The 54,202-nt window shown below is 62.7% G+C and carries 63 protein-coding genes and 2 pseudogenes (2 of these 65 cut by a window edge); 37 read left to right on the top strand and 28 right to left on the bottom strand.

Annotation, left to right across the window (positions count from 1 at the left end; all coding sequences use genetic code 11):
• Positions 1-394, top strand: the 3' portion of a protein-coding gene (locus C6382_RS04650) for an SDR family oxidoreductase (RefSeq protein WP_107023360.1). It extends 374 nt beyond the left edge of the window; the window shows 394 of its 768 coding nt (coding positions 375-768); the start codon falls outside the window, past its left edge; the stop codon is at positions 392-394.
• A gap of 13 nt (positions 395-407) precedes the next feature.
• Here the strand turns inward: C6382_RS04650 and C6382_RS04645 are convergent, their stop codons facing one another.
• Together C6382_RS04645 and C6382_RS04640 are read right to left on the bottom strand one after the other, a co-directional pair.
• Positions 408-1,007 carry a thioredoxin family protein gene (locus C6382_RS04645; protein ID WP_107023359.1) on the bottom strand — a complete coding sequence of 200 codons (600 nt, stop codon included), beginning with the start codon at positions 1,005-1,007 and terminating at the stop codon, positions 408-410.
• Between the two features lie 24 nt (positions 1,008-1,031).
• Complete coding sequence (locus C6382_RS04640) at positions 1,032-1,298, bottom strand: DUF2790 domain-containing protein (protein WP_107023358.1); 267 nt, start codon at positions 1,296-1,298, stop codon at positions 1,032-1,034.
• Between the two features lie 224 nt (positions 1,299-1,522).
• On the opposite strand from C6382_RS04640, the gene C6382_RS04635 reads away from it, so the two are divergent.
• From C6382_RS04635 to C6382_RS04620, 4 genes and pseudogenes are all read left to right on the top strand, one after another.
• Complete coding sequence (locus C6382_RS04635; protein ID WP_107023357.1) at positions 1,523-2,263, top strand: response regulator; 741 nt, start codon at positions 1,523-1,525, stop codon at positions 2,261-2,263.
• 8 nt (positions 2,264-2,271) lie between these two features.
• The gene (locus C6382_RS04630; RefSeq protein WP_107023515.1) at positions 2,272-3,573 is read left to right on the top strand and encodes an ATP-binding protein; all 1,302 of its coding nucleotides are present in this window, start codon (positions 2,272-2,274) and stop codon (positions 3,571-3,573) included.
• 126 nt (positions 3,574-3,699) lie between these two features.
• Positions 3,700-4,341, top strand: coding sequence for a ferric reductase-like transmembrane domain-containing protein (locus C6382_RS04625; protein ID WP_107023356.1), 642 nt, complete (start codon positions 3,700-3,702; stop codon positions 4,339-4,341).
• Positions 4,338-4,559 (top strand): annotated as a pseudogene (locus C6382_RS04620) (DoxX family protein); the annotation flags it as partial. The gene C6382_RS04625 and the pseudogene C6382_RS04620, both read left to right, overlap by 4 nt.
• A 77-nt stretch (positions 4,560-4,636) precedes the next feature.
• Here C6382_RS04620 and C6382_RS04615 read toward each other — a convergent pair.
• From C6382_RS04615 to C6382_RS04595, 5 genes are all read right to left on the bottom strand, one after another.
• Positions 4,637-5,047, bottom strand: a complete 411-nt coding sequence (locus C6382_RS04615) for a cupin domain-containing protein (RefSeq protein ID WP_107023355.1) — start codon at positions 5,045-5,047, stop codon at positions 4,637-4,639.
• A gap of 22 nt (positions 5,048-5,069) precedes the next feature.
• Complete coding sequence (locus tag C6382_RS04610; protein ID WP_107023354.1) at positions 5,070-5,825, bottom strand: SDR family oxidoreductase; 756 nt, start codon at positions 5,823-5,825, stop codon at positions 5,070-5,072.
• 163 nt (positions 5,826-5,988) lie between these two features.
• The gene (locus C6382_RS04605) at positions 5,989-6,708 is read right to left on the bottom strand and encodes an SDR family oxidoreductase (RefSeq protein ID WP_107023353.1); all 720 of its coding nucleotides are present in this window, start codon (positions 6,706-6,708) and stop codon (positions 5,989-5,991) included.
• 103 nt (positions 6,709-6,811) lie between these two features.
• Positions 6,812-7,699 carry a YghX family hydrolase gene (gene yghX, locus C6382_RS04600; RefSeq protein ID WP_107023352.1) on the bottom strand — a complete coding sequence of 296 codons (888 nt, stop codon included), beginning with the start codon at positions 7,697-7,699 and terminating at the stop codon, positions 6,812-6,814.
• A gap of 66 nt (positions 7,700-7,765) precedes the next feature.
• On the bottom strand, positions 7,766-8,698 hold the full coding sequence (locus tag C6382_RS04595) for a LysR family transcriptional regulator (RefSeq protein WP_107023351.1): 933 nt from the start codon (positions 8,696-8,698) through the stop codon (positions 7,766-7,768).
• A gap of 127 nt (positions 8,699-8,825) precedes the next feature.
• Between C6382_RS04595 and C6382_RS04590 the strand changes: the two genes are divergently transcribed.
• From C6382_RS04590 to C6382_RS04575, 5 genes are all read left to right on the top strand, one after another.
• Positions 8,826-9,566 carry an SDR family NAD(P)-dependent oxidoreductase gene (locus C6382_RS04590; protein ID WP_107023350.1) on the top strand — a complete coding sequence of 247 codons (741 nt, stop codon included), beginning with the start codon at positions 8,826-8,828 and terminating at the stop codon, positions 9,564-9,566.
• Between the two features lie 20 nt (positions 9,567-9,586).
• Positions 9,587-9,802 (top strand): 4-oxalocrotonate tautomerase family protein, encoded by a 216-nt coding sequence (locus C6382_RS04585; RefSeq protein WP_038611561.1) that lies wholly within the window; start codon positions 9,587-9,589, stop codon positions 9,800-9,802.
• Positions 9,803-10,038: 236 nt separating this feature from the next.
• Positions 10,039-10,158, top strand: a complete 120-nt coding sequence (locus tag C6382_RS24190) for a DUF4142 domain-containing protein (RefSeq protein ID WP_218276240.1) — start codon at positions 10,039-10,041, stop codon at positions 10,156-10,158.
• 14 nt (positions 10,159-10,172) lie between these two features.
• Complete coding sequence (locus C6382_RS04580; protein ID WP_038611564.1) at positions 10,173-10,460, top strand: hypothetical protein; 288 nt, start codon at positions 10,173-10,175, stop codon at positions 10,458-10,460.
• An 88-nt stretch (positions 10,461-10,548) separates the two neighbouring features.
• Entirely contained in the window at positions 10,549-10,974 is a 426-nt protein-coding gene (locus C6382_RS04575; protein ID WP_107023349.1) for a DUF1810 domain-containing protein, read from the top strand.
• An 80-nt stretch (positions 10,975-11,054) separates the two neighbouring features.
• Here C6382_RS04575 and C6382_RS04570 read toward each other — a convergent pair whose 3' ends face one another.
• On the bottom strand, positions 11,055-11,327 hold the full coding sequence (locus C6382_RS04570) for a DUF1652 domain-containing protein (protein WP_107023348.1): 273 nt from the start codon (positions 11,325-11,327) through the stop codon (positions 11,055-11,057).
• 264 nt (positions 11,328-11,591) lie between these two features.
• Between C6382_RS04570 and C6382_RS04565 the strand changes: the two genes are divergently transcribed.
• A complete protein-coding gene (locus C6382_RS04565) occupies positions 11,592-11,819 on the top strand; it encodes a DUF6555 family protein (RefSeq protein WP_107023347.1) in 228 nt (75 codons plus the stop codon).
• Between the two features lies 1 nt (position 11,820).
• Here C6382_RS04565 and C6382_RS04560 read toward each other — a convergent pair whose 3' ends face one another.
• The 3 genes from C6382_RS04560 to C6382_RS04550 form a co-directional block, all read right to left on the bottom strand.
• Complete coding sequence (locus C6382_RS04560; protein WP_107023346.1) at positions 11,821-12,738, bottom strand: DNA-3-methyladenine glycosylase; 918 nt, start codon at positions 12,736-12,738, stop codon at positions 11,821-11,823.
• A gap of 110 nt (positions 12,739-12,848) precedes the next feature.
• Entirely contained in the window at positions 12,849-13,475 is a 627-nt protein-coding gene (gene ycaC, locus C6382_RS04555) for an isochorismate family cysteine hydrolase YcaC (RefSeq protein ID WP_107023345.1), read from the bottom strand.
• Positions 13,476-13,612: 137 nt separating this feature from the next.
• Complete coding sequence (locus C6382_RS04550; RefSeq protein ID WP_107023344.1) at positions 13,613-14,503, bottom strand: pirin family protein; 891 nt, start codon at positions 14,501-14,503, stop codon at positions 13,613-13,615.
• 99 nt (positions 14,504-14,602) lie between these two features.
• On the opposite strand from C6382_RS04550, the gene C6382_RS04545 reads away from it, so the two are divergent.
• Complete coding sequence (locus C6382_RS04545) at positions 14,603-15,508, top strand: LysR family transcriptional regulator (RefSeq protein WP_107023343.1); 906 nt, start codon at positions 14,603-14,605, stop codon at positions 15,506-15,508.
• A gap of 64 nt (positions 15,509-15,572) precedes the next feature.
• On the opposite strand, the gene C6382_RS04540 is transcribed toward C6382_RS04545, so the two are convergent.
• The 4 genes and pseudogenes from C6382_RS04540 to C6382_RS04525 form a co-directional block, all read right to left on the bottom strand.
• A complete protein-coding gene (locus tag C6382_RS04540; RefSeq protein WP_107023342.1) occupies positions 15,573-16,448 on the bottom strand; it encodes an alpha/beta fold hydrolase in 876 nt (291 codons plus the stop codon).
• Positions 16,449-16,464: 16 nt separating this feature from the next.
• The gene (locus tag C6382_RS04535) at positions 16,465-17,094 is read right to left on the bottom strand and encodes a LysE family translocator (protein ID WP_178082741.1); all 630 of its coding nucleotides are present in this window, start codon (positions 17,092-17,094) and stop codon (positions 16,465-16,467) included.
• A 100-nt stretch (positions 17,095-17,194) separates the two neighbouring features.
• Positions 17,195-17,785 (bottom strand): 2-hydroxychromene-2-carboxylate isomerase, encoded by a 591-nt coding sequence (locus tag C6382_RS04530; protein ID WP_107023341.1) that lies wholly within the window; start codon positions 17,783-17,785, stop codon positions 17,195-17,197.
• A gap of 29 nt (positions 17,786-17,814) precedes the next feature.
• Positions 17,815-18,545: pseudogene (locus C6382_RS04525) on the bottom strand (SDR family oxidoreductase).
• Positions 18,546-18,636: 91 nt separating this feature from the next.
• On the opposite strand from C6382_RS04525, the gene C6382_RS04520 reads away from it, so the two are divergent.
• The 18 genes from C6382_RS04520 (at position 18,637) to C6382_RS04435 (ending at position 36,272) form a co-directional block, all read left to right on the top strand.
• Positions 18,637-19,191 carry a TetR/AcrR family transcriptional regulator gene (locus C6382_RS04520; protein ID WP_107023340.1) on the top strand — a complete coding sequence of 185 codons (555 nt, stop codon included), beginning with the start codon at positions 18,637-18,639 and terminating at the stop codon, positions 19,189-19,191.
• Complete coding sequence (locus C6382_RS04515; RefSeq protein ID WP_107023339.1) at positions 19,178-19,774, top strand: DUF4157 domain-containing protein; 597 nt, start codon at positions 19,178-19,180, stop codon at positions 19,772-19,774. The genes C6382_RS04520 and C6382_RS04515 overlap by 14 nt, the downstream gene beginning before the upstream one ends.
• 95 nt (positions 19,775-19,869) lie before the next feature.
• A complete protein-coding gene (locus C6382_RS04510; protein WP_107023338.1) occupies positions 19,870-20,916 on the top strand; it encodes a class I SAM-dependent methyltransferase in 1,047 nt (348 codons plus the stop codon).
• A gap of 132 nt (positions 20,917-21,048) precedes the next feature.
• The gene (locus tag C6382_RS04505) at positions 21,049-21,720 is read left to right on the top strand and encodes a GntR family transcriptional regulator (protein ID WP_107023337.1); all 672 of its coding nucleotides are present in this window, start codon (positions 21,049-21,051) and stop codon (positions 21,718-21,720) included.
• Between the two features lie 115 nt (positions 21,721-21,835).
• Entirely contained in the window at positions 21,836-22,768 is a 933-nt protein-coding gene (locus C6382_RS04500; RefSeq protein WP_107023336.1) for a 4-hydroxyproline epimerase, read from the top strand.
• A complete protein-coding gene (locus C6382_RS04495; RefSeq protein WP_107023335.1) occupies positions 22,765-23,880 on the top strand; it encodes an FAD-binding oxidoreductase in 1,116 nt (371 codons plus the stop codon). Before C6382_RS04500 ends, C6382_RS04495 begins: the two co-directional genes overlap by 4 nt.
• A complete protein-coding gene (locus tag C6382_RS04490; RefSeq protein WP_107023334.1) occupies positions 23,873-24,109 on the top strand; it encodes a (2Fe-2S)-binding protein in 237 nt (78 codons plus the stop codon). The genes C6382_RS04495 and C6382_RS04490 overlap by 8 nt, the downstream gene beginning before the upstream one ends.
• A complete protein-coding gene (locus C6382_RS04485) occupies positions 24,106-25,362 on the top strand; it encodes an FAD/NAD(P)-binding oxidoreductase (protein WP_107023333.1) in 1,257 nt (418 codons plus the stop codon). Before C6382_RS04490 ends, C6382_RS04485 begins: the two co-directional genes overlap by 4 nt.
• A 56-nt stretch (positions 25,363-25,418) precedes the next feature.
• The gene (locus C6382_RS04480; RefSeq protein WP_107023332.1) at positions 25,419-26,168 is read left to right on the top strand and encodes an AraC family transcriptional regulator; all 750 of its coding nucleotides are present in this window, start codon (positions 25,419-25,421) and stop codon (positions 26,166-26,168) included.
• A gap of 241 nt (positions 26,169-26,409) precedes the next feature.
• Positions 26,410-27,228 (top strand): transporter substrate-binding domain-containing protein, encoded by an 819-nt coding sequence (locus C6382_RS04475; protein WP_107023331.1) that lies wholly within the window; start codon positions 26,410-26,412, stop codon positions 27,226-27,228.
• Positions 27,229-27,238: 10 nt separating this feature from the next.
• A complete protein-coding gene (locus C6382_RS04470; protein ID WP_107023330.1) occupies positions 27,239-29,020 on the top strand; it encodes an aconitase X in 1,782 nt (593 codons plus the stop codon).
• On the top strand, positions 29,013-29,678 hold the full coding sequence (locus C6382_RS04465; protein ID WP_038611630.1) for an amino acid ABC transporter permease: 666 nt from the start codon (positions 29,013-29,015) through the stop codon (positions 29,676-29,678). The genes C6382_RS04470 and C6382_RS04465 overlap by 8 nt, the downstream gene beginning before the upstream one ends.
• 10 nt (positions 29,679-29,688) lie before the next feature.
• Entirely contained in the window at positions 29,689-30,339 is a 651-nt protein-coding gene (locus C6382_RS04460) for an amino acid ABC transporter permease (RefSeq protein ID WP_107023329.1), read from the top strand.
• Positions 30,332-31,054 carry an amino acid ABC transporter ATP-binding protein gene (locus tag C6382_RS04455; RefSeq protein ID WP_107023328.1) on the top strand — a complete coding sequence of 241 codons (723 nt, stop codon included), beginning with the start codon at positions 30,332-30,334 and terminating at the stop codon, positions 31,052-31,054. Before C6382_RS04460 ends, C6382_RS04455 begins: the two co-directional genes overlap by 8 nt.
• Positions 31,055-31,144: 90 nt before the next feature.
• Entirely contained in the window at positions 31,145-32,173 is a 1,029-nt protein-coding gene (locus C6382_RS04450; RefSeq protein WP_107023327.1) for a proline racemase family protein, read from the top strand.
• 123 nt (positions 32,174-32,296) lie between these two features.
• Positions 32,297-33,214 carry a dihydrodipicolinate synthase family protein gene (locus C6382_RS04445; RefSeq protein WP_038611641.1) on the top strand — a complete coding sequence of 306 codons (918 nt, stop codon included), beginning with the start codon at positions 32,297-32,299 and terminating at the stop codon, positions 33,212-33,214.
• Positions 33,215-33,284: 70 nt separating this feature from the next.
• The gene (gene abaF, locus C6382_RS04440) at positions 33,285-34,667 is read left to right on the top strand and encodes a fosfomycin efflux MFS transporter AbaF (RefSeq protein WP_107023326.1); all 1,383 of its coding nucleotides are present in this window, start codon (positions 33,285-33,287) and stop codon (positions 34,665-34,667) included.
• Positions 34,668-34,691: 24 nt separating this feature from the next.
• The gene (locus tag C6382_RS04435) at positions 34,692-36,272 is read left to right on the top strand and encodes an aldehyde dehydrogenase (NADP(+)) (RefSeq protein WP_107023325.1); all 1,581 of its coding nucleotides are present in this window, start codon (positions 34,692-34,694) and stop codon (positions 36,270-36,272) included.
• Positions 36,273-36,369: 97 nt separating this feature from the next.
• Here the strand turns inward: C6382_RS04435 and C6382_RS04430 are convergent, their stop codons facing one another.
• Together C6382_RS04430 and C6382_RS04425 are read right to left on the bottom strand one after the other, a co-directional pair.
• Positions 36,370-37,377, bottom strand: coding sequence for an Ldh family oxidoreductase (locus C6382_RS04430; RefSeq protein WP_107023324.1), 1,008 nt, complete (start codon positions 37,375-37,377; stop codon positions 36,370-36,372).
• A gap of 125 nt (positions 37,378-37,502) precedes the next feature.
• A complete protein-coding gene (locus C6382_RS04425) occupies positions 37,503-37,691 on the bottom strand; it encodes a hypothetical protein (RefSeq protein WP_107023323.1) in 189 nt (62 codons plus the stop codon).
• A gap of 103 nt (positions 37,692-37,794) precedes the next feature.
• On the opposite strand from C6382_RS04425, the gene C6382_RS04420 reads away from it, so the two are divergent.
• Positions 37,795-38,661 carry a LysR family transcriptional regulator gene (locus C6382_RS04420; RefSeq protein ID WP_107023322.1) on the top strand — a complete coding sequence of 289 codons (867 nt, stop codon included), beginning with the start codon at positions 37,795-37,797 and terminating at the stop codon, positions 38,659-38,661.
• Here C6382_RS04420 and C6382_RS04415 read toward each other — a convergent pair.
• The 4 genes from C6382_RS04415 to C6382_RS04400 form a co-directional block, all read right to left on the bottom strand.
• On the bottom strand, positions 38,635-39,792 hold the full coding sequence (locus C6382_RS04415) for an HPP family protein (protein WP_107023321.1): 1,158 nt from the start codon (positions 39,790-39,792) through the stop codon (positions 38,635-38,637). The two genes, C6382_RS04420 and C6382_RS04415, sit on opposite strands and share 27 nt — an antisense overlap.
• A gap of 213 nt (positions 39,793-40,005) precedes the next feature.
• Positions 40,006-40,164, bottom strand: coding sequence for a DUF2986 domain-containing protein (locus C6382_RS04410; protein WP_107023320.1), 159 nt, complete (start codon positions 40,162-40,164; stop codon positions 40,006-40,008).
• An 8-nt stretch (positions 40,165-40,172) separates the two neighbouring features.
• Complete coding sequence (locus C6382_RS04405) at positions 40,173-41,471, bottom strand: NTP/NDP exchange transporter (RefSeq protein ID WP_107023319.1); 1,299 nt, start codon at positions 41,469-41,471, stop codon at positions 40,173-40,175.
• Between the two features lie 6 nt (positions 41,472-41,477).
• A complete protein-coding gene (locus C6382_RS04400; protein WP_107023318.1) occupies positions 41,478-42,395 on the bottom strand; it encodes an aldo/keto reductase in 918 nt (305 codons plus the stop codon).
• Between the two features lie 294 nt (positions 42,396-42,689).
• Between C6382_RS04400 and C6382_RS04395 the strand changes: the two genes are divergently transcribed.
• Genes C6382_RS04395 through C6382_RS04380 form a run of 4 tightly spaced genes read left to right on the top strand, consistent with a single transcriptional unit; the run spans position 42,690 to position 46,141 of the window.
• Positions 42,690-43,289 (top strand): paraquat-inducible protein A, encoded by a 600-nt coding sequence (locus C6382_RS04395; protein ID WP_107023317.1) that lies wholly within the window; start codon positions 42,690-42,692, stop codon positions 43,287-43,289.
• Entirely contained in the window at positions 43,286-43,930 is a 645-nt protein-coding gene (locus C6382_RS04390; RefSeq protein ID WP_107023316.1) for a paraquat-inducible protein A, read from the top strand. The genes C6382_RS04395 and C6382_RS04390 overlap by 4 nt, the downstream gene beginning before the upstream one ends.
• The gene (locus C6382_RS04385) at positions 43,911-45,566 is read left to right on the top strand and encodes an intermembrane transport protein PqiB (RefSeq protein ID WP_107023315.1); all 1,656 of its coding nucleotides are present in this window, start codon (positions 43,911-43,913) and stop codon (positions 45,564-45,566) included. Before C6382_RS04390 ends, C6382_RS04385 begins: the two co-directional genes overlap by 20 nt.
• 17 nt (positions 45,567-45,583) lie before the next feature.
• Positions 45,584-46,141 (top strand): membrane integrity-associated transporter subunit PqiC, encoded by a 558-nt coding sequence (locus C6382_RS04380; protein WP_107023314.1) that lies wholly within the window; start codon positions 45,584-45,586, stop codon positions 46,139-46,141.
• Between the two features lie 210 nt (positions 46,142-46,351).
• Here C6382_RS04380 and C6382_RS04375 read toward each other — a convergent pair whose 3' ends face one another.
• The 3 genes from C6382_RS04375 to C6382_RS04365 are packed head-to-tail and all read right to left on the bottom strand — an operon-like array spanning position 46,352 to position 48,635.
• Positions 46,352-47,311: an HlyD family secretion protein gene (locus tag C6382_RS04375; protein ID WP_107023313.1), complete on the bottom strand. Its 960-nt coding sequence runs from the start codon at positions 47,309-47,311 to the stop codon at positions 46,352-46,354.
• Between the two features lie 3 nt (positions 47,312-47,314).
• Positions 47,315-47,677, bottom strand: a complete 363-nt coding sequence (locus tag C6382_RS04370) for a DUF3302 domain-containing protein (RefSeq protein WP_107023312.1) — start codon at positions 47,675-47,677, stop codon at positions 47,315-47,317.
• 43 nt (positions 47,678-47,720) lie between these two features.
• Positions 47,721-48,635: a LysR family transcriptional regulator gene (locus C6382_RS04365; RefSeq protein ID WP_107023311.1), complete on the bottom strand. Its 915-nt coding sequence runs from the start codon at positions 48,633-48,635 to the stop codon at positions 47,721-47,723.
• Positions 48,636-48,739: 104 nt separating this feature from the next.
• Here C6382_RS04365 and C6382_RS04360 point away from each other — a divergent pair, with 104 nt between their 5' ends.
• Together C6382_RS04360 and C6382_RS04355 are read left to right on the top strand one after the other, a co-directional pair.
• The gene (locus tag C6382_RS04360) at positions 48,740-50,134 is read left to right on the top strand and encodes an aldehyde dehydrogenase family protein (RefSeq protein WP_107023310.1); all 1,395 of its coding nucleotides are present in this window, start codon (positions 48,740-48,742) and stop codon (positions 50,132-50,134) included.
• Between the two features lie 105 nt (positions 50,135-50,239).
• On the top strand, positions 50,240-51,136 hold the full coding sequence (locus C6382_RS04355) for a universal stress protein (RefSeq protein WP_107023309.1): 897 nt from the start codon (positions 50,240-50,242) through the stop codon (positions 51,134-51,136).
• 3 nt (positions 51,137-51,139) lie between these two features.
• On the opposite strand, the gene C6382_RS04350 is transcribed toward C6382_RS04355, so the two are convergent.
• The 4 genes from C6382_RS04350 to C6382_RS04335 form a co-directional block, all read right to left on the bottom strand.
• Positions 51,140-51,898, bottom strand: coding sequence for a phytanoyl-CoA dioxygenase family protein (locus tag C6382_RS04350; RefSeq protein WP_107023308.1), 759 nt, complete (start codon positions 51,896-51,898; stop codon positions 51,140-51,142).
• Positions 51,899-51,906: 8 nt separating this feature from the next.
• A complete protein-coding gene (locus tag C6382_RS04345; RefSeq protein ID WP_107023307.1) occupies positions 51,907-52,362 on the bottom strand; it encodes a hypothetical protein in 456 nt (151 codons plus the stop codon).
• A gap of 79 nt (positions 52,363-52,441) precedes the next feature.
• A complete protein-coding gene (locus tag C6382_RS04340) occupies positions 52,442-53,263 on the bottom strand; it encodes a helix-turn-helix transcriptional regulator (protein WP_256588968.1) in 822 nt (273 codons plus the stop codon).
• 47 nt (positions 53,264-53,310) lie between these two features.
• On the bottom strand, positions 53,311-54,202 hold the 3' portion of the coding sequence (locus C6382_RS04335) for an aminotransferase (protein WP_107023305.1). Its footprint extends 527 nt past the window's final position; only the last 892 of its 1,419 coding nucleotides appear in the window; its start codon lies off the right edge, out of view; the stop codon is at positions 53,311-53,313.

Below are 54,202 nucleotides of genomic sequence, written 5' to 3'. Positions count from 1 at the left end.
CTTCATGTCGGTCGAAGCCGGCAAACTGATGCGTGACAACGGCGGCGGCAGCATCATCAACGTCGCCTCGATCAACGGCGTATCGCCGGGGATCTTCCAGGGTATCTACTCGGTGACCAAGGCGGCCGTGATCAACATGACCAAGGTCTTCGCCAAGGAGTGCGCGCCGTTCGGCATTCGCTGCAATGCCCTGCTGCCGGGCCTGACCGACACCAGGTTCGCCTCGGCGCTGGTCAAGAACGAAACCATCCTCAACACCGCGCTGCAGCACATCCCGCTCAAACGCGTGGCCGATCCGAAGGAAATGGCCGGTGCGGTGCTGTACCTGGCCAGTGACGCCTCAAGCTACACCACCGGTGTGGCATTGAACGTGGACGGTGGTTTCCTCTCCTGATTGCGCAGCGGCATCAAGGAGCAAGCCCGCGCTGCTCTGCCAGCAGCTGCTGGATCACTTGCTCCTGGGTGTCATAGGCGCCCTCGCCAAAATGCACAAAGCGTACCTGGCCTTGGGCATCGACAAAGTAGTGCGCCGGCCAGAACTGATTGCCGAAGGCATTCCAGATGGCATAACGGTTGTCGATGGCCACCGGGTACTCGATACCCAGCTTGGCGACTTGCCCACGCACGTTGTCGATGTCGTTTTCGTAGTCGTACTCCGGGGTGTGCACGCCGATCACCACCAGGCCCTGGTCGGCGTAGCGCTTGGCCCAGTTGTTGACGTACGGCAGGCTACGCCGGCAATTGATACAGTCGTAGGTCCAGAATTCCACCAGCACCACCTTGCCCTTGAGCGCTTCACGATCCAGCGGAGGCGAGTTGAGCCACTGCACTGCGCCGCTCAATTCAGGCATCGGTCCGAGGGTGTCCAGCTGCGAAGGACCGGCCAGCAAGCGGCCGCCCAGGCCTAAAGCAATCAGCGAAAGGGCCAGCGCAGCGGCGATGCCAACCCTGCGCCGTGTTGGATTCAGGCGGCGCAAGGCGCCGCCCAGCGATGTGAACAATGACATGGTCGGCTCTCTCCGTGAGGGTGCTTAACCGCCTTCGTGGCAGGCACCGGTGGCGTAGGTCTGGTATTGCACGCTGTGCGGCTGGCCTTTGGAGTCCAGGTAGTCCATCTTCGCCGTGACCACACCACAGGCCTCGGCTTTGTTGTCATGGATGGCCAGGACTTTCTGCACGTCCAGATGCTGGCCGTAATGATAGTTCTCCACCGGTACACTGCTGTCGGCAAAAGCGCCGAAAGCAGCAAAACCGAGGGTAGCGAACAGGCCGATGCGGGCCAGAGTCTTGAAGGTCATGTCGAGTCTCCCGGGTGAAGGCTTCACCCTCTGCCGGAGAGGAACAGCCCTCCCCGTTGAGACCTATTTGAGGCGCCCAAGGTATCGCCGATGTGTCTGGATCAAGCCGGATTGCCTCTTCAGGTATCTGCCGGCACAACAGATACACTGCCATACAAACCCCGGCAGGCAAGCGCCACCGGGCTCTGTACACTTCAAGCCAAGCGCTTGAACAGGAGCCGGGCATGGATCATATCGATCATGTGCTGATCGTCGACGACGATCGCGAAATCAGAGAACTGGTAGGCAACTACTTGAAGAAGAACGGGCTGCGCACCAGCATCGTCGCTGACGGCCGGCAGATGCGCGCCTTTCTGGAATCCAACGTGGTCGACCTGATCGTTCTCGACATCATGATGCCCGGCGACGACGGCCTGTTGCTGTGTCGCGAGCTGCGTGCCGGTAAACACAAGGCCACCCCGGTGCTGATGTTGACCGCGCGCAACGATGAAACCGACCGCATCATCGGCCTGGAGATGGGCGCCGACGACTACCTGACCAAACCCTTCTCGGCCCGCGAGCTGCTGGCACGCATCAATGCTGTGCTGCGCCGCACGCGGATGCTGCCGCCGAACCTGACCCTCAGCGAAAGCAGCCGCTTGATCGCTTTTGGCCAATGGCGCCTGGACACCACCGCCCGTCACCTGCTCGACGGCGACGGCACCCTGGTGGCCCTCAGTGGTGCCGAGTACCGTTTGCTACGGGTGTTCCTCGACCACCCACAGCGAGTACTCAGCCGCGAGCAGTTGCTCAACCTCACTCAAGGCCGCGAAGCGGATATCTTCGACCGCTCCATCGATCTGCTGGTCAGCCGCCTGCGCCAACGCCTGCAGGACGATGCCCGCGAGCCGGCCTATATCAAGACCGTGCGCAGTGAGGGCTATGTGTTCTCGCTACCCGTACAAATGGTCGAGCCGCAGTCATGAGTGCACCGCTGCGCTGGCCGCGCACCCTGGCCTCGCGCCTGGCACTGATCTTTTTCACCGGGCTGGTGCTGGCCTATGGATTGTCGTTCAGCTTTCAGTTCTACGAGCGCTACATCAGTTCACGCTCGATGATGCTCGGTAACCTGGAGCAGGACGTGTCCACCTCGGTAGCCATCCTCGACCGCCTGCCCGCCGCGGAACGCGAGGCCTGGCTGCCGCGCCTGGAGCGGCGTACCTACCGTTACCGGCTTGATGAAGGCCAACCGGGCCAGCCGCTGCCATTGGCCAACGCGCCGATGGCCGCCCAGTCCATCGACAAAGCCATCGGCCATCAGTACCCGTTGATTTTCAACAACCTTCCCGGCCCAAATCCGCACTTTCAGGTGCACCTGCGCCTGGCCGACGGCAAACCGCTGACGGTGGATGTCACGCCGGCGCCGATACCGTTATCGACCTGGTTGCCGGTGGTGTTGCTGATTCAACTGGCGCTGTTGCTACTGTGCACGTGGCTGGCGGTGAAGACCGCCATCAGCCCGCTGACCCGTCTGGCCCACGCCGTCGACAGCCTCGACCCCAATGCACCGGGCCCGCTGCTGGATGAAAGCGGTCCGCGCGAAGTGCGCTACGCCGCCGTGGCCTTCAACTCATTGCAAGCGCGCATCGCCGCCTACCTCAAGGAGCGCATGCAGCTGCTGGCGGCGATATCCCATGATCTGCAAACCCCCATCACGCGCATGAAGCTGCGGGTCGAAGTGATGGACCCCTCGCACGAGAAAGACAAACTCTGGGGCGATCTGGAAGCCATGGAACACCTGGTGCGCGAGGGCGTAGCCTATGCGCGCAGCATCGACGGCAGCACCGAAGCCAGTTGCCGGGTCAACCTCGACGCCTTTCTCGACAGCCTGGTGCTCGACTACCAGGACAGCGGCCAGCAGGTGTTGCTTGAGGCTAGCACCGGCGCGGTGATCGACACCCGCCCGCATGCCTTGCGCCGCGTGCTGGTCAACCTGATCGACAATGCCCTCAAGTTCGCTGGCGCCGCGCAACTGGAAGTGGAGTCAGGCGCAGGCCAGCGTACCTTGATCCGGGTGCTGGACAATGGCCCCGGCATTCCCGTCGATGAACTTGAGGAGGTGCTCAAGCCGTTCTACCGCGTCGAAGGCTCGCGCAACCGCACTACCGGCGGCACCGGCCTGGGCCTGGCCATCGCCCAGCAGTTGACCCAGGCCATCGGCGGCAGCCTGAGCCTGAGCAATCGCGACGGTGGTGGTCTGTGCGCACAGATCGAGTTGCCCGCGTGTGGCGTCTGAAGCCTTCAGTACATAGCGATACATAGCTGGCGGTGGCCGACACACTGCAGATAAGTGCCCTTGCAAAACTCCCGGACAGATAAGGCGCCGCCACCCCGACGGTGCCCTCTGCCTCTGGAGCCCTTGATGAAACTGCCCCCTTTGCCCTCCGGCTGGAAACTGTTCGGCCTGCTGGCCGTGTTGACCCTGGCGATGACCACACTGATCCTGGCCGCCCAGCCGCTGGGCGCGGACGGCCTGCGCAGTGCTATCCGCGCCACCGCCCGCAGCTCATTCGCCTTGTTCCTGCTGACTTTTCTGGCCTCGTCCCTGGCCATTTTGCTGCCGAGTGACACGACGCGTCGGCTGCTGCGCGAGCGGCGCTACCTGGGCTTGGCGTTTGCCTTCTCGCACACCGTGCACGGGATGTTGATCTACCGCTATTCGCAACAGTTTCCAGCGCTTTTCTGGGCTGGGCGCACCGTCACCTCAAGCCTGCCCGGCACCTTCGGTTACCTGTTCATCCTGTTGCTGACCCTGACCTCGTTCAAGGCATCGATGCGCCTGCTCGGGTCGCGGGCCTGGAAGCAACTGCACAGTGTCGGTACCTGGGCCATTGCCCTGGTGTTCTGCCTGTCGTTCTACAAACGCATTCCCATGGGCGCCTGGTATGTACTGGCTTTCTCGGCAATGTTCGCCGCCATTGCCCTCAAACTCACCGCCAAGCTGGCTCTGCGTGTGCGCCGCACAGCAGCGGCCTTTGCGTCCGGATCGAGGAACTTGTCATGACCGCTATCACGACCCCGTTCGCGCCCCTGAACCGCCTTGGAGCCTGGAGCGCCGACCTCGCCTTGCGAGTGTTTCTGGCCTGGGAATTTTTCGAATCAGGCTGGCAAAAATGGAATGGCGAGAACTGGTTCGATCAGCACCAGTCGGCCTTTCCTTTTCCGTTCAACCAGCTGTCGGCCAGCTTCAACTGGCAGCTGTCGATGTGGGCAGATCTGCTGCAACGCTGGCGGCGTCGAAATGTTCGCGGGGCAAGCCCGCTCCCACAGGCGGTGGCAGCGAGCTTGCCCAGCGATTGCTACGGCACCGGCAGCACCGCCGGTTTGTCGGCATCCTTGAGCAGAAACACCACAAACTTCGCCGGTTTGTCCTGGCTGGCATTGCGCCCGACCGTGTGGATATCGGCCGGGCCTTCATGGAAGGCCTGACCAGGCATCAAGGTGACTTCCTTGCTACCCTTCACCCCCATGACCACCGACCCCTCCAGCACATAGACAAAACCGTGAGCATCATGACGGTGCACCGGGTCGGCGCCCCCTGGCGGATACGCCACCTCCAGGATCAGCACTTCCTTGCCCGGGTAGTCGAGCAGCGCCTGGGTCATCACCGGGGTAACGGTGGGCGGCGGCGCGCTGGTTGTCGGGGATTGGCCATGAACGGCGGTAACGCCCATCAAAGGTGCAAGCACAAGCAATGACTGGATGCGCATAATGCTCTCCTGGTCTTGTGTGTCAGCGTTGGACAGGTGTGTTTTTCAACCACGTCTGGAAATGCAGACCACCGGTGATCGCATCGGCATCAGGTGTCAGCGAGCGATCATCGATCGGTGCGCCGAAATAAGTGGCCTGGGGATCGGCGATCACTTCGCGGGGGTCCTGTTGGTGCTGCAGATAGCTGCGCACGAACTCGTCCAGCGGCTGACGGTCAGGCCCTGCGACCTCAAAGGTGCGATTGGCCGCAGGCTTGTCGACAAGCTCGGCCAGGACCTGAGCAACGTCGGATGAAGCGATCGGTTGCAGAGCAGCGGTGGTTACGCGCACACAGTTGCCGTCGGCACCGGAGTAGGCGATGGCGCCCATGAACTCGAAAAACTGCGTGGCCCGCAGGATGGTGTAGGGCACACCGGAGTGTTTGATCAGGTCCTCCTGAGCCATCTTGGCGCGAAAGTACCCGCTTTCCAGCATACGCTCGGTGCCCACCACGCAGAGAGCAATGTGATGCTTCACCCCACAGGCCTTTTCGGCGGCAAACAGATTGCGCCCGCAGGTTTCGAAGAACCGTAGCACTGCAGCGTCTTCAAACGACGGCGAGTTAGCCACATCCACCACCACATCAGCGCCTTCCAGCGCCAGCTCCAGGCCTTCACCGGTCAGGGCGTTGACGCCGGTTTGCGGCGATGCGGCAAGCACCGCATGCCCCTTCGCACGCAGGTTGTTGCACAACTGGGTACCGATCAGGCCGGTACCGCCGATCACAACGACTTTCATGGCAGAGTCTCCCGCAAAGTGGGCGGCGAGCGTGTCCGACGCCACGGGAAGACTGTATTAGGTGGTAAGGGGCCCGCTCGTTGGTAGTGTTGCAACAATCCATGATAGTGCTTCGTGCACTGGCGAGCGCAGCGACGGATCAGTGGTTAGCCCGCCCCACAGGTCAGAAGTGCTCGTCCAGTATCGCCGGCAAGGTCAGTTCCCTGACAAAACTGGCCGACGACAGGCTCAGGGCCATGCGCACCACCTGGAGCACATCGTGTACCGGGATCAACTGCCCCTCCCCCTGCTGCTCAGCCTCCTCGCGCGGGACAGCCAGAGAGTCATCGGTGTTCAAATAACCCAGGTTCAGGCAGGTAACTCCCAGGTGCTGCTGGCGATAGCCCTCGCGCAAGGCATCGGCGATGCCTCGCAGGGCGAATTTGGACGCGCCGAAAGTGACTTCCAGACGCCCGCTGCGGGTAAGCCCTGAGGTTGAACCGGTGAGAATGATGCGCGGGCGAGCGCTTTGCAGCAGGGTCGGCAGCAGGCGCTTGATGACCAGCAGGGTCGCGGTGATGTTGCAACTGACAATGGCTTCGATCTGCTCCTCGTCATCTTCGAGAAAGTCGTAGTCGGGGCCAAAAGCACGCTGTTCCCAGATCCCCAGGTTGTAGATCAAGGTGTCCAGTCCCTGTTCGGCCACCGCCTGCTCCAGCTGCTGCGCGGCTTGCCGGGGATGGGTCAGGTCGGTCGCAACCCATTGAACCTGCACTCCGGGTTGAGCGGCGAGCCCTTGCGGCTTGCTGCGCGACACGCCGATCAGGGTATCGCCGGCCGCCCCCAATCCCTCAATGAAAGCCTTGCCCAACCCTTTGCTGGCACCTACCACCATGGTTCTCATCGCCTGTCTCCTGACGTGGCTTGCTGTTTGAGGCGGTCATGCCAGCAGAACGATGAGGGTTTGGCAAAGCGTCGACTGTATCCGGATGTGTAGCTGCCAGCCGCTATGCCAGGTAACGCCGGAACCAATCCAGGGTCCGCTCCCAGGCCAGCTTCGCCGCGGCTTCGTCGTAGCGCGGCGTGGTGTCGTTGTGAAAGCCGTGATTGGCGCCGGGATAAAAATAGGCTTCGAAGGTCTTGCCCGTCGCCTTCAGCGCCCGCTCGTAGGCTGGCCAGCCCTCATTGATGCGGGTGTCCAGCTCGCCATAATGCAACAACACTGGTGCCTTGATTTTCGCGACATCCTTGGTGTCCGGCTGACGTCCGTAGAAAGACACCGCCGCCCCCAGCTCCGGATAGGCCACCGCCGCCGCATTGGCCACACCACCGCCGTAGCAGAAGCCGGTGATGCCGACCTTGCCGGTGGTGTGATCGTTCTTCATCAACCATTCGATGGCGGCGAAGAAGTCATTCATCAGCTTTTGCGGGTCGACCTTTTCCTGCAGTGCACGGCCCTTGTCGTCATCGCCCGGGTAGCCCCCTACCGAGGTCAGCCCGTCGGGCGCCAGGGCAACAAAACCGGCTTTGGCCAGACGCCGTGCGACATCTTCGATATAGGGGTTCAGGCCGCGATTTTCATGCACCACCACAACCCCCGGCACTTTGCCCTGTACCTTGGCCGGGCGCACCAGATAACCACGGACCTGACCATGACCCTTGGGCGAAGGGTAAGTGACATATTCGGCGATGATATCCGGATCGTTGGCCGCTACTTGTTGGGCCAGCGCATAGTTGGGACTCAAGGAGGCCAACAAGGCACTGGCGGTCATCCCGGCCAGGGTGAACGCCGCTGCGCGGTCGAGAAACTCACGGCGGTTGATCTGGCCGTGGGCATAGTAGTCATAGAGTTCGAGCAGTTCAGGGGCAAAGTCTTTGGCAGTGAGACGTTCCATGGGCGCATGCTCTGTGAAGTGAGTCAGGGGCACGAAAGTCTGATTCATTAAAGCAGGCTTGCCGGATCATGGCGGGGGGCGCGATGAATGTGTGTTGTCATTGTGCAGCAGGAAATCGATCATTGCCCTGACCCGCGACGGCACATGCCGAGCATGAGGGTAGATAAGCATGAACGGTCGCGAGGCACCGCCGAAGTCGCTGAGCACCTCCACAAGCTGCCCACTGTCCAACGCCTGTTGCACAGTGAATCGATAGGCCTGCATCAGCCCGGCGCCGCTTTTCACCAAGGTGACAGTTGCCAGGAAATCCTCCAGGCAGGTGTAGCTGCCTGAGGTTTGCAGCTCCATTGGTTTACCGTCAACGCGAAAAGACCAGGTACTGGGACGTCCGCTGCTGGGCAGTTCGAACTGGATGCATTCATGATCGAGCAAGTCCTGCGGCGTCCCTGGCGTCCCCGCGCGCCGCAGATAGTCGGGTGTCGCCACCACCACCAGCTCGGCATCCTCCAGGCGGCGGGCGATCAGGTTCGAATCGGCAGGTTCGCGCCCGCGGATCGCCAGGTCATAGCCTTCATCGGCAAAGTCGATGTTGCGGTTGCTGACGTGCACATCGATCCGCACCTGCGGATAGCGCTGACGAAACAATGGCAGGCGCGGCAGCAGACGGTAATGGGCGTAGGGTGTCGGCATGCTGATGCGCAACAAACCGGACGGCACCACCTGTGAACCGCTGACCTCGCGCTCGGCATCGACCAGTTGCGTCAGGGCCTGACGGCATTGTTCGTAGTATCGGCGCCCACCTTCGGTCAGACGCATCTGGCGGGTGGTACGTACGAACAGACGTACGCCCAGCCGCTCTTCCAGACGTGCCACCGAGCGGCTCACCGCCGCCGGGGTGATCCCGGCCTGGGTTGCGGCACCGGTGAAACTGCTGGTTTCAGCCGCCAGACAGAACAACTCGATACTGCCCAGTTGAAGATCATCAAAAAGGCGCGTCATGGTCGCTCGATTAGTTACATGGAGTATCTATTCAAGTTCCATGCGCACCATTTTTCAAGTGTAACTTGCCAATTACAGTGAGCTCCACCTACCGGGTCTACCGCCCGGCCTTTTGGAGACATCGATCATGCAAGCCAGCAAAACCGTCATCGTCACCGGCGCTTCCAGCGGCCTGGGTTTCGCCATCGCCAAAGCCTACCTTGAGCGCGGCGACAATGTAGTCGGCAACGCCCGCACCCTGGCGCGGTTGCAGGAAGCCGCGGATAAATTGGGCAATCCGGCAAATTTCCTCTTGGTGGAAGGCGACATTTCCCAGCCGCAAACGGCCGAAAGACTGTTCGCCCAGGCCATTGAAGCCTTCGGCAAGGTCGACGTGCTGGTCAACAATGCCGGCATCTTCATCGCCAAGCCAGTGGCCGAGTACACCCCGGCTGACATCGAGGCCATCGTCGACACCAACCTCAAAGGCTTCGTTTATCCCGCCCAGGCGGCCGCAAGACACATGACTCAAAACGGCGCAGGGCAGATCATCGCCATCACCGCCTCCATCGCCCTACAACCCAATACCAAGGTGCCGGCCCTGCTGCCGGTACTGATCAAGGGCGGTTTGAACCAGGCGGTACGTGCCCTGGCGCTGGAACTGGCGTCTGCGCAAGTACAAGTCAATGGCGTGGCGCCGGGGATCATCGATACCCCGCTGCATGGCGATGACCCGCAGGTCCGCAACGCGCTAAAAGCCCTTGCCCCGAGCGGACAGATCGGTACTCCTCAGGACGTTGTCGATGCTGTGCTGTACTTGAGCGACTCGCACTTTGTCACCGGGACCGTCATTGCGGTGGATGGTGGTTCGGCTACAGGTGTCTGGTAATCAATCGGAGGAAATCAATCATGCCCTATGTGCATATTCGGGTCACCCAGGAAGGCGTCAGCGCCGAGCAAAAGCGCGCGCTGATCGAGGGAACTACCGAACTGTTGTTTCAGGTTCTGAACAAGCCACCGGCCTCGACCTTTGTGGTGATCGAGGAAGTGCCGACCGACAACTGGGGGGTCGGCGGTGAGACGGTGACGGCGCTGCGCGAACGTGAAAGACAAACTTCGGGCTGACCGGGGCTCACGCTGCTGACTACCGATCCGCTCATGGCGGATCGGTAGTCAGCGTTTGCACCGATCTGCTAGCCTCAAACGCCCCCAACCCTGCAGACAGACCCCATTACCAATGCCCCTCGCCCTGATCGGTAGTTCAGCATCATCGACTCGGAATGGCCAGCGGTGAAACAGCACTTGCAGCGCTTGCTCAACCGCGGATGAGGCAGCTCGGACAAGCCGATTGAACGCTCACCTTGGTAAAGGCGTTTGCCGAGCAGATGATCAAGGATCACACTAAAACCAATCAGCTGCCGAACCTGAAGCATCACCTCGAAGTGGCCAAGCAACTGCAGAACACGCACCGCAAGCACTGAAGGAGGTGTCTGACATGAGAAAGGTCAGCCCGGCGTGCCCGACCTGCCTGCGGCTCGATTTTGTCCAGGACACATTGTTCGGCCCTGTCGCCCATAGTGCCGAGTGCCAGGTGCAAGTGGCGCCGTTGAACCTCAATGGCCTGCCTGGCCTACGGATGCAAGTCCGGGCGCCAGTACCGGCCAAACTTGAGCGCTCGCATAGCGTGGCGTTTGTCTGGGAAGGCCGTACTTATCGCGGGATCATTCACTATCACAGACGATGTGAAGACGGCGGATTGCAGTTGCAGCTTGAGTTGCAATAGCGGGCAAGCGCTTCGAGGCAGATCGTAGCCACTGCCCAGGCACAGAGCGTGAACAGATCCGTCTCGACCTCGCCTTCAGGAGCCCCTCATGCCAGCCCTCTTCAACCTCCAGCGCTTCGTCGACGCCCAGGACCCTTTCCTTGACCGGGTCTTGGCTGAACTCCAGGCCGGGCGGAAAACCAGCCACTGGATCTGGTTCATCTTTCCCCAACTGGAGGGCCTGGGTCACAGCGCAATGGCCGAACGCTATGCCCTGCAATCTGCTGACGAAGCCCGTGCGTATCTGCGCCATGAGGTTTTACGCGCCCGCCTGGAACAATGCGTCGCCGCAATCTTGCAGCACACGGACAAAAGCGCTGTGCAAATCCTTGGTCACACTGACGATATGAAGCTGCGCTCCTGCCTCACCTTGTTTGCCAGCGTCGAACCCGATCATCCCTTGTTCAAGGCCGCGCTGGAGCAGTTCTATGGCGCGCAACCCGACCCCAGGACCTTGCAGTTGCTGCAAACCTGAGTTCGCTTACTGCTTTCTCTATCAACCTTGACGGCGAACGGATACAGCTGAGCCAGTCCTGGCCGGACAACAGCATCGGTTCAGGCAGTAGTCTGGGACTGGAACGGAATGTGACTGCGCCCCAGGCGTTGTCCTTCACGCACCTGCGCGACCAGGGCCGCCAGTTCATGACAGGTGGTCAGGCTATGCACACAAATGCCGGTGACTGTCAGGCAATCATCCAGGCTGTCTCCCTGCCCTAACTGGATGGTCAGGTGTTCACCGTCGGTGCTGGACACCACACAACGGTCAGGCAGAAACGCCTGCTCGATGAGCTGGCGCAATTCAAGGTTGGAAACGCCAATCAGTGACATAGTTCGATCCTCGTGTCGGTGGTTCCGACTGCTCAGTTACTACCGAGCGGGCCTTCACCGCCAATTGAAAATGCTGATCCCGCGCCAGCGCCTTCATGCAGTGCAGCAATCAACCAGGGGCTAACTGCCTTGAGCCTTTACCCGGGGCGACGTTGAACGCCCCAGCGGTTGCAATCCGATGGAATTTTTCCAGCCTTGCAGGACTCACTAAAGACATTGAAGGGATGTTCTCGGTCACTGCACTGAAAGGATCTTTAAAGCCCTATGAACAACGCAAAGCTTTTCGTCATCGACTATCAACTGCACGGCGACCACAAGTCATTCATCATCCGCGCCGAAACGATGGACAACGCCGAGGCCTGGCATTGGGCAAGTTGCGACGCCGGGGTTGGCCGTATCGGTCGCTACGGGCGCGAGAAGGTGAAAAAAGTCAGTCAGCCGCTGGCCGAACGCCATGGCATTACCGAAGTTAAATGGCGCCAGTCCAGTTGAATCAGCTCAATGACGCCCACAGGTGCTGGGCCGCGTAAGCACGCCATGGGCTCCAGGCCCGGGCGCGATCCGCCAGTTGCACCTCGGGGCCTTCCAGCAGGCGCAAAGCCTTGACCAGGGCGACGTCGCCCAACGGCAAGGCATCGCCGGCGCCCAGTTGACGCAACGCCAGGTACTGAGCGCTCCACGGGCCGATCCCGCGCAATTGGCACAGGCGCTGCACGCAGCTGTCCAGGTCGGCGCCCGGGCGCAACAGCTGCGGTTCATCGAGCAGTGCCCGGGCCAGGGTCGACAAGGTCGCGGCGCGCGAACGGGGCATGCCGAGCCCACTCAGATCTTCATCGACCACGGCTGCAGGTACCGGAAACACATGGCTCAGCCCTGCTGCTTCAGCGACTTGCGACGACAACGGCTGACCATAGCGAGCCACCATCCGCGCAGCCAGGGTCATCGCCCCGGCCACACTGATCTGCTGACCCAATACGGTACGCATGGCCTGCTCGAAACCGTCCCAACCTTGGGGTACACGCAATCCTGGCCGAACGGCGATCAGCCTCGCCATCAGCGGATCAGCGCCCAGTTGCGCCTCGATCCGCGCGGGTTGCGCATTCAAGTCAAAGACCCGCCGCACCCGGGCGATCAAGCCGGGTAGCGTGGCTGCGGGCACACCGCTGACCGTCAGCTTCAATCGATGCCCACGCGCCCTGCTGACCTGAATCACTGCGTGGCGATCACCCAGGACGACACTGCGCGAATACACCCCGGCCTGCACCGTCTCGATGCCAGCAATACAGCGCGCAGACAAGAAACCCAGCAGCGAAGGCCAGTGCAAAGGAGGCTGGTAATTCAGCCAGAACGTCAGCAAACCGTCGGGCCGTAAACCGCGCCGGTAACCGTGCATGGCAGGGATATGATTCATTGCCGGATCATCGCCTGATTGGCGCAGGCTTTGCCAGTATCGATTTCAGCAGACAGAAACGACAACGACCGGGCAGCGCATGCACCCGGCCGCTGATGGGGGAAACGGCGTTACTTGCCGTTGGTGAGGGTGTTGTAGCTGGTGATCAGGTTGCGGTAGTCAGGGATGTGGTTGGAGAACAACGTGCCCAGACCTTCGATGTCGTTGCGCCAGTCGCGGTGCAGCTCACAAGCCAAGCCGAACCAGGTCATCAACTGGGCACCGGCTTGCGACATGCGGTCCCAGGCCGAGTCGCGGGTCAGTTCATTGAAGGTACCCGAAGCGTCAGTGACCACGAATACGTCAAAACCTTCGGCCAGGGCCGACAATGCCGGGAAGGCCACGCACACCTCTGTCACCACGCCAGCGATGATCAATTGCTTCTTGCCGGTGGCCTTGACCGCCTTGACGAAATCTTCATTGTCCCAGGCGTTGATCTGACCTGGACGGGCGATGTACGGCGCCTCCGGGAACTGCGCCTTGAGCTCGGGTACCAGCGGGCCGTTAGGACCGGTTTCAAAGCTGGTGGTGAGGATGGTTGGCAGATTGAAATACTTGGCCAGGTCACCAACGGCCAGCACGTTGTTCTTGAACTTGTCCGGGTCGATGTCGCGCACCAGCGACAGCAGTCCGGTCTGGTGATCGACCAGCAAAACAGCGGCGTTGTTTTTGTCCAGACGGACGTAGGGCTTGCTCATGGTCTAACTCCTTGCGTTGGTAGGCCGGTGCCCTGTGGCACCGGACATGAGGGATCAGCGTAACGAATCCAGTTGTTCGTTCTTTTGGGCTACCTGTTGCACCTTGAGATCGAAGGCCACCCGTCGGGTTATTGATACTAGTTGTCGTGACGAGAACCGCCCGCCCCATTCATCTGGCCGAAACGACCGGCACGGAAGTCGTCGAAAGCCTCGGCAATCTCCGCCTCGCTATTCATCACGAACGGGCCGTAGCCGACGATCGGCTCGTTCAGCGGCTCGCCGCTGAGCAGCAGCACCGACACCTCGGTCTGCGCTTCCAGTAACAGTTCGTCACCGGCACGGTCGAACAGCACCAGCTGCGCCGGGCCGACGGCGCGCTCGCCATTGACCAGCAGCTTGCCGCGCAACACCACCAGTGCCGTGCTGCGCCCTGCCGCGCTGGGCAGGCGTAGCGGTGCACCGGGCTTGAGCTGCAAGTCCCAGACATCCATTGGCGTAAAGGTCTGGGCCGGGCCCTGGTGGCCGCGGAATTCACCGGCGATCACCCGCAGGCTGCCGCTACCGGCGCCGAGGGGCACTACGGGAATGTCGGTGCTGAGCAGGGTTTGATACCCGGCCGCTGCCGACTTGTCCTTGGCTGGCAGGTTGACCCACAGCTGGACCATCTCCAGGGGACCACCCTTGGCGGCGAACGCCGGGGAGTGGAACTCTTCATGCAGGATGCCGTTGGCCGCGGTCATCCACTGCACATCGCCAGGCCCGATCAGGCCACCGGCACCGGTGGAGTCGCGGTGTTCCAGTTCGCCTTGGTAGACAATCGTCACGGTCTCAAAACCGCGATGCGGGTGCTGGCCGACACCACGACGGTCCGTGGTCGGGGTGAAGTCATGGGGGCCGGCATAGTCCAGCAACAGGAACGGGCTGATGTGCTGGGCCAGGTTGTCGTAGGTGAACAGGCTGCGTACCGGGAAGCCATCGCCGACCCAGTGCGGGGTGGGGCTGCTATAGACGCCTTGGATCTTTTTCATGAGATGTCTCCTCTCGTGGATGGCTATAACCATACGAGCGCAACGACATCGGCGGTAGATCAGTTAAACTGCCCTCAGCGTTCCATATGGAGAACACTGATGGAAGACCTCAACGACCTTTACTACTTCGCCCAGGTCGTCGATCACGCTGGCTTTGCCCCCGCAGGCCGCGCCCTGGACATGCCCAAGTCAAAACTCAGCCGACGTATCGCCGGACTGGAAGAACGCCTCGGCGTGCGCCTGATCCAGCGCTCGACCCGGCATTTTTCGGTGACCGAAATCGGTCAGGCCTATTACCGCCACTGCGTGGCGATGCTGGTGGAGGCCGAGGGCGCCGCCGAGCTGATCGAGCGCAACCGTGCCGAACCCCAAGGCATTGTGCGCCTGAGCTGCCCGACCGCCCTGCTGGACTTCTGGGTCGGCAGCATGCTGACCCGCTTTATGGTCCAGTGCCCATTGGTGCAACTGCACATCGAAAGCACCAACCGCCAGGTCGACCTGATTCAGGAAGGTATCGACATCGCCCTGCGGGTGCGCGTACCACCGCTGGAAAGCAGTGACCTGGTGATGAAAACCCTGGCCCACAGTAGCCAGTGCCTGGTGGCGTCGCCGGAACTGCGTGAACGTCTACCAAAGCGCCCGGTGCCGGCAGACCTTGCAACCCTGCCGACTTTGCATTGGGGCAAACCACGACGTGACTACCACTGGGAGCTGTTGGGTCCTGATGGCGCTCGCGCCAGCCTGCGCTATCAACCACGGCTGGTCACCGACGATCTGCTGGTGCTACGCCAAGCAGCGATGGCTGGCGTTGGCGTGGTTCATGTGCCGTTGGTCGTCGTACGCGAAGCGCTCGAAAGCGGGCGGCTGGTCAAGGTCACCCCTGACTGGGCACCGGAGTGCGGTGTGGTGCACGCGGTGTTCGCCTCGCGTCGAGGGTTACTGCCGGGTGTGCGCAGCTTGCTGGACTTTCTGGCGAAAGCGTTCGAGGTCAGTGATATCACCTGATATCGCGGGGCAAGCCCCACAGGGGCGCGCTGTGGCAGCGGGCTTGCCCCGCGATAGGCATTCCCTAATGCTGCAGCAAGAACGCCAGCACCCGCTCGCTACTAGCCGCAGGGTCTTCCTGCATGAAGCAGTGCCCGCCCGACACTTGCTCGGCGGTGACCTGTCGATTGTCCTGCGCCCAGCGCTGCACCGACTGCGGCACGAAGGGATAGGTGGTTTCGCCGTAGAATACCTGGCTCGGGGTTTTCACTCGGGTCAGCGATGCCCACATACGCCGCGGGAATGAACTGAAAATCTCCACTTCACGGCTGGGTCGGCACTTGAGCACCACTCCTCCGCCACAATCGCCGATGGCATGCTCGATATACGACTGCAACGCATGCTCGTTCCAGCCCTTGAAGATCCCCCGCCCCTCCAGCGAGGCGCGTGCGGCGCTACGGTCCGGCCAATGACTGCGGCGGGTCGCGGCCTTGCGCGCCAAGGTGTGACGACGATGCAGGCCAACCAGCGCAGCGGCGCCCATGATGCCCATCATCGAGCGGCTGAACAGCACCGGATCGAGCAGTACCGCGCGCTGGAACAACTGCGGCCGATACGCCAGCATCAACCCGGTCAGCACCCCGCCAAAACTGTGGCCGACGGCAAAGCGCGGCACCTCGGCGTATTCGCCACGGCCCGCCTCGAAGGCCTCGATAGCCAACTCTGCGGTACGGTTCCAGCCCTGGAACAGGCCGCCATGGTCACTGTCGCCATGGCCCTGGACATCACACAGCCAGAGGTCGAAGTGTTCTGCCAGGCGCGCCAGCATTGGCTGGTAGACCAGACAGCAAAAGCCGTTGCCGTGGAGAAAATGCAGCAAGGGTTTGCCGCTGGCGGGTGAGCGCCAGCCGCGCAAGGTAAAGCCAGCACTTGTGTCATGGGACCAGGGAATCAACTGCATGTGCCAGCGCACTCATTCAGGAAAAACTCGATTCTACAAAGAGCAGCGGGTAAAGGGATATCACCAGCAACGCCGCCATCAGGACATTGAACAGCATTAACCAGCGCGGGTTCTGCAGCACCGTACGCAAGGCGCTGCCGAACATCACCCAGACGCACACGCTGGGCAGGTTGACCAGGGCGAACACGGTGGCGATGACGATCACGTTGGTGACATAGCCCTGGGCTGGCGTGTAGGTAGTGATGGCCCCCACCGCCATGACCCAGGCCTTGGGGTTGACCCATTGAAACGCTGCCGCGCCCCAGAAGCCGAGCGGTTTACGGCTCTCGGGGTTGCTGACCGACAAGGGCCCGGAGGTGGCGATTTTCCACGCCAGGTACAGCAAGTAGGCCGCGCCGACATAGCGCAGTACGGTATAGATCGGCGGGTAGGCCTTGAACACTTCACCCAGGCCAAAGCCCACCGCCAGCACCATGACCATGAAGCCCACACTGATGCCAATAGCATGGGGAATCGAACGGCGTACGCCAAAATTCACCCCGGAGGCCAGCAACATGGTGTTGTTGGGCCCCGGGGTGATCGAAGACACGAAGGCGAACAGCACGAAGGCGGTTATCAGATCAACTGAGCTGAGCATGGCAGGCATCCAGATCTTTCTTGTGGGCTGCACTGACACTAGCGGAGTCCTGACCCAGGCCGACCATACAGTTACTGAAAATAATACCGTATCACTTGACTGTACCCATTCAAACCAATGCCGCTTCAACGAAATCCAGGCGGTCCTGACCAAAGAACATCTGCTCACCGACAAAGAACGTCGGCGCTCCGAACGTGCCACGGCGCACGGCTTCTTCAGTGGCTTCCTTGAGTGCCGCCTTGACCTGTGGATCTGCGCTCCAGGCTTGATACTGCTCGGGATCGAAGCCTGCTTCGCGCAACACCGTTGCCAACACCTGCGGATCGCCCAGGTTGCGTTGCTGCACCCACATCGCCGGGAACAGCGCATCGAGGTAAGCCTCGAAGCGCTCAGGTTGAAACAATTGCACAGCCAGGGTGCCGCGCATCAGCCCAAGGGTGTTGAGCGGAAAGCCCGGCGGGAACGCCAGGGTCACGCCATAGCGCTCGGCATAGCGCTGAAAATCGGCAAACACATAGCGCGCCTTGGCCGGCACCATTGCTGGCGAAGCATTGCCGGTGGCCTGGAACACCCCGCCCAGCAGCATCGGCCGGTACAGCAGTTGCGCATCATGCCGGGCACACAGCGCCGGCAGTTGGGTCCAGGCCAGGTAACTGGCCGGGCTGCCCAGGTCAAAGAAGAATTCGACGGTTTTGCTCATTGTTCAGAGTCCTTGTTGTTGTCAGAGGCTTACCAACGTTCCATCCACGGCCGCAGATCGAGTTCGAAGGTCCAGGCATCACGCGGCTGCGCGTGCAGGAACCAGTAGCTGTCGGCAATGTGCGCGGGGTCAAGGATGCCGTCCTGCTCCTTGAGCGCATAGCGCTCGGGGAAGCTGTCGCGGATGAATGCAGTGTCGATGGCACCGTCCACCACCACATGGGCGACATGGATATTACGCGGCCCAAGCTCACGGGCCATGCTCTGCGCCAGGGCGCGAATGCCATGTTTAGCCCGGCGAACGCAGCAAAGCCGGCAGCGCCGCGCAGGCCGGCGGTAGCGCCAGTGAACAGAATGGTTCCGTGCTCACGGGTCACCATGCGCCGGGCCACGGCCTGACTGGTCAGGAAGCCGGCGAAGCAGGCCATTTCCCAGATCTTGAAGTACTTTCGTGCGGTCTCGTCGAGAATGCTGCACGGCACGTTGGCGCCAATATTGAACACGAACGCCTCGATCGGGCCGAGGGTAGTTTCGATCTGTTCAACCAGCGCCGCCACCTCCTCTTCCTTGCGTGCATCGGAGGCAAAGCCATGCGCCTCGCCACCCGCGGCACGAATCTCGTCCACCAGCTGCTGCAGCTTGTCGGCGCTGCGCCGGGTCACGCAGGCGATATAGCCCTCGCGGGCAAAACGCTTGGCAATCGCTGCGCCGGTGGCATCACCGGCCCCTACTACCAACACCACTTTCTTGCCCTGGGTCATCCATCGCCTCCATTGGTAAACGATCATTTAGTAAACGAACGCTATGCTATGATCCAGGCTTCGTCAAGTCAGTGCTACGGAGAAAGTCGGCGTGCGCTACTCCACCACCCACAAGGAACAAACCCGGCAGAAACTGCTGGAGAGCAGCGGCGCCCTAGCCAAGCGCGGCGGCTTCAATGCCACTGGCGTCGCCGGCCTGATGAAGGCCATCGGCCTGACCGGGGGGGCGTTCTACAACCACTTCCCGTCCAAGGACGACCTGTTCACCGAAGTGGTGCGCCGCGAACTGTCGCTGAGCCCCATGGCCCAGCAACCGATGAACCGCCAGCGCCTTGAACGCTGCCTGGACCATTACCTGAGCCTGGCCCACGTGCACAACCCCGAAGGCGGTTGCGCCATCCCGGCCCTGGGTGCCGAAATCGCCCAGGCGCCGCTACCAGTGCGTGAAGAGGCCGAACACTGGCTGCGCACCCTGCAACACGCCTGGGCCGACACCCTCGAAGACCCCGACCTGGCCTGGGCCCTGCTCAGCCAGTGCGTGGGCGCGCTGGTGATCGCGCGCATGCTGGCCAACCCATCCAGCCAGCAGGAAGTGCTCAAGGCCTCCCGTGAGTTTCTCGCCGGGGCCTTGCATGAGAGTCCTTGAACCGCTGTTGCTTGGTCTGGCCCTGCTCGCCCCGCTCAACGCCCTCGCCGCCTGCCCCGCTGGCCAGTACGAAATCTGCCTGGGCAGTTGCATCTGCTCGCCGATTGATCCGGGCGAGGCCCGTAGCGTGCTCAACGACCTCGGGCGCATAGCCAGCAACTCCCTGGCACTGGCCCTGCAACAGGCGCGCGACACAGCGGCGGCCGGTACGGTGCTGCCGATTCCCCTGCACATCCGCGCCCAGCTTGAGCCGTATTACGACTTCCAGGTGCTGGATGCGGCGCGCTACAAAGTCGGCGACCAACAGGCCCTGGACAGCGCCAACGCCTTGCTGCAGAACCCCGACGTCAACGCCGTGACCCTGATCGACATCATCGTCTTTCGCAACGAGGCCGATGCCCAGGACAACGCTGCGCTCTGGGCCCACGAACTGCACCATGTGCAGCAGTACCAGCAATGGGGCGTGGAAGAATTCGCCCGGCGCTACTCGCGTGACTTCGATGCGGTCGAAGCACCGGCTTACCAGATGCAGTCGAAAGTCAGCAAAGCGCTGCGCGAACGCTCATCCGGTCAGGCGCGCTGAACTAGACTTAATAGTTGCCCCACGAGAAATGGCCCGAGGTCGTCGCCTGGCGTGACGACCCCGTTGACGTTGGACTTCTTGCAGGAGAACACGCAATGGACGAAGCCAAACTGAATGACTTCATGGGAAAACTGGTCAACGACATGGGCGCCGCCGCGCTGTTGGCCAACCTGATCCTCGGCGATGAGCTGGGCCTGTACCGGGCCATGGCCGACAGTCAATTCATCAGCCCCGAACAACTGGCGCAAAAGACCGGCTGCAATGCCCGGCTGCTGCGCGAATGGCTCAGCGCCCAGGCTGCATCGGGCTATATGGAACACCAGGACGGCCGCTTTCGCCTGCCCGAGGAGCAGGCCATGGCGCTGGCCATTGAGGACTCACCGGTTTACGCCGCTGGCGGTGCTTCGGTAATTGCCGCGCTGTTTCACGACAAAGACAAACTGGTGGCCGCCATGCGCGGCGACGGTGGCCTGCCCTGGGGTGACCATCATCCCTGCATGTTCAGCGGCACTGAACGCTTCTTCCGTCCCGGTTACCGCGCCCACTTGGTGAGCGAATGGCTGCCGACCCTGAAGGGAGTGGTCGATAAACTGCAGGCCGGGGCCAAGGTCGCCGACGTTGGCTGCGGCCATGGCGCCTCAACGGTGATCCTGGCCCAGGCCTTTCCTGCTTCACAGTTCTACGGCTTCGACTACCACGCGCCGTCGATCACAGTGTCCAGCCAGCGCGCTACCGAAGGTGGGGTAGCGGAGCGCACACAGTTCATCCAGGCCAGCGCCAAGGATTTCCCCGGCAAGGATTACGACCTGATCTGCTACTTCGACTGCCTGCACGACATGGGCGACCCGGTAGGCGCTGCCCGCCATGCCTACAAAGCGCTCAAGGACGACGGCACGGTGCTGTTGGTCGAGCCTTTTGCCAAGGACAGCCTGGAGGAAAACAGCACACCAGTGGGTCGCCTGTTCTATGCCGCCTCGACCTTTATCTGCACGCCCAACTCGCTGTCCCAGGAAGTGGGTCTGGGGCTCGGTGCCCAGGCTGGGGAAGCGCGCTTGCGTGCGGTGTTCGAGGAGGCTGGTTTCAAACATTTTCGCCGGGCCACGGAAACGCCCTTCAATTTGATTCTGGAAGCTCGCAAGTAGCCTCTTTTCGCGGGGCAAGCCCGCTCCCACCGGTTGATCTGCTCATACGGTGGGAGCGGGCTTGCCCCGCGAAACCCTAGGGCGTACTAAATTCGTATACCATATCCACAAAGAACTTCGGACGACGCCACCGTGACCGTACCTCGCCTTAACGCCCCGGATCTGGGCAACACGCCTTCGACCTCGGAAATCATCACCCATCACCTGCGCGATGCGATCATTGCCGGGCACTTCGCCGAAGACGAACCGATCCGTCAGGACGACATCGCTCGCCAGTTCAACGTCAGCAAGATCCCCGTACGCGAGGCGCTCAAGCGCCTGGAGGCGGAGGGGCTGGTGATGTTCCAGCGCAATCGCGGGGCGATGGTTACGCGCATGTCCGAACCTGAGCTGGCGCAGATGTTCGAAGTGCGCATGCTGCTCGAAGACAAGGCGCTGCGCCTGGCGATCCCGAACATGACCGAAGAAACCTTCGCGCGCGCCGAACGGATCTGCCAGGAGTTCGTCGGCGAGAACGACGTCGGGCGCTGGGCCGAGCTGAACTGGGAGCTGCACGCCTGCCTGTACGAGCCTGCGCAGCGGCCCTTTCTGGTGAACATGATCCGCTCGGTGAACGACAAGCTGGAGCGCTACCTGCGCATGCAGATGAGCCTGTCGGCGGGCAAGGATCGCGCCGATCATGAACACCGCGAGATCCTCGATGCCTGCCGGGCCAAGGATGTCGAACGTGCCGTCACCCTGCTTGACGAGCACATCGCCGGCGTCTGCAAGACCCTCTTCGAGCACCTGCCGCAGACCAAGTGACAATGGCGGGTCGCTGTGCTGATTTCGTCGTCGACATGGCTTAAAGTCATCAAGCCTGCAAGCCAGGGGACACGCCACTCTGTCGTTCACTTCCCGGAACGGACGCGGCCTCCCCATGAAACGCATCAGTGTGATCGACTCCCACACCGGCGGCGAACCCACCCGCCTGGTCATCGACGGCTTCCCTGCACTTGGCCACGCCAGCATGGCCGAACGCCGCCAGCGCCTGGCCCAGCAGTACGACCAATGGCGCAGCGCCTGCATGCTGGAGCCGCGTGGCAGTGATGTGCTGGTTGGCGCGCTGTTGTGCGAGCCGCTGGACCCGAGCGCCTGCGCCGGGGTGATCTTTTTCAATAACACCGGCTACTTGGGTATGTGCGGCCACGGCACCATCGGTCTGGTGGTGTCGCTGGCGCACTTGGGCCGCATCGGCCCAGGGGTGCACCGTATCGAAACCCCGGTCGGCACCGTGCAGGCGACCCTGCACGAAGACAACTCGGTCAGCGTGCGCAACGTGCCTGCCTACCGTTACCGCAAGGACCTGACACTGGAGGTGCCGGGCATCGGCCAGGTGGTTGGCGATGTGGCCTGGGGCGGCAACTGGTTCTTCCTGATCGCCGAGCACGGTCTGAACGTCGCCGGGGACAACATCGAAGCGCTGACAGCCTATACCTGCGCAGTACAACAGGCGCTGGAGAATCAGGGCATTCGCGGCGAAGACGGCGGCCTGATCGATCATATCGAGCTGTTCGCCGACGACCCGCACGCCGACAGCCGCAACTTCGTGCTCTGCCCCGGCAAGGCCTACGACCGTTCGCCCTGCGGCACCGGGACCAGTGCAAAACTCGCGTGCCTGGCCGCCGACGGCAAGCTGCAACCAGGCCAGGTCTGGCGTCAGGCCAGTGTGATCGGCAGCCAGTTCGAAGGCTCGTTTGAAACCGACGGTGAGCGCATCGTCCCAACCATTCGCGGCCGCGCGCACATCAGCGCCGAAGCCACACTCATCCTGCAGGAAGACGATCCGTTCGCCTGGGGCATCCGCCCGTGAGCCGTGGTGCCGCGGCCGATGTGATCGTGATCGGCGCCGGGATCATCGGCGCCGCCTGCGCGCAGTCGCTGGCCGCGCGGGGGCTGCAGGTGCTGGTGCTCGATGCCGGTCTGCACGGCGCCACGGCAGCCGGCATGGGCCACCTGCTGGTGCTCGACGACAATGCGCCAGAGTTGGCGCTCAGCCAGCATTCGCTGCAACGCTGGCGCTCAATGGCTCCCCAGCTACCCGAGGACTGCGCTTACCGCAGCAATGGCACCCTGTGGCTGGCGGCCAACGCCGAAGAGATGGCTGTGGCCGAACACAAATTCAGCGTGCTGCAAGCCCAGGGCGTAGCCTGCGAGCTGGTTGCCGGACACGCCCTGCGCCAGCGCGAACCGGCTCTACGTCAGGGGCTGGAAGGTGGTCTGCTGATCAACGGCGACGGCATCCTTTATGCCCCGGCCACCGCCCGCTGGATGCTGCAATCGCCGCGGATCGAACAGCGCCGGGCACGGGTCACTGCAGTGCAGGGCAAGCGGGTGCGCCTGGACGACAGCCAGTGGCTGAGCGCCGATGCGGTGGTGCTGGCCAACGGCATCCAGGCCACCGACCTGTGCCCGGAACTGCCGATCGAGCCGAAGAAAGGCCACCTGCTGATCACCGACCGCTACCCCGGCACCGTCACCCATACGCTGGTGGAGCTGGGCTATGTGACCAGCGCGCATAACGCCAGCGGCCCGTCCACCGCCTGTAACATCCAGCCGCGCCCGACCGGCCAGCTGTTCATCGGTGCTTCGCGCCAGTTCGGCACCAGCGACCCGGCCGTTGAAGGCTGGATGCTGGCGCGCATGCTCAAGCGCGCGACTGAATACATGCCGGAGCTGGCGCATTTGAACGGCATCCGCGCCTGGACCGGCTTTCGCGCCGCCAGTCCCGACGGCTTGCCGCTGGTGGGCCGACACCCTCATCAGGATGGCCTGTGGCTCGCGGTCGGTCACGAGGGCCTCGGTGTCACCACCGCCCCGGCGACGGCCGACCTGCTGACCGCACAACTGTTCGACGAAACGCCAGCGCTGGCGATCCAACCCTATCTGCCTGAACGCTTCCTGGGAGCACTCACCCATGCCTGACCTGACCCTCGATGGACGCCCACTGCAGGTGGCCGATGGCACCAGCGTGGCTGCCGCACTGGCGTTGGGCGGCGATGGTTGCTCACGCACTTCGGTCGGCGGTCAGCGCCGCGCACCGCTGTGCGGCATGGGCATTTGCCAGGAATGCCGGGTACACATCGACGGCCGCCGGCGTCTGGCCTGCCAGACCCTGTGCCGCGACGGCATGCAAGTGGAGACCCGAGCATGAGCGAACATGCCAACCTGTTGATCATCGGCGCCGGTCCCGCCGGCCTTGCCGCAGTACTGGCCGCCGCGCCCCGTGCCGCGCGCATCGTACTGCTCGACGACAACCCGCTGCCGGGCGGGCAGATCTGGCGCGACGGGCCCCAGGCCAAAGTGCCCGCCCAAGCCCGTCAGCTGCGCGAGCAGGTACTCGCCTGCAGCAATGTGCACTACTACAGCGGCACGCGCGTGATCGCCCAGCCCGGCCCGGACACCCTGCTGGTGGAAGACGCCGAGCGTGGCTGGCAGATCCGCTACGACCGGCTGATCCTCTGCACCGGCGCCCGTGAACTGCTGCTGCCCTTCCCCGGCTGGACCCTGCCTGGAGTGACCGGTGCCGGCGGTTTGCAGGCACTGATCAAGGCCGGACTGCCGGTGCGCGAGCAACGTATCGTGATCGCTGGCAGCGGGCCGTTGCTGCTAGCCAGCGCCGCCACTGCCAAAGACCACGGTGCCCGGGTGCTGCGCATCGCCGAACAGGCCTCGCCCGCCGCCGTCGCCGGCTTTGCCGCGCAATTGCCGCGCTGGCCGCAAAAACTCCTGCAGTCCTTCAGCCTGTTCGACCGCCAGTACCGCAGCGCCAGCCATGTACTTGCCGCGCTGGGTAGCGATCGCCTGGAAGGTGTGCGCTTGATGCAAAACGGCAAGATCGTGGAAATCGCCTGTGATCGACTGGCTTGTGGCTTTGGCCTGATCCCCAATATCCAGCTGGCCCAGGCCCTGGGCTGCGCCGTCGCGCATGACGCCGTTGCCGTGGACAACTGGCAGGAGACGACGCTGCCCGGCGTTTACGCCGCAGGTGAGTGCACCGGCTTCGGCGGCAGCGAACGGGCCCTGGTGGAAGGTGCTATTGCTGGCCATGCCGCAGTTGGCAATCGCCAGGCGGCGCAGCGGCTGTTGCGCCAACGCGCCCGCTGGCATGGGTTCGCCGATGCCCTGAACAAGGCCTTCGCCCTCGACCCGGCGCTCAAGTCGCTGGCGGCTGCCGACACCCTGGTGTGCCGCTGCGAAGATGTCGCCTATTCCGCCCTCGCCGTCCACAGTAACTGGCGCGACGCCAAGCTCGCCAGCCGCTGCGGCATGGGCGCCTGTCAGGGCCGGGTCTGCGGCGCGGCCACCCGCCACCTGTTCGGCTGGCAACCCTCGGCGCCGCGCCCGCCGTTCAGCCCGGCGCGCATCGACACCCTGCTGTGCCTGGAGGAAACGCCCGGCGCTTGAGATAAGCGCTGGGGACACTCTATGATCCCGACGGTCGCCCCCGGACCGTCAGCGCCATGCACGCCACGCTCAACCACTTCGCCCCCTGCGATCTGCCGACCCTGCTGAGCAGCCTGCAGCCGATCGCGCCGCTGCTCGACACCCTCAACGACGTGGTGTTCTTCATCAAGGACCGCGAAGCGCGTTACGCCTTCGTCAACCAGACCCTGGCCCGGCGCTGCGGCCGCAAGCACTGCGACGAGCTGCTCGGGCTCACCGCCGAACACGTGTTCCCCGCCCGCTTCGGCCCGCTCTACACCGAGCAGGACCGCCGCGTGCTGAGCAGTGGCCGGGAACTGGCCGACCAGCTTGAGCTGCACCTTTACTTCGGCAACCAGCCGATCTGGTGCCTGACCCACAAACGCCCGCTCAAGGATGCCGACGGCAGCATCGTCGGCCTCGCCGGGATCTCCCGTGACCTGCAATTGCCGCAGTCGAACCACCCGGCGTTCCAGAAACTCGCCGCCGTCGACGCGCATATCCGCAGCCACTTCAGCCGCCCCATCAGCCTCGCCGAACTGACCGCCATCGCCGGGCTGTCGATCGCGCAGCTGGAGCGCCATTGCAAACGGATCTTCCAGCTCACGCCGCGGCAGATGATCCACAAAGCGCGCCTGGAAGAAGCCTCACGCTTGCTGCAAGACCTCGACCTGCCGATCACCGACATCGCCCTGCGCTGCGGTTACACCGACCACAGCGCCTTCAGCCGCCAGTTCCGCGCCCTCACCGGGCTTTCGCCCAGCCAGTACCGCGACAGCCAACGCTGAGTGTTCCTTTCCGGGGCGCTGCGCGCACGCAGTGCTCCCATATGTAACACCCGTCATACACCCGGCCAGGCACGCTGAAACCTCCCACAGCAGCCGCTCCTTCTGTCAGACGCCCTAGTGCAAGGGCTGAAGGACAATTCCTGCGACAACACAAAAATAGGCACGGCCATTGCACTTTAAAATATCGTATACGAAATCTCAGCTACGATATTTAACAGCACTCACCCACCACGAGGCACCTATGAAAAACCGCACATTTGCCGTAGCCCTCAGCGCTGTTCTCAGTACCGCCTGCATTGCCAACGCCCAAGCCGACAAGCTCGATGACATCATCGGCTCCGGCAAGCTGCGCTGCGCCGTAACCCTGGACTTCCCACCGATGGGTTTTCGCGACGAAGCCAACAAACCCGCCGGGTTCGACGTCGACTACTGCAACGACCTGGCGAAAATCCTCGGGGTCGAGCCCGAAGTGGTCGAAACGCCCTTCCCTGACCGCATTCCGGCCCTGGTTTCCGGTCGCGCCGACGTGATCGTAGCATCCACCTCCGACACCCTGGAGCGAGCCAAGACGGTCGGCCTGACCGTACCCTACTTCGCCTTTCAGATGGTCGTGCTGACTCGCGACAATACCGGCATCAACAGCTTCGATGACCTCAAGGGCAAGGCGCTGGGCAACACCAGCGGCACCTATGAAGCCATCGCCCTGGAGAAGGACGTGAAGCGCTGGGGCAGCGGCAGCTTCCGCGCCTACCAGTCGCAGAACGACACCCTGCTCGCCGTCGCTCAGGGCCACATAGACGCCACCGTGGTCACCAACACCGTCGCCGCCGCCACCCTTAAGTCCGGCAAGTACAAGAACCTCAAGGTCGCCGGTAACGCGCCCTACGTGATCGACTACGTATCGCTGGGCGCCAAGCGCAACGAGTACGGTCTGCTGCGCTACCTCGACCTGTTCGTCAACCAGCAGGTGCGCACCGGGCGCTACAAGGAGCTGTTCACCAAGTGGGTGGGGACCGAAATCGCCCCGACCGACCTGACCGTGCCACAGGTTTACTACTGAGGTGGGTAGCATGACCAGCACTCCCAAACCCCTGGCCGGGCGTAGCCTGGTCGAGGGCGCGGCCCAGGGCGAACTGCTGTTCGCCGACACCGGGCTGAGCTTCTGGGGCGGGGTCGACCCGTTCAGCGGCGAAGTGATCGACCGCCATCACCCACTCAGCGGCCAGAGCATCGCCGGGCGTGTGCTGGCGATCCCCAGCGGACGCGGCTCGTGCACCGGCAGCAGCGTGATGATGGAACTGATCAGCAACGGCCACGCACCGGCAGCATTGGTGCTGGCCGAGGCCGACGAGATCCTGACCCTCGGCGTGCTGGTCGCGCAGACCCTGTTCGGGCGCTCCTTGCCGGTGCTGTGCATCGGCAAGGAGGCTTTCGCCGGTTTACGCGGCGCAGGCTTTGCGCGGGTTGAAGGAGAGCGCCTGAGCCTGTTTGCCCAGGCGCCCGCCGCCCCCTGGCAGGCCCCGTCGTTTACCCCGGCTGACCGGCCATTGAGCAGCGCCCTGAACCTGAGCCCGCAGGACCAGGCGCTACTTGATGGCAGCCATGGCAAAGCGGCGCAGATGGCGATGCAGATCGTCCTGCGCATGGCCGAGCTGCAAGGCGCCGAGCAGTTACTGGACGTGACCCAGGCGCATATCGACGGCTGTATCTACACCGGCCCCGCCAGCCTGCGCTTTGCCGAACAGCTGGTGCAGTGGGGGGCGAAGGTGCGGGTGCCGACCACGCTCAATTCCATTTCGGTCGACCAGCGCCGCTGGCGCGAACTGGGCATCGACCCGGCGCTCGGCGAGCCGGCCAGTGCCCTGGGTGATGCCTACATGGCCATGGGTGCGCAACTGAGTTTTACCTGCGCACCTTACCTGCTCGACAGCGCGCCGACCCTGGGCGAACAGGTGGTCTGGGCCGAATCAAACGCGGTGGTCTACGCCAACAGTGTGTTGGGTGCGCGCACGCTCAAATACCCGGACTACCTCGACATCTGCATCGCCCTGACCGGCCGGGCGCCGAGCATCGGCTGCCACCTCGACAGCCAGCGCAAGGCCCAGCTGATTGTCGAAGTGCCGCAGCTGGCCGACCTCGACGACAGCTTCTACCCCCTGCTCGGCTACCACATCGGCGCCCTGTCCGGTTCGCGGATTCCTCTGGTGCGCGGGCTGGAACAGGCGCAACCCAGCCTGGACGATCTCAAGGCGTTCGGCGCCGCCTTTGCCACCACCTCTGCCGCGCCGCTGTTTCATATCGCCGGGGTCACGCCGGAAGCGCTGGAGCCGGCGCAAGTGCTTGAACCCGGCGCCCCCCTGCCCTCCGAGCGCCTGCAACTGGCGGAGCTGCTGCACAGCTGGCGCGAGCTCAACAGCGCCCGCGAGCCTAGAGTCGACGTGGTTTCGCTGGGCAACCCGCATTTCTCGCTCAGCGAGTTCGCAGCGCTTGCCAGCCTGTGCCGGGGCCGGCACAAACACCCGGAGGTGGTGGTGGCGATTACCTGTGGCCGCGCGGTGCTCGAACAGGCCCGCGCCGCCGGGCATATCGTCGAGCTCGAACGCTTCGGCGTGACCCTGGTGACGGACACCTGCTGGTGCATGCTCGGTGAGCCGGTGATCCCGCCAGCGGCGCGCACGCTGATGACCAACTCGGGTAAATACGCCCACTACGGGCCGGGTCTGGCCGGTCGCCCGGTGCATTTTGCCAGCCTCGCCGAGTGTGTCGAATCGGCCTGCAGCGGCCAGGCCAGCGGTCGCCTGCCAGCCTGGCTGCAACCTGCCGTCTGCAAGGAGAGCCCCGCGCATGTTTGACTACACCTTCCAATGGCGCTCGGCCCTGCGCGCCCTGCCAGACATGCTGTCCGGTGCCTGGGTCACCTTCGAGACCGCCGCGCTGTCAATGATCTTCGGGGTGCTGATTGCCCTGGCCCTGACCGTGATGCGCGAAGGCAAACAACCACTGCTGCGCGGTTTTGCCAATGGCTGGGTGTCGATCGCGCGCAACACCCCTTCGCTGTTCCAGATCTACATCCTGTACTTCGGTCTCGGCTCGATGGGCCTGCATGTCAGTTCGTGGATCGCCCTGCTCGCGGGGATCACCTTCAACAACGCCGGCTACCTGGCGGAAAACTTTCGCGGCGGCCTCAAGGCGGTGCCGACCACGCAGATGCGTGCGGCCCGCTCGCTAGGCATGAGCGCCTTCCAGACCTACCGGATGATCGTCATTCCGCAGTTGCTGCGGGTGGTGTTCTACCCGTTGACCAACCAGATGGTCTGGGCGGTGTTGATGACTTCGCTGGGAGTGATCGTCGGCCTGAACAACGACCTCACCGGCGTGACTCAGGACTACAACGTCAAGACCTTCCGCACCTTCGAATACTTCGCCCTGGCGGCGGCGCTCTACTACGTGATCGCCAAGGCGATTGTGGCGGTAGCGCGGCTGATGGCCTGGCGCTTGTTCCGCTACTGAGGAGCCCGGCATGTTCTCCACCAGCTTTACCTGGAACGACTTCATGTTCCTGCTCGATGGGGCACGGATCACCGTGCAACTGACCTTCTGGGCCATCCTCTTGGGCACCTTCGCCGGGCTGCTGTTCGGCCTCGCCCGCGCCCTTTGGCCACGGCTCAGCCTGCCGCTGGCGTGGGTGCTCGATGTGTTTCGCAGCGTGCCGCTGCTGATCCAGTTCGTGCTGTTCAACTCGTTCAAGAGCATTGTCGGGTTGAACATCAGCGCCTTCAGCGTCGGCTGCATCGTCTTGGGCGTGTACACCGCCGCTTACTTCACCGAGATCGTCCGTGGCGGTGTGCTGGCGGTGTCGCTGAGCGTGCGCCGGGCCAGTCGTTCTCTGGGCATGAGCTACCTGCAGGATCTGCGCTGGATCGTCCTGCCGATGGCTAGCCGGGTGGCGTTTCCCGGCTGGCTGAACCTGGTGCTGGGGGTGATGAAAGACACCGCACTGGTGATGTGGATCGGCATTGTCGAATTGCTGCGCGCCTCGCAAACCATCGTTACACGGATTCAGGAACCCCTGCTGGTGCTGTGCATCGCAGGCCTCATTTACTACGTCATGAGCCTGGTGGTTGCCCGCCTGGGCGCCCGTCTGGAAAGAAGGTGGCAAGAAAATGATTGAGATCCAGAACGTACACAAATCCTTCGGCAACCTCGAAGTGGTCAAAGGCGTGAGCCTGACCGTGAACAAAGGCGAAGTGGTGTCGATCATCGGCGGCTCGGGTTCCGGCAAGTCGACCTTGCTGATGTGTATCAACGGCCTGGAGCCGATCCAGAAAGGCAGCATTCGCGTCGACGGCGTCGAGGTACACGACCGGGCCACTGACCTGAACCGTTTGCGGCAGAAAATCGGCATTGTGTTCCAGCAGTGGAACGCCTTCCCGCACCTGACGGTGCTGGAAAACGTGATGCTGGCGCCGCGCAAAGTGCTGGGCAAGAGCAAGGAGCAAGCCGAGGAGCTGGCGGTCAAGCAACTGACCCACGTCGGCCTCGGCGACAAGCTCAAGACCTTCCCCGGCAAGTTGTCGGGCGGGCAGCAGCAGCGCATGGCGATTGCCCGGGCGCTGGCGATGTCACCGGACTACATGCTGTTCGACGAAGCCACTTCGGCGCTTGATCCGCAACTGGTGGGTGAAGTGCTGGACACCATGCGCATGCTCGCCGAAGACGGCATGACCATGGTGCTGGTGACCCACGAGATCCGTTTTGCCCGCGATGTGTCGGACCGCGTGGCGTTCTTCCGTAACGGCCTGGTACACGAAATCGGCGCGCCGGAGCAGGTGATCGGCAACCCGTTGCAGCCGGAGACGGCGGCATTTTTGAAGTCGGTGAAATAACAGCATCGCGGGGCAAGCCCCCACCGAGGCCACTCTGTGGGGGCTTGCCCCGCGATAAGGCCCTCCAATCAACCACAAGGAGTCCCCCGAATGCGCTCATCGAAAATCATCCACATCGTCAATTGCCATGCCGAAGGTGAAGTCGGCGACGTCATCGTCGGTGGCGTCGCCCCGCCGCCCGGCGCCACCGTCTGGGAGCAATCGCGCTGGATCGCCCGCGACGAGACCCTGCGCAACTTCGTCCTCAACGAGCCGCGCGGCGGCGTGTTCCGCCACGTCAATCTGCTGGTGCCGCCGAAGGACCCACGCGCGCAGATGGCCTGGATCATCATGGAGCCCGCCGACACCCCTCCGATGTCCGGCTCCAACTCGCTGTGCGTGTCTACCGTGCTGCTCGACAGCGGCATCCTGCCGATGACCGAACCGGAAACCCGCCTGGTGCTCGAAGCCCCTGGCGGCCTGATCGAAGCGGTCGCCGAGTGCCGTGACGGCAAGGTGCAGCGGGTGGAAGTGAAGAACGTGCCGTCGTTCGCCGACCGCCTCGACGCCTGGATTGAAGTCGAAGGCTACGGCTCGCTGCAGGTCGATACAGCCTATGGCGGCGACAGCTTCGTCATCGCCGATGCCCGCCAGTTGGGTTTCGCCATTCGCCCGGACGAAGCCAGGGATATCGTCGAAATCGGCCTGAAGATCACCCAGGCCGCCAACGAGCAGCTGGGCTTTCGTCACCCGCTGAACCCGGACTGGTCGCACATCTCCTTCTGCCAGATCGCCGCGCCCGTCGAGTACCAGAACGGTGTTGCCACCGGCGCCAACGCGGTGGTCATCCGTCCCGGCAAGATCGACCGCTCGCCCTGCGGCACCGGTTGTTCGGCACGCATGGCGGTGATGCAGGCCAAAGGCTTGCTCAAGGTCGGCGAGCGCTTTATCGGCCGTTCGATCATCGGCTCGGAGTTCCACTGCCGCATCGATTCGCAGACCGAAATTGCCGGACGCGCGGCCATCTACCCGTGCATTTCCGGCCGTGCCTGGATCACCGGCACCCAGCAATTACTGCTCGATCCGAGCGATCCATGGCCGCAAGGCTACCGGCTGTCGGACACCTGGCCCGGCGCCTGATCACTAAGCCGTTGATTTACAAACACCCTTAAAATCCGATCAGCCACACACGAAAAAAACACTGGTCGACTACACACACTTTTAATATCGTATACGAAATACAATAAACAACCGGAGAACACCATGAGCAAGCACGTAAACTGGAGCGGCGTCTTCCCTGCGGTCACCACTCAATTCAACGACGACTTCTCGATCAACCTGGAGAAAACCCACGAGGTGATTTCCAACGTGATCCGCGATGGCGTCTCGGGCCTGGTGGTGTGTGGTTCGGTAGGTGAAAACACCTCGCTGACCGCCGAAGAAAAGATCGCCGTCACCGAAGTCGCCGTCGACGCCTCGCGCGGCCGGGTCCCGGTGATCTGCGGCGTGGCCGAGTTCACCAGCGTACAGGCGGCCAAGGTGGCCAACGCGGTGCACAAGGCCGGCGTCGACGGGGTGATGCTGATGCCGGCGCTGGTCTACGGCTCCAAGCCGTTCGAGACTGCCGAGCACTACCGTTATGTGGCCAAGCACGCCGACGTGCCGCTGATGGTCTACAACAACCCGCCGATCTACAAAAACGACGTCACCCCGGACATCCTGATTTCCCTGGCCGACTGCGACAACGTGGTGTGCTTCAAGGACTCCTCCGGCGATACCCGGCGCTTTATCGACGTGCGCAATGAAGTCGGCGATCGCTTCGTACTGTTCGCAGGCCTCGACGACGTGGTCCTGGAAAGCATCGCCGTCGGCGCCCAAGGCTGGGTCTCGGGCATGTCCAACGTGTTCCCGAAAGAAGGCGAGACGATCTTCCGCCTGGCCAAGGCCGGCCGCTTTGCCGAGGCCCTGCCGATCTACGAATGGCTGATGCCGATCCTGCACCTGGATGCCCGCGCTGACCTGGTGCAGTGTATCAAGCTGTGCGAAGCCATCGCCGGTCGCGGCAGCGCGCTGACCCGTCCGCCACGCCTGGCCCTGCCGGAAGCAGATCGGGTGTTCGTCGAACAGATCATGGCCAAGGCCCTGGCCAACCGTCCGCAGCTGCCCGACGTCGGCCTCTGATGTGATGACCGGGCCGGCTCCGACGTGGAGACCGGCCCGCCTGTTTTGCGCCCATACAGGAACCGCCAGCATGTCCAGTCACCCTTCCAGCGCAACCACCCCTGCAGGATTGAAACGTGTCGTCGCCGCGGCCATGGCCGGGACCGTCGCCGAATGGTATGAATTCTTCCTTTACGGCACCGCCTCGGCACTGGTCTTCGGCCAGTTGTTCTTCCGCCAGACCGACAGCCCCATCGACGGCATCATCGCCGCCTTCGCCCTGTATGCCGTCGGCTTTCTCGCCCGTCCTCTGGGCGGGCTGGTGTTCGGTCACTACGGTGACAAATTCGGCCGCAAGCGCCTGCTGCAACTGAGCCTGGTGGTGGTCGGCATCACCACCTTCCTGATGGGCTGTCTGCCCGGATTCGACAGCATCGGCTATGCTGCGCCGGTGTTGCTGGTGCTGTTACGGCTGATCCAGGGCTTTGCCTTCGGCGGCGAATGGGGCGGTGCCATCCTGCTGGTGTCCGAGCACTGCCCGGACAACCGTCGCGGCTTCTGGGCCAGCTGGCCGCAAGCCGGGGTGCCGGCGGGCAACCTGATCGCGACCCTGGCCTTGCTCCTGCTGTCAAGCACCCTTGCCGAAGAGCAGTTCCTCGCCTGGGGCTGGCGTGTGGCGTTCTGGTTCTCGGCCGTGGTAGTGCTGATCGGCTACTGGATCCGCACCAGCGTCGACGACGCGCCGATCTTCAAAGAAGCCCAGGCCCGCCAGGCGCAAAAGGCCGAGCAGCAACTGGGTGTGGTCGAGGTCCTGCGCCATCACTGGCGTGCAGTGCTGGTGGGGATCGGCGCGCGTTTTGCCGAGAACATCCTCTACTACACCGTGGTGACCTTCTCGATCACCTACCTCAAGCTGGTTGTGCACAAGGACACCTCGCAGATCCTCTTGCTGATGTTCGGCGCCCACCTGCTGCACTTCTTCCTGATTCCGCTGATGGGCTACCTGTCCGACCTGGTCGGACGCAAGCCGGTATACCTGACCGGCGCGGTACTCACAGCGTTCTGGGGCTTTGTTGGCTTCCCGATGATGGACACCGGCAACAGCTGGCTGATCATGGCGGCGATTACTCTGGGCCTGGCCATCGAGTCGATGACCTACGCGCCCTACTCGGCGCTGATGGCCGAGATGTTCCCGACCCACGTGCGCTACACCGCCCTGTCGCTGTGCTACCAGGTCGCGCCGATTTTCGCCGGCTCGCTGGCGCCGCTGATCGCCATCACCCTGCTCAACAAGTACCACAGCTCGACACCGATCGCCTGGTATCTGGTCGGCGCCGCGCTGATCTCGATCGTCGCCGTCGGCTTGACCCGCGAGACCCGTGGCAAGTCGCTGCACGCGGTCGACGCCGAGGCTGCCGCACGCATTGCCGCCGGGCAAACCACGCCTGTTCGCCAGGGCAGTTCGCTGGCCTGACCCACCTTTGATATGGAGTGTTCCATGCCGGACATCATCGGCCACAACTACATCGGCGGCGCGCGCAGCGCCGCTGGCACTGTCACCCTGCAAAGCCACGAGGCGAGCTGTGGTGAGGCCCTGCCCTATCGTTTCCATCAAGCTACACCCGAAGAAGTCGATGCTGCCGCGCGCGCCGCGCAACAGGCCTACCCGGCATTGCGCAGCCTCGCACCAGCACGGCGGGCAGAATTCCTCGAAGCCATCGCCGCACAACTGGACGCCCTCGGCGATGATTTCATCCAGCTGGTGACCCGCGAGACGGCGCTGCCCAATGCGCGCATCCTTGGTGAGCGTGGGCGCACCAGCGGACAGATGCGTCTGTTCGCCCAAGTGCTGCGCCGGGGCGACTACCTTGGCGCGCGGATCGACCGCGCCCAGGCAGATCGGCAACCGCTGCCACGTGCCGACCTGCGTCAGTACCGTCTCGGCGTCGGCCCGGTCGCGGTGTTCGGGGCGAGCAACTTCCCGCTGGCCTTCTCCACCGCTGGCGGTGACACCGCCGCCGCGCTGGCCGCTGGCTGCCCGGTGGTGTTCAAGGCGCACAGCGGCCACATGGCCAGCGCCGAAGTAGTCGCCGACGCGATCATCCGCGCCGCCGAACAGACCGGCATGCCCAAGGGCGTGTTCAACATGATCTACGGCGCCGGGGTTGGCGAAGCGCTGGTCAAGCACCCGGCGATCCAGGCGGTCGGTTTCACCGGTTCGCTCAAGGGCGGACGCGCGCTGTGCGACATGGCCGCAGCACGGCCACAACCGATTCCGGTATTTGCCGAGATGAGCAGCATCAACCCGGTGCTGGTACTGCCACAGGCGCTGGCCAAGCGTGGCGAGCAGATCGCCCGCGAACTGGCCACCTCGGTAGTGCTCGGCTGCGGGCAGTTCTGTACCAATCCGGGGCTGGTCATCGGCCTGCGCTCCCCCGCGTTCAGCGCCTTCAGCGAGCAACTGGCGGGACAACTGGCCGAACAAGCGGCGCAGACCATGCTCAATGCCGGCACCCTTGCCAGCTACACCAAGGGCGTACAGGCACTGCTTGCACATCCGCGCATCATCCACCTGGCGGGCCGTGCGCAACAGGGCAACCAGGCTCATCCCCAGTTGTTCAAGGCACACGCCGACCTGTTGATCGACGGCGACCCGCTGTTGCAGGAAGAAGTCTTCGGCCCTGCCACCGTGCTGGTCGAAGTGGCCGATGTCGGCGAACTGCATCAGGCCCTGAACGGTCTGCACGGCCAGCTCACCGCGACGCTGATCGGCGAAGCGACAGACCTGCAAGTCCATGCCGAGTTGCTGCCGCTGCTGGAACAGAAAGTCGGCCGCGTACTGTTCAACGGCTACCCGACCGGCGTCGAAGTCTGTGATGCGATGGTGCATGGCGGGCCGTATCCGGCGACATCGGATGCGCGTGGCACCTCGGTTGGCAGCCTGGCCATCGATCGTTTCCTGCGCCCGGTGTGCTACCAGAACTGCCCGGACGCGCTGTTGCCTGAAGCGTTGCAGAATGCCAACCCATTGGGCATTGCCCGTCTGGTCGACGGTCAGAGCAGCCGCGCTGCACTGTAGGATCCGATGGGAGCGGGATAACTGTGGGAGCGGGCTTGCCCCGCGATTGCGATCTGTCAGCCACATCGCATCGCGGGGCAAGCCCGCTCCCACCGCTTTAGGCCAGCAACGCCTTGAGATCGTTGTACAAGGCTTCTGGTATCTCTACCCCCTCCTCCAGGCTGCGCGCCCGCGCGGCATAACGACGCTGCGACGGCAACCGCGCGCCCTGCCCCTCAATACTTTCAAACACGCTTTCGGCGCGAGCCAGGTGTTTGTCTGCGGCGTCTCCGAGGAATCGCTTCGGGTCCAGGGCCACCAGCAATTCGCCATGATAGGGCGAGGATTTGCTGCCGTTGGCATGGGCCAGCGACTCAGCGCTGGTCAGGTCGCCGATCAACGGACCGGCAATCAACTCGACCATCGCCGCCAGTGCCGAACCCTTGTGCCCACCGAAGGTCAGCATCGCACCACGGTCCAGTACCACATTGGGGTCGGTGCTGGGCTGGCCGTGCTCGTCCACGCCCCAGCCTGCGGGGATCGCCTTGCCCGCGCGCCGGTGCAGTTCGATGTCACCACGGGCGATGGCGCTGGTGGCAAAGTCGAACACATAAGGAGGCTTGCCCGCCCGCGGCCAGCCGAACGCGATAGGGTTGGTGCCGAACACCGGCTGGTGACCGCCGGCCGGCGCAACCCAGGCATGGCTCGGGGTAAACGCCAAGGCGACCAGGCCAACCTCGGCCAGTTGCTCGATCTCGACCCACAAGGCAGAAAAGTGCACACAGCGATTGATCGCCAGGGCCGCGATGCCATTGCTCCGCGCCTTGGCCTGCAGCAGCGGCAAGCCGGCCTGGAACGCCAGCTGTGAGAACCCACCGGCGGCGTCCACACGCACGATCGAGGGTGCCTGATCGATCACTTCGGGGCGTGCGTCGGCTACCACCTTGCCGGCCTTGAGCGAGCTGACGCAACCCAGCACCCGGTACAGGCCATGGGACGCGCAACCGTCGCGCTCACCGGCAACGATGGTGTCGGTCACCGCCTCGGCGTGGTCAGCCGTGAAGCCATTGTGCAAGAGGATCGAATGGGCAAGCGTTCGTGCTTCGGACAGGGTCAGTCGGATCATGGTCATCTCCTTGAGCAGACTGTCCAGCCTGCCCGAGCCCTGCCATGCCGGCTTGATCGCTTTAGCCCGTTGCGATGACGAACTCGGCACAGCCTGCTTACAGCGAAGACTGTTGCACCTACCGGCTAGTCCTCAGCTTCGGGGAAGTTGCGACAACTCTTGCGTTCGGCCAGCTCTTTGTCGCTGGGACGTTGTTCGACGAACACTGCATGGCCGTCCTTGTAGATTTCCAGGTATCCCCACTCCAGGTCCTCTTCCCGTTGACCGGGCTGTGGCGGCGTACGCCACCAGGGTTCGCGACTGATCAGCTCCATGGGCAGGCTCTCGCTGAAAATGTCCTTTCACTATAGACAGCGGCTCGCCCCAACTCTGTGCAAACCCACTAGAATGGGTAACCTTCCCCATCCGGCAACCTCCATGGATATCGAGCTGGCCCGCACTTTCCTTGAAATCGTCCGCAGTGGCAGCCTGGTCTCCGCCGCCGAACGACTGCACGTGACCCAGACGGCAATCACCGCGCGGGTGCAGAAGCTGGAGCAGCAACTGTCTTGCCAGCTGTTCATCCGCAGCCGCAGTGGCGCCAGCCTGACGGCCGACGGCGAAGCCTTCGTGGTGTATGCCAACCAGCTGGTGCAAACCTGGGAAGCCGCCCGCCGCGACCTGCCGCTGCCTGAGGGTTGTCACCAGGTGCTGCACATCGGCGGTGAAGTGAGCTTGGGCAACCCGATGGTCCTCGACTGGGTCAGCGCCCTGCACCGCAGCATGCCCAGCCATGCCATCCGCAACGAAGTCAGCGATGGCGAGTCGTTGCTGCGCAAACTGGAAATGGGTGTGCTCGATGCCGTGCTGGTTTACCAGCCCACCTATGGGCCGGGCCTGCAGGTCGAACAGCTGATGGAAGAAAAGCTCATCCGCATCCGCCGCAAAGACAAACCCGAGCCTTACATCTATATCGACTGGGGTCAGGCCTTTCGCCGTCAGCACGACGCCGCCTTGCCCGAATGCGCGCGTCCGGCCCTGAGCTTCAATCTCGGCCCGCTGGCATTGCAGTTCATCCTCGAAAATGGCGGCAGCGGCTACTTTCGCACCCGCGTGGTCCAGAGCTACCTGGACAGCGGTATTTTCGAGCGTGTGCCGCAAGCGCCAGAGTTCACTTACCCGACCTACCTGGTACACGCCCGCGAACGCGACACCGAAGCCCTGCAACAGGCCTTCAGCATACTGCGCCAGCTAGTGGCCGACGGTGACAGCGACTGGTCACAGCGCTGGGACCCGACTATCTGAGCGCGACGCGGCACTGAGCAGGTGCCGCTTGAGCCCGGCGATCAGGTCGGTCTGGGTGATCACCCCGACCAGTTGCTGCCCCTCCAGCACCGGCAGACAATGCAGCCCCTGCTCGCTGAGCAACGGTATCAACGCCACCGCAGGCTCATCACTGCGCACGGTAATCACCGGCCGGCTCATGATCTGTTCCACTCGTACCTGCCGACGCCGAAACAGCCCGCGCCAACTGAACCGCCCTTGAGCCATGGCGGCCCCGACCAGGTCGCTGAGCGTCACGATACCGACCAGTTGCCGCGTCTCATCGAGCACCGGCAACGCCTTCAAATGATGACTCGACAACTGCTGCCAGGCCTGCTGCAAAGTAGTGCCCGGCATTGCCTGCTGTACATCCCGCGACATCACCGAAGCTGCGCTGATGCCGCCAAGGCTACGCTGCAACGCATGCTGCTCGGTCGCCAGAATGATCCGTTCCAGCTCATCGCGGGTGATGTCGACAAACTCACCCAACTCCTCCAGCGCCTGATCCAGGTCAGCGCCACTGACCCCGACCCGCTCACTGGATATCACATCGGCGGTGTGGTGCAGATCCTTGCGGGGAGCCGCGGTCTTCGGATAGCGGACCCCGGTCAGGCGGTTATAGATCACCGCCACAGCCACCAGCACCAAGGCGTTGAGCATGATCGGTTCAAACAGCTTGTCGCCCAACGCCGTCAGCGACGAATCCGCCAACACCACGCTTACTGCCACCCCGCCACCCGGTGGGTGCAGGCAGCGCAGCACACACATCACCACCAACGCCAGGCCCAGCGCCAGCGCCGCCACCCACAGCGCCGAACCAAACCAGTGATGCAGCACCAGCCCGACCACCGTGGCACAGGCATAGCTGCCAACAAACGGCCAAGGCTGCGCCAGCGCCCCGGAATGCACGGCAAACAACAGCACCGCCGAAGCCGCCAACGGCCCGACCAGGTGCAGGGCTACCGTGCTGCCAAAGGCATAACTGCAGGCGGCGCCAGCCAGAAACAGACCGAGCAATGCACCCACGCCTGCGCGTAGCCATTCTTTCGGAGGGATGTTCAGCGGGGCCGGCATCAGCCGGGTAAACCAGTTGTTCAGACGGCGGGAAGACATGGGGAAATCAGTTACCTGGCAGTAAAAAAAGCCCGGCCAAAAGGGCTGGGCTGAGTATCGCGAGGGGCAATACCGAATGGGCTCCGTCCGTGGAGATGGAATTTTTTGGGCTTGCGGGTAGTGCGTTGGGGGATTTTGACGGGGATGAATGCGGGGGTGGTAATTCAAAAAACTGAGGGATGGGTGCAAAAATTTTGAGGGATGCGAGGCGATTCACTCAGAAGGCGTGTTTGAGTCGTCACTCGATTCAGCGGCCAGTTTCAACCGCTCAGCTTTGCTGATGTATTTAGGCTTGTTCTTCGGGGCCAGTTTGTCGCTGGCCTTTTTGGCGTGAGCCTTTAATAGCTGTTTGATTTTCTTTTGACGGTTCATTTTTTTGCTCAGTGTTTTCGTTCTCGAATGAGCCGGCAAACATCTCCCGCCTCCCGCCTCCGTTGCTCCCGCCCCAGCCACCCTCCAGTCAACGCCCAGACCACGGCAATCCCCGCCCCGATCACCATCGCCAGCCCCGGATGATCGCTCATCAGATCCAGCCCCCGCTTGACCCAGCCGCTCAACGCATCCCCGCCGCGATACACCACCGTATCGGTAAAATTCTTGGCCTTGTACTTATGCTCCGGCAGCACCACAGTATAGAGCATCTCCCGCCCCGGCCGCACCAACGCATACTCACCGACCCTGCGCACTACCATCACCACCACGAACACCGCAAACAACGGCGCCATCGCCAACCAGACAAAACCGACCACCATCGCCAGCGGCACCACCACCAGCAACACACCGACACCCAGCTTGCGTGCCAGATGCCCGGTAATGAAAACCTGAGTAAGGATCGACAAGAACTGCACCACCGTATCGATCAACCCGAACACCTGAGTCTGCTCGGTACGACTGGTAAAATGCTCAGCAACCAGACGCGCCTGCTCGAAATACAGGAACGTACTGACACTGGCCAACAGCACTACAAACACCGCAATCGCCAACAGATAGGGCGAGCGAAATACCTCACTGGCACCGGCGAAGGGATTGCCACCCAACGGCCGCGAGCGCGGCAGTTCAGTGTCTGCCGGTAACGGGTGGCGATCCCTGAAACGCTGCACAAAGGCAGCTGCAACCACGCTGCCCAACAGACAGGCGGTGGCCAGCAGCACTAACCCGGCATGGCCGATCACCCCGACCAACAAGGTACCGAGCAACGGCCCGACCAGCCCACCCAGGCTCGCGCCACCCGCCAATAACCCGAACAAGCGCTTGGCCTGCTCACTCGACAACAGATCAGCCAGCACACTCCAGGCCAGGGAAATACTCAACAGATTGAACATCGACAACCAGATGTAGAAGGCCCGGGCGCTCCACCGATTGTCTGGCTGCACGGCAAACAGCGCAGCGAACACCAGCAGGTTGCTGGCGAGAAAACCGTAGGTCCAGGGCAGGATACGCCGACGTTGCACTTTAGAGGCCAACCAGCCAAACAACGGCAACGCGACCAGGGTCACCACAAACGTACCGGTAAACAGCCACTGCAGGTTCTCGATACCGCCAGCCACGCCCATGGTCTCGCGCACCGGACGCAGCATGAAGTAGCCGGTAAACAGCAGGAAGAACAACGCCAGCCCCGCCACGATGATCGGCGCTTCACCTTCACGGACGTTGAACAGACGTGTTCCTGGAGTGGTCATGGGCGCTCAGGCGAATTGCTCGATCAGTTGTTTACGCTGGTCATCGCTGAGCAAAGGACCGCTGCCTGCCTTGAGTTGGTCGAGTTGCCGCTCCGGGCGTCGGGTTGCCGGGATCACTGCAGTGACCGCTGGGTGGCTGATAGCGAACTTGAGGAACAGCTGCGCCCAACTGCCAATGCCTGACTCGGCTGCCCACGCGGGCAACGCCTGGTCCTTGACCCTGGCAAACAGCCGGCCGTCATCAAAGGCGCGGTTGATCAGAACCGCCACGCCCTTGTCCTGGGCCAAGGGCAAGACTGTGCGCGCCGCTGTAGGCGAATTGACCGAATAATGTATCTGGATAAAGTCCAACTGCTCCTGCCGCAAGATGCGTTCAAGTTCGTCCAGGCCGCCGTCCACATAGTGGGTGACGCCGACATAACGGGTCAGGCCCTGAGTCTTGAGTTCGCGGGCGTAAGGTAACTGGCGCTGCCAGTCGCGCAGGTTGTGGACCTGCAGCAGATCGACCTTGTCGGTGCGCAGGCTACGCAGCGTAACGGCCCATTGCGCCTCGGCGGCGGCGCGGCTGTCAGCGGCGATCTTGGTGGCCAGGAAGGTCTTGCTGCGCCACCCCCCCTCCTCCAGCAACTGACCCAGCACGGCATCGGCACCGCCGTAATTGGGCGAGGTGTCGATGACCTGACCGCCGCCTTCGAAGAACACCTTCAGAACCTGCTTCAGCTGTTGGAACTCGGGCGAACCGACCTCGGTCTCGAAACTGCCTGAGGTTCCCGCACCAATCACCGCCAGCGCCTCACCGCTGGACGGGATTTTGCGCGACAGCATTGCGCCACTCTGGGCAAACCCGGTGCCCACCAGGCCAAGGCAACCCAGCCCGGCGGCGAGGGTGGCACTGGCGCTAAGAAAATCGCGACGAGTGAGCATGGCTTCGCTCCTGGACGAACCACTGGACCAGAGGAAAAGCTTAGCCCTGAGCGACTGCAACTGCCCCGGTAATCGTTACCGTCTATGTAAATCTACGCTGGAGCACATTTGTACTCCACCCTATTCAAGGCGGACTGACCACTGCCGCGGTAGCCACCACGGTGGCGGTGACCGCCGCCGCTGTCGCTATCGGGTGATAGTCATCGTCATAGCGCGGATTGCGGAAAAATCCGCGAACATCCTCACACGCCGACTATATTGACCTAGTCACCGCCCGCAGCCTGAGCGCGCCCCATGCTGGATACCGATCAGCTGATCATTTGCGAACATTGCGACTGCGTGTACCACAAGGTCTCCCTCGGCAAACACCAGAAGGCCTTGTGCCTGCGCTGCGGCGCCGTGCTCCAGCGTTACAACGGCCTCACCCTGCAACAGCGCCTGGCCTTGAGCATCACCGCCGGGGTGCTGTGGTTGCTGGCCAACTTCTATCCGGTGATGAGCATCAGCCTGCAGGGCTTTTCCAACAGCGCGACGCTCTGGGACTCGGTCCGCGCCCTGGCGACCGGGCCTATCACCTTTATTGCCCTGGTGGCGGCGATCTCGATGATCATCGCTCCGGTGTTCCAGTTACTGCTGCTGATCTGGGTGCTGTGCTTTGCCCTGGCCGGGCAGCGTTCGCCGGCCTTCAATCTGTGCATGCGCTGGCTGGAAACCCTGCGCCCCTGGAGCATGCTTGAAGTCTGCCTGCTGGGTGCCATGGTCGCGGTGTTCAAGCTGGCCGGTCTGCTCGATGTGCTGCCCGGAATCGGCCTGGTGGCCCTGGCGGTGCTGAGCCTGTTGATGATCCGCATCGCCGGCCGTGATATCCGCGAGTTATGGGATGCCCTGCCATGAGCCGCCCGCCGTTGGCCTCGGAACTCAACCTGACGCTGTGCCACGCCTGCGGCAAGGCCTGCGACGCCACTCAGGCGGTACATCACTGCGACCGCTGCGGCGCCCCCCTGCATGCGCGCAAGCCCAATTCGCTGGCCCGTACCTGGGCCTACCTGATCGCCTCGCTGGTGTTCTATGTGCCCGCCAACCTGCTACCGGTGATGAATACGAAAATGCTTGGCAGTGGCGACGACAGCACGATCATGAGCGGGGTGATCGAATTCTGGTCGCACGGCGCCTGGGATATCGCCCTGATCATCTTTATTGCCAGTATCGCCGTGCCAGCCACGAAATTTGTCGCCCTCGGCCTGCTACTGGTGACCGTGCAACGCGGCAGCAGCTGGGCGCAGAAGGAGCGCTCCAAGCTCTATCGTTTCGTCGAGTTGATCGGCTACTGGTCGATGCTCGATGTGATCGTCGTGGCCTTGGTCGCCGCGCTGGTCAAGTTCCAGGCCCTGGGTGATATCGAGCCGCGCCCGGGCATCCTGTTTTTCGGCATGGTGGTGGTATTCACCATGCTCGCCGCCATGAGTTTCGACCCCCGAATGATCTGGGAAAGCCGTCAACCCGAGGAGCGCACGGATGAAGTCAGCAGCCACTGAAGAGCCGCCAATACCAGCTCCATCGACGGTCACGACCCGACGTTTCAATGTCTCGCTGGTGTGGATCGTGCCGATTGTCGCCGTGCTGGTGGGCATTTCACTGGTGGTGCATAACTGGTTGCAACAGGGGCCAACCATCCAGATCACCTTCAAGACCGGCGAAGGCCTGACCGCCAATAAAACCGAGGTCAAGCACCGCAATGTGGTGATCGGCCATGTGACGACGGTGGAATTGAGCCACGATCAGAAAAGCGTGACGGCCACGGTGAACCTGGTCAAACAGGCCAGTAACTTCACCCGCGAAGACTCGACTTTCTGGGTGGTGCGTCCGCGCATTGGTGCTGGCGGTGTATCCGGCATCGACACCCTGCTTTCCGGTGACTTCATCGGCGCCGATGCCGGGCAATCGAATAGCCGCGTCAAGGTCTTCAAAGGGCTGGAGATGCCGCCGCCCATCACTTACGACGAACCCGGCAAGCGTTTTACCCTGCACACCGACGACCTCGGCTCGCTAGGCGTCGGCTCACCGGTGTATTACCGCAAGATTCCAGTGGGTCAGGTGGTGGCCTATGAGCTGTCCAAGGATGGCAAGGGCGTGGACATCGAAGTCTTCGTGTACTCGCCCAATGACGGATTTGTCACAGACAATACTCGTTTCTGGAACGCCAGCGGCATCGATGTCGAAGCCGGCCCCGATGGCTTTTCGGTACGTACCGAGTCGCTGTCGTCACTGCTGGTGGGAGGCATTGCCTTCCGTGCGCCGCCATTCAACCCCGATGATCAGGTGGCGAGCGAAGACAAGGTGTTCGAGCTGTTCGAAGATGAGAAGACCGCACTCGCCCCGCCCAACGGCAAACCCCAGTACCTGGCCCTGCGCTTTGACCAGGCCCTGCGCGGCCTGAAAGTCGGCGCGCCAGTGGAGTTCCTCGGGGTGGAAATAGGTCGGGTGGTCGCGGTCAACCTGGATTTCGATGTCGAACAGCGCTCGTTCCCGGTCAACGTCGGTATCGTTATTTATCCGCAGCGCCTGGGCAAGGCGCACACCAAGCTGCTCAAGGCGCTCAAGCACGACCCCGACGATGAAAAAGCTGCAGCCCAGGTGCTGGGAACTTTCATCGACAATGGCCTGCGCGCCCAAGCCCGCAGCGGCAACCTGCTGACCGGGCAGCTGTACATCGCGCTGGATTTCGACCCGAAAGCACCGAAGGTGGTCTTCGATCCGAACGCGCGGCCCATCACCATCCCCACCGTCCCGAGCAGCCTGGAACAGTTGCAGGAACAGTTCCAGGCTATTGTCGAGCGCATAAATCGCCTGCCGATCGAGCGCATCGCCAACAACCTGAATGCCAACCTGGTGGAAATGCGCAAGGGCCTGGCGCAGTTCAACAGCCGCACCTTGCCGGGTGTCCAGGGCACCTTGCAGGAGGTCAGCAAGACCCTGCAATCGGCCAACTCGACCCTGGCCGACGACTCGCCGCAACGTGAACAGTTGACCCAGACCCTGGACGAACTGGGGCGCATGTCGCGCTCGCTGCGTGAGTTGGCCGATTACCTGGGCCGCAACCCCGAATCCTTGCTGCGTGGCAGGCCCGAGGACGAGCCGGCGGACAACCTCAAACCCTCGTCGCGCAATTGACCGCAGGAGCATCGACCATGGCGCACGCCGCAAGATTCGCACTGCTGAGCCTGGGCCTGCTGCTGGCAGCTTGTCGCAGCGACCCGATTCACTATCACACCCTGACGCCGCAACAACCGACGCCCGCCAGCACGGTTGATGTGCAACTGGAGCTGGTCAGCGTACCGCCCCAGGTCGACCGCTCGCAGGTAGTGATTCGCCAGAGCAATAGCGGCCTGGCGATCCTGGAAACCGAATGGTGGGGCGCAAGCCTGGCCGACGAGTTACACAATGCCCTGGTCAATCAGTTCGCCACCAGCAGTGCCCAGACGCACCTGAGCTTACGGGTTGACGTGCAACGCTTTGACTCGGTACCCGGGCAATACGCCTTGTTCGATGCCCGTTGGCGTCTGCGCGCGGTCAGTGGCAATGGCACCACGGGGGCCGCGCTCAACTGCCGCAGCGTGATCCAGACCCCGGCCGGGCAGACCATCGATGATCTGGTACTGGCCCATCAGCAGAACCTCAAGCGCTTCACCGAGCTGGTTAGCCGGACTGCCAGCAGCGGCGCCAGTCGTTGTCCATCCGTGCGTTAATTCATCTACGCACAAGGAATCTGTCATGGCCGATCATCGATCAATACCGTTTGGAAACGGCAGAGAACTACTGGGCAGGATGAACGCTGAGTGTGGGGGCTTCTCTGTCGGTGTCGGCTAGTGCGACGCTTCACTTGCCGGCGATGGGGCGCCTGGCGCCCTTGGCCCGACTGCGCCGGGCATCGCCAGCACGGCTGGCTCCTACACACATCAATGGAACGGGAAGATGTAGTTCATCCAGGCCGCCATGCGCAGGAGAATCTTGCGCATCGTGCCGATATGCTCGTAGTGCTTGCTATAGATGGCCGCCTGACCGTAGGCCCCACCCGGCATCTGCGCACTGTACTTGGCATACTCAGGGTCAGTGATTTCGATGATCACCGGTACCCGCCCGGCCGGCGGTGATCCGGTGTAGCCGATCAAGGTACCGGAAGGCTGTACCTGACCTTCGGCAATCACCGTAATCACGTTCTTCACCTGCCCCTTGAACACCTTGCCGGGAATACCGTCAAAGGCGACCTCGGCGTCATCACCGACCACCAGGCGCAGTAAACTGTTCTGACGCATCCAGGCGGCGAAGTAATAACCTTCGTCGGGAATGAACACCATCGACGGCCGCAGCGGCAGCTTGCTCGCCATCATGCCGGCGCGCAACGAAACATGGGTGACGAAGCCGTCGCTAGGGGCACGCACGACCGTGTTGTCCAGCTCGAACTGGGCGTTGCCGATCTGCGCCTGCAGATCGTCGACGCGGGCGATCGCCGCTTCAAGCTCACGACGGGTGCCGAAATTGCGCTTGATCAGTTCACTGATCCGATACAGGTCACCCTTGGCCGCCAGATGCTGGGCCTTGAGCGATTTGAGCTTGTACTCAAAGGGTGCCGGGTCTATGCGAAACAGCACAGCGCCTGCCTTCAACGACTCGTTGCCATGCACCGGCACATCAATCACCTTACCGGTGACCACCGGGATCACCGGCACCGAGACGAAATAGGTACGCGCCACCTCTGAATAAGGATGGTTGTAGTTCATGGTGAAGATCAGCGAACCAATCAATACCACCCCACCCAGTACCGCGGTGGGCACAGTCCACTTGTTCAGAGGGATGCGAAACAGCTTGAAGATGGCAATACAGATGGCGGCATAGGTAAGGATCAGTAACAGGTCCATGGCTTAAATCCCTGCGCCGGAATCAAGTCGCGCATCGCCCGGTTTGGCCTGGTTTGCCTCCAGATGCGCCACCCGTTGCTGCAACTCGAACACCTGGCGCTCAAGATCGCCAATCGGGCTTTGGTTGCCCGCTCCGCCAATACCCCAGCCACGATCCTCACGGTAGAGCATCGCCCAGATCCACAGGAACGGCCACAGTGCGTGCAAGGTGAACAAACTGACCCAACCGGTGGCATGGATCGCATCCTGATGCGGGTGATTGCGATGAACCGCGATCTCATAGGGGATGTCGTGAAGGACGATAATGCCGTAGAACAGCACCAGTCCGGCAAAGATCAACACCCCTAGTGCAAAGTAATCAAGCATGGCTGCTCCGATAAACGAGATTGCGATAGATGGTAGTTGAAGTCTAATCAAACATTGCTGTTTCACTGCTAATTTCATCAGCGCCAGCACCTGGGGAACTGCGGCGGGCCTCCAGCAGCGTGACGAAACTCGACAGGCTCTGGGACACGGTGCCGCGCCGCCAGACCAGCCAGGTGTTGAGGTACCGAAAGTCTTCGGACAACGGCCAGACACTGACCGTGGCGCAGCCGGGCATGCTCTGCAGCATACTGCGCGGCATCAACGCCAGGCCGGCGCCGGCACTGACGCAGGCGAGCATGCCGTGATAGGACTCGATCTCGAAGATCTTGCCCGGCACCGCGCCATCGGTGTTGAACCAACGCTCAAAGTGATGACGGTAAGAGCAGTTCGACCTGAAGGCATAGATATTCTCGCCGTTGACATCCTGGGCACGATGGATCGGCCCATGGTTCAGCGGCGCAATCAGCACCATTTCTTCCTCGAACACCGGTACCCCGTCCAGCGCCGGATGCAGTACCGGGCCGTCGACAAACGCCGCGACCAGCCGCCCGGACAGCACGCCATCGATCATCGCCCCGGAAGGCCCAGTGGAAAGGTCCAGCTCAACCTTGCTGTATTGCTGGTTGTAGGCGGCGAGCAAGGCCGGGATACGCACGGCGGCGGTGCTTTCCAGCGACCCCAGTGAAAACGGCCCGCGCGGCTCCTCACCGGCCACAGTCAAGCGTGCTTCTTCGACCAGGCCAAGGATGCGCCAGGTGTAATCAAGGAAGGTCCAGCCCGCCGGTGACAGGCGCAGGCGGCTCTTTTCGCGGATGAACAACTCGACCCCAAGATCAGTTTCCAGTTGTTTGATCCGCGTCGTCAGGTTCGAAGGCACGCGGTGCATATGCTGAGCGGCAACGCTGATGCTGCCGTGCTCAGCCACCGCCCTGAATATTTCCAGCTGAACCAGGTCCACATCATTCTCCAATCGTGAACGAAAGGCTCATTATTATTCAGTTTTAAAAACACGAATAGCCCTCTACGCTGGTGTCGTTCCCTAATTTTTTGCAGGCCAGTGCCATGACCGCCTTCTCCAGCCATACCCATGCCGTGTCGATCAACCCCGCCAACGGCGAAGCCATTGGCCACTACCCTTACCTGTCCGAGGCCGACCTTGATGCCGCGCTGAGCCGCGCTGCAGCCGGTTTCGCCGACTGGCGGCGTACGCCAGTGCTTGAGCGCGCGCGGCTGATCCTCAGCCTGGCCAGCGCCATCCGCGACAACGCTGCAGCCATGGCGCGGATGATCACCCTGGAAATGGGCAAACCGCTGGCCCAGGCCCGTGGAGAAGTGGAGAAATGCGCGCAACTGTGCGAGTGGTACGCCGCCCAGGGCCCGGGCATGCTCAGCGCCGAATCGACCCTGGTGGAGAACGGCAAGGCACGCATCGAATACCGGCCACTGGGCCCGATCCTGGCGGTAATGCCGTGGAACTTCCCGGTCTGGCAGGTGCTGCGCGGCGCCGTACCGGCATTGATCGCCGGCAACACCTATGTGCTCAAGCACGCACCGAATGTGATGGGCAGCGCCTACCTGCTGCTCGAGGTGATCAAGCAGGCCGGTCTGCCTGAGGGTGTGTTCGAACTCATCAACGTCACACCGGACGGGGTTTCCCAGGCCATCAAGGACCCGCGCATCGCCGCCGTGACCCTGACCGGTAGCGTGCGCGCCGGCATGGCCATTGGTGCCCAGGCCGGTGCCGCGCTGAAAAAATGCGTGCTGGAGCTGGGCGGTTCCGATCCGTTCATCGTTCTCAACGATGCCAACCTCGACGAGGCGGTCAAAGCCGCGGTCATCGGCCGCTACGCCAATACTGGCCAGGTCTGCGCCGCCGCCAAGCGTCTGATCATCGAACAAGGCGTGGTTGAAGCCTTTACCCAGAAGTTCGTCGAAGCCACCCGTCAGTTGGTCATGGGCGACCCACTGTCGGAGCAGACTTACCTGGGCCCGATGGCGCGCTTTGACCTGCGCGACGAGCTCGACGAACAGGTTCAGGCCACCCTGGCTGAGGGTGCGACCCTGCTGCTGGGTGGGCACAAAGTCGATGGCGTGGGCAATTTCTACGCACCGACCGTCCTGGCCGATGTGACCGACCAGATGACTTCGTTCCGCCAGGAGCTGTTCGGCCCGGTGGCCTCGATCATCACCGCCCGCGACGCCCGCCACGCCCTGGAGCTGGCCAACGACAGCGAGTTCGGCCTGGCCTCGACGATCTATACCCAGGACCTTGAACTGGCCGCGCAACTCACCGAGGAATTGGACACCGGCGGCGTGTTCATCAACGGCTACTGCGCCAGCGACCCGCGTGTCACCTTCGGTGGGGTCAAGAAGAGTGGTTTCGGCCGTGAACTCTCGCACTTCGGCGTGCGTGAGTTCTGCAACGCTCAGACCGTCTGGCTGGACCGCCGCGGCTGAGTGACCAGCGGTCGGGGCGCGTTGCTGCTGGCTGCGGGGGCATTGCAGGCAATGGGCTAAACTCTAGCTCGGGGCCTGGCAATGCAACGCGACCGGAGGTGCACCATGAGCCAGTACCAACGCCTGTTCCTGATGGTCGGCGACGACATGCGCCACACCCCGGCACTGGAGCGCGCCGCCGCCCTGGCCCACGCCACCGGTGCCACCCTGCATATCTGCGCGATGGTCGAGGAGGTCGACACCCTCGGTCTGCTCAGCGGCGACGAGCACCGCAACCAGACCCGCGTCGAAGACAGCCGCCAGTGGCTCGCCGACGAAGCCACGTTGCTGCATGAAAACGGTATCCGGGTCAGCACCGAGGTGATCCTGACCCGAGATCTTCTGGGCGCGACGCTGAACCAGGTGGCGGAAATCGAACCGGACCTGCTGATCAAGGATGTGCAGCACGAGCCCGCCTACAAGCGCCTGCTATTCACCCCGCTGGATTGGCAACTACTGCGCGAATGCCCGTGTCCGGTGCACCTTGTTTCTGCAGTGCACTGCCCGCTGCCGCGCGTTGTGGTCGCCGCCGTCGACCCGACCCACCCTGAACACCCGCACAACGACCTCAACGAAACCGTGATCGAGGCCGCTGCCAACCTCGCCCGTCAGTGCAACGCCGAACTGCACCTGTTGCATGTGTGTGACAACGCCCAGACTCACCTCGCCGACTTCGGCGCCGGTGCGGTGACCATGCCCGGTTTCGGCAGCGATGTGCGCAAGTCGATTCACAAGGCCTTCGAACACCTGGCCGTGCGTCACGGCGTGCCGGAGGAACGTCAGCACTTCCTGTCGGCACCGATTACCCGCAGCATCGCCGACTTCGTCGCCCACAACCGTACCGACGTGCTGGTGATGGGCAATCATCCGCGCAAACTGCTTGAACGCCTGACCGGCAGTACCACCGAGCATGTCATCGATCACAACCTGTGCAATGTCCTGGCGGTCAAGGCCGTGGCATGAACGTCAGTCATATTCGGCTTCGGCATGCTCGCCGAGCAGGCGTCGCTGACGCGCGGTTGCAGCGGCGAGGATTGCCGGGTTGAACTGCCAGTACAGATACGGTGAAAACTTTTGCGCGACCATGCGCCGGCCATAGTGCACCTGCAGCATCGAGCGGGTGCGATCAGCACTGCGGTTGTCGCTGCCGCCGTGCCAGAGTTCGCTACGAAACATCAGCGCATCGCCCGCCCGGCAGAGGATGCTTTGTGCTGACTGTCCCTGCCACTGCTGCTCGCCCGGCGCAGGCTTGCGCCCTGCCCTGTGGCTGCCCGGCAGCACCCGGGTCGGGCACAGCTCGGCATCGATATCGTCCAGATAAAACTGCACGGTACAGATCTGCATAGGCAACTCGAAACCAGGATCAGCCAACAGTGCCGGGGGTAACTCCATCACCAGATAATCCAGGTGCAACGGCATCCCCTGATAGCCGGGATGACTGCGCCAGGCGGTCTGGCCGATGATGTGACAATCCTCGCCCAGCGCCGCCTCGGCCAGTTCGATGACGCCTGGCAGGTCAAGATAGGTCAGCCACAACGGATCGCGATTGAACACGCATTTATAGTGTTCCAGCAAGCCGTTATAGTCCCAGTGCCGGGCCACGAGGGTACTGATCGCCGCTTGCAACTGGGCGACCTGCGAGGGCGACAACACCCCGGGCAACAGCAGGAAACCGTCCCGCTGCAGGGCACTCAGGCCCAGGTTAAGAAAGGATTGATCGTCCATGCCAGCCCTTACTCAGGCCAGTGCAGGTTGACCTTGACCGGGGCGGTGCCGTCGATCAGCACCTGCTGGCGCAACTGTTGGCCATTCACGCTGGCAACCACCTGGTAATGACCGGCCGGGACCTTAGCGTAGAGCATCGGCCCGATGTCCTGCAGGGTCAGCACCGGCTGGCCGTTGGCCGATTCGATACGCAGCTCGGCACCGCTCTGGTATTTGTTTTCCGGCCCGCTCGACAAGGTGATTTGCAGGTTGTAGCCACGCGTCTGTTGCAGGGCGCGGGACTCATCGATACCAATGCCGCCCTCCAGGTAGCTGATGCCATTTTGTTCCCTGGGCTGCAAGTGCACCGCGGACATATCGATGGGCTCTTCAGCGCTCGGTTGTGCAAGCGCTGCAGGTGCCACGCAGAATATGGCCAACGCCAGGGCGAGGCCACTCGGAAGGCTGCTCTGATTGCTGTTCATGGTCGGTCCTCCAAACAGAGTCTGGCGCCCCTATTATCCCGTGCAATGCGCAGGTGCAGGCCTGCGCCTGACACGCGGCTCAGCCCTGACGCAACCAGTCGATAAACCGCGCAAACAGCTCCGACTGGGAGTTGATCTGCAGTTTCTGGTAGAGATTTTTGCGGTGCATACGCACGGTTTCCGGGGAAATGCCCAGTTCGCCGGCCGTGGACTTGGCCGAGTGACCGCGCAGGATCATGTGCGCCACTTCGCGCTCGCGATCGGTCAGTACCTGGCAGCCAAAACTGTCGAATGCGGCCTGGAGACTGTTGTGCCCGCCGGCATTGCCGGTTTGCGCCAGGCCATGACGGGCAAAGCGCGCCAGCAGCTCGCGGACCATCGGCTCGACGGCGCGCAACAGATTGACCTGCTCGCCGCTCAGGCGCGAACCGCTGCAGCCCTGGAACAGGCTCAGGGAAATCTTCCGCGCATCACCGATATCGGCAATGAAATAGCTGTCTTCACTACAGCCGGTGCCCAGGTAATAGGTCTTGTAATAGTCACTGTCGAAAAAGTGGTCCGGGGCGATATCTTCGAGGTGGTAGAAGCCTTCAGCCAAGCCACTTTCCACCGCCAGACAGAAGGGATCGAGCAGGTAGCCAGCGGCGAAGTAGCGATTGAGAATAGCGTCGCGGTGCTGCTCGGGGATGCCCTGCTGGTACAGCAACTGAGGTGCCTGGCCCTGGCACTCGAGGCTGATCATCATCGACTCGACCGCCACCAGCTGGCTGATGGCGGCGGCCAGGTGCCCGAGGGCATCCGCCGTTTCGCTGTGGGCAAAAGCGTTCTGCAGCGCTGCATGCCATTGCTGCAGGGCGCCAAACGACAGGCAGATCGGGGTTTCAGGGGATGTGTGGCTCATGCTCCGCAGTCTAACGGCTGGGGCACGAGCCTGCACCTGTGGCCCATTCATGTACCGCTGTACAGCCCTTCGCGCCGCAACTCGTTGGCGGTCTCGATAATGCACTGGCGCAGCACCTCGACAATCTCGTCCACTTGCATATGGGTGATGATCAAGGGCGGGGACATCACGTTCAGGTGCATGATCGGCCGCACCAGCAAGCCTTTGTCCTGGGCGCGGCGGTGGATACGCTCACCGATGTTCACCTCATCGGCGAACAACGCCTTGCTGCGTTTGTCGGCGACGAACTCGACGCAGGCCATCAGCTTCATGCAACGCACGTCGCCCACCAGCGGCAGCTCACGCAGGCTTTGCAGACGTTGTTCCAAGTAACCACCGACATCATTGACGTGGGCCAGCAGGTTTTCCCGCTCGATGATCTCGATATTCTTCAGCGCCGCCGTGCAACACACCGGGTGGCCACTGTAAGTAAAGCCGTGGGTGAAGCAACGGCCCTTGCCTGGCTCGGCAATAACCTTCCAGATTCGATCGGAGAAAATGCAAGCGCCCAGCGGCAGGTAGGCCGAGGTCAGGCCTTTGGCCGTGGTGATGATATCCGGCTGCACCCCGAACAGCTCTTCACTGGCAAAGAAGGTGCCGAGGCGTCCGAAGGAGGTCACCACCTCATCGGCGACAAAGAGGATGTCGTAGGTCTGGCAGACCTGCCACATACGCAGGAAATAGTCCTTGGGCGGGATGATCACCCCGCCCGAGCCCATGATCGGCTCGGCAAAGAACGCCGCGACATTGTCGGCGCCCAGCGAGAGGATCTTGTCTTCGAACTCGGCCACCAGGAAATCGAGAAACTCGGCCTCATCCATGTCATCCGGCGCCCGGTATGGGTTGGGGTTGGAGACGTGGTGAATCAAGTCGTGGGCGTAGTCGAACTCTGGCACGCGG

Origin of the sequence: Pseudomonas sp. BBP2017, from assembly GCF_003024385.1 — a bacterium.
In the GTDB taxonomy this organism is placed as follows: domain Bacteria; phylum Pseudomonadota; class Gammaproteobacteria; order Pseudomonadales; family Pseudomonadaceae; genus Aquipseudomonas.
The sequence above is the reverse complement of the archived record's forward strand: the minus strand, read 5'-3'. Positions and strand labels throughout refer to the sequence as shown.

Excerpts from the sequence above, each read along its gene's own strand:
- C6382_RS04645 (WP_107023359.1), bottom strand. The coding sequence starts at position 1,007 with ATGTCATTGTTCACATCGCTGGGCGGCGCCTTGCGCCGCCTGAATCCA.
- C6382_RS04640 (WP_107023358.1), bottom strand. The coding sequence starts at position 1,298 with ATGACCTTCAAGACTCTGGCCCGCATCGGCCTGTTCGCTACCCTCGGT.
- C6382_RS04635 (WP_107023357.1), top strand. The coding sequence starts at position 1,523 with ATGGATCATATCGATCATGTGCTGATCGTCGACGACGATCGCGAAATC.
- C6382_RS04625 (WP_107023356.1), top strand. The coding sequence starts at position 3,700 with ATGAAACTGCCCCCTTTGCCCTCCGGCTGGAAACTGTTCGGCCTGCTG.
- C6382_RS04615 (WP_107023355.1), bottom strand. The coding sequence starts at position 5,047 with ATGCGCATCCAGTCATTGCTTGTGCTTGCACCTTTGATGGGCGTTACC.
- C6382_RS04610 (WP_107023354.1), bottom strand. The coding sequence starts at position 5,825 with ATGAAAGTCGTTGTGATCGGCGGTACCGGCCTGATCGGTACCCAGTTG.
- C6382_RS04605 (WP_107023353.1), bottom strand. The coding sequence starts at position 6,708 with ATGAGAACCATGGTGGTAGGTGCCAGCAAAGGGTTGGGCAAGGCTTTC.
- yghX (WP_107023352.1), bottom strand. The coding sequence starts at position 7,699 with ATGGAACGTCTCACTGCCAAAGACTTTGCCCCTGAACTGCTCGAACTC.
- C6382_RS04595 (WP_107023351.1), bottom strand. The coding sequence starts at position 8,698 with ATGACGCGCCTTTTTGATGATCTTCAACTGGGCAGTATCGAGTTGTTC.
- C6382_RS04590 (WP_107023350.1), top strand. The coding sequence starts at position 8,826 with ATGCAAGCCAGCAAAACCGTCATCGTCACCGGCGCTTCCAGCGGCCTG.
- C6382_RS04585 (WP_038611561.1), top strand. The coding sequence starts at position 9,587 with ATGCCCTATGTGCATATTCGGGTCACCCAGGAAGGCGTCAGCGCCGAG.
- C6382_RS04580 (WP_038611564.1), top strand. The coding sequence starts at position 10,173 with ATGAGAAAGGTCAGCCCGGCGTGCCCGACCTGCCTGCGGCTCGATTTT.
- C6382_RS04575 (WP_107023349.1), top strand. The coding sequence starts at position 10,549 with ATGCCAGCCCTCTTCAACCTCCAGCGCTTCGTCGACGCCCAGGACCCT.
- C6382_RS04570 (WP_107023348.1), bottom strand. The coding sequence starts at position 11,327 with ATGTCACTGATTGGCGTTTCCAACCTTGAATTGCGCCAGCTCATCGAG.
- C6382_RS04565 (WP_107023347.1), top strand. The coding sequence starts at position 11,592 with ATGAACAACGCAAAGCTTTTCGTCATCGACTATCAACTGCACGGCGAC.
- C6382_RS04560 (WP_107023346.1), bottom strand. The coding sequence starts at position 12,738 with ATGAATCATATCCCTGCCATGCACGGTTACCGGCGCGGTTTACGGCCC.
- ycaC (WP_107023345.1), bottom strand. The coding sequence starts at position 13,475 with ATGAGCAAGCCCTACGTCCGTCTGGACAAAAACAACGCCGCTGTTTTG.
- C6382_RS04550 (WP_107023344.1), bottom strand. The coding sequence starts at position 14,503 with ATGAAAAAGATCCAAGGCGTCTATAGCAGCCCCACCCCGCACTGGGTC.
- C6382_RS04545 (WP_107023343.1), top strand. The coding sequence starts at position 14,603 with ATGGAAGACCTCAACGACCTTTACTACTTCGCCCAGGTCGTCGATCAC.
- C6382_RS04540 (WP_107023342.1), bottom strand. The coding sequence starts at position 16,448 with ATGCAGTTGATTCCCTGGTCCCATGACACAAGTGCTGGCTTTACCTTG.
- C6382_RS04535 (WP_178082741.1), bottom strand. The coding sequence starts at position 17,094 with ATGCCTGCCATGCTCAGCTCAGTTGATCTGATAACCGCCTTCGTGCTG.
- C6382_RS04530 (WP_107023341.1), bottom strand. The coding sequence starts at position 17,785 with ATGAGCAAAACCGTCGAATTCTTCTTTGACCTGGGCAGCCCGGCCAGT.
- C6382_RS04515 (WP_107023339.1), top strand. The coding sequence starts at position 19,178 with ATGAGAGTCCTTGAACCGCTGTTGCTTGGTCTGGCCCTGCTCGCCCCG.
- C6382_RS04510 (WP_107023338.1), top strand. The coding sequence starts at position 19,870 with ATGGACGAAGCCAAACTGAATGACTTCATGGGAAAACTGGTCAACGAC.
- C6382_RS04500 (WP_107023336.1), top strand. The coding sequence starts at position 21,836 with ATGAAACGCATCAGTGTGATCGACTCCCACACCGGCGGCGAACCCACC.
- C6382_RS04490 (WP_107023334.1), top strand. The coding sequence starts at position 23,873 with ATGCCTGACCTGACCCTCGATGGACGCCCACTGCAGGTGGCCGATGGC.
- C6382_RS04485 (WP_107023333.1), top strand. The coding sequence starts at position 24,106 with ATGAGCGAACATGCCAACCTGTTGATCATCGGCGCCGGTCCCGCCGGC.
- C6382_RS04480 (WP_107023332.1), top strand. The coding sequence starts at position 25,419 with ATGCACGCCACGCTCAACCACTTCGCCCCCTGCGATCTGCCGACCCTG.
- C6382_RS04475 (WP_107023331.1), top strand. The coding sequence starts at position 26,410 with ATGAAAAACCGCACATTTGCCGTAGCCCTCAGCGCTGTTCTCAGTACC.
- C6382_RS04470 (WP_107023330.1), top strand. The coding sequence starts at position 27,239 with ATGACCAGCACTCCCAAACCCCTGGCCGGGCGTAGCCTGGTCGAGGGC.
- C6382_RS04465 (WP_038611630.1), top strand. The coding sequence starts at position 29,013 with ATGTTTGACTACACCTTCCAATGGCGCTCGGCCCTGCGCGCCCTGCCA.
- C6382_RS04460 (WP_107023329.1), top strand. The coding sequence starts at position 29,689 with ATGTTCTCCACCAGCTTTACCTGGAACGACTTCATGTTCCTGCTCGAT.
- C6382_RS04455 (WP_107023328.1), top strand. The coding sequence starts at position 30,332 with ATGATTGAGATCCAGAACGTACACAAATCCTTCGGCAACCTCGAAGTG.
- C6382_RS04450 (WP_107023327.1), top strand. The coding sequence starts at position 31,145 with ATGCGCTCATCGAAAATCATCCACATCGTCAATTGCCATGCCGAAGGT.
- C6382_RS04445 (WP_038611641.1), top strand. The coding sequence starts at position 32,297 with ATGAGCAAGCACGTAAACTGGAGCGGCGTCTTCCCTGCGGTCACCACT.
- abaF (WP_107023326.1), top strand. The coding sequence starts at position 33,285 with ATGTCCAGTCACCCTTCCAGCGCAACCACCCCTGCAGGATTGAAACGT.
- C6382_RS04435 (WP_107023325.1), top strand. The coding sequence starts at position 34,692 with ATGCCGGACATCATCGGCCACAACTACATCGGCGGCGCGCGCAGCGCC.
- C6382_RS04430 (WP_107023324.1), bottom strand. The coding sequence starts at position 37,377 with ATGATCCGACTGACCCTGTCCGAAGCACGAACGCTTGCCCATTCGATC.
- C6382_RS04425 (WP_107023323.1), bottom strand. The coding sequence starts at position 37,691 with ATGGAGCTGATCAGTCGCGAACCCTGGTGGCGTACGCCGCCACAGCCC.
- C6382_RS04420 (WP_107023322.1), top strand. The coding sequence starts at position 37,795 with ATGGATATCGAGCTGGCCCGCACTTTCCTTGAAATCGTCCGCAGTGGC.
- C6382_RS04415 (WP_107023321.1), bottom strand. The coding sequence starts at position 39,792 with ATGTCTTCCCGCCGTCTGAACAACTGGTTTACCCGGCTGATGCCGGCC.
- C6382_RS04410 (WP_107023320.1), bottom strand. The coding sequence starts at position 40,164 with ATGAACCGTCAAAAGAAAATCAAACAGCTATTAAAGGCTCACGCCAAA.
- C6382_RS04405 (WP_107023319.1), bottom strand. The coding sequence starts at position 41,471 with ATGACCACTCCAGGAACACGTCTGTTCAACGTCCGTGAAGGTGAAGCG.
- C6382_RS04400 (WP_107023318.1), bottom strand. The coding sequence starts at position 42,395 with ATGCTCACTCGTCGCGATTTTCTTAGCGCCAGTGCCACCCTCGCCGCC.
- C6382_RS04395 (WP_107023317.1), top strand. The coding sequence starts at position 42,690 with ATGCTGGATACCGATCAGCTGATCATTTGCGAACATTGCGACTGCGTG.
- C6382_RS04390 (WP_107023316.1), top strand. The coding sequence starts at position 43,286 with ATGAGCCGCCCGCCGTTGGCCTCGGAACTCAACCTGACGCTGTGCCAC.
- C6382_RS04385 (WP_107023315.1), top strand. The coding sequence starts at position 43,911 with ATGAAGTCAGCAGCCACTGAAGAGCCGCCAATACCAGCTCCATCGACG.
- C6382_RS04380 (WP_107023314.1), top strand. The coding sequence starts at position 45,584 with ATGGCGCACGCCGCAAGATTCGCACTGCTGAGCCTGGGCCTGCTGCTG.
- C6382_RS04375 (WP_107023313.1), bottom strand. The coding sequence starts at position 47,311 with ATGGACCTGTTACTGATCCTTACCTATGCCGCCATCTGTATTGCCATC.
- C6382_RS04370 (WP_107023312.1), bottom strand. The coding sequence starts at position 47,677 with ATGCTTGATTACTTTGCACTAGGGGTGTTGATCTTTGCCGGACTGGTG.
- C6382_RS04360 (WP_107023310.1), top strand. The coding sequence starts at position 48,740 with ATGACCGCCTTCTCCAGCCATACCCATGCCGTGTCGATCAACCCCGCC.
- C6382_RS04355 (WP_107023309.1), top strand. The coding sequence starts at position 50,240 with ATGAGCCAGTACCAACGCCTGTTCCTGATGGTCGGCGACGACATGCGC.
- C6382_RS04350 (WP_107023308.1), bottom strand. The coding sequence starts at position 51,898 with ATGGACGATCAATCCTTTCTTAACCTGGGCCTGAGTGCCCTGCAGCGG.
- C6382_RS04345 (WP_107023307.1), bottom strand. The coding sequence starts at position 52,362 with ATGAACAGCAATCAGAGCAGCCTTCCGAGTGGCCTCGCCCTGGCGTTG.
- C6382_RS04340 (WP_256588968.1), bottom strand. The coding sequence starts at position 53,263 with ATGAGCCACACATCCCCTGAAACCCCGATCTGCCTGTCGTTTGGCGCC.